This window comes from Rhodococcus sp. 05-2255-3B1, assembly GCF_002258545.1.
Lineage (GTDB): Bacteria > Actinomycetota > Actinomycetes > Mycobacteriales > Mycobacteriaceae > Rhodococcoides.
This window is the reverse complement of sequence record NZ_NOZC01000041.1, coordinates 1-41,195: the sequence shown is the minus strand read 5'-3', so window position 1 is coordinate 41,195 and position 41,195 is coordinate 1. Positions and strand designations below refer to the sequence as shown.

36 protein-coding genes and 1 pseudogene are annotated in these 41,195 nt (G+C 65.5%); 23 read left to right on the top strand and 14 right to left on the bottom strand.

Annotation, left to right across the window (positions count from 1 at the left end; genetic code table 11):
• Positions 1-64 precede the first annotated feature (64 nt).
• Entirely contained in the window at positions 65-829 is a 765-nt protein-coding gene (locus CH249_RS25610; protein WP_256988476.1) for a nucleoside phosphorylase, read from the bottom strand.
• A 114-nt stretch (positions 830-943) separates the two neighbouring features.
• On the opposite strand from CH249_RS25610, the gene purL reads away from it, so the two are divergent.
• From purL to purM, 10 genes are all read left to right on the top strand, one after another.
• Positions 944-3,235 carry a phosphoribosylformylglycinamidine synthase subunit PurL gene (purL, locus tag CH249_RS25605; protein WP_094682057.1) on the top strand — a complete coding sequence of 764 codons (2,292 nt, stop codon included), beginning with the start codon at positions 944-946 and terminating at the stop codon, positions 3,233-3,235.
• A gap of 83 nt (positions 3,236-3,318) precedes the next feature.
• Positions 3,319-5,046, top strand: a complete 1,728-nt coding sequence (locus CH249_RS25600) for an alpha/beta hydrolase (protein ID WP_256988477.1) — start codon at positions 3,319-3,321, stop codon at positions 5,044-5,046.
• A complete protein-coding gene (locus tag CH249_RS25595) occupies positions 5,043-5,639 on the top strand; it encodes a CPBP family intramembrane glutamic endopeptidase (protein ID WP_094682059.1) in 597 nt (198 codons plus the stop codon). The genes CH249_RS25600 and CH249_RS25595 overlap by 4 nt, the downstream gene beginning before the upstream one ends.
• Positions 5,639-6,025, top strand: a complete 387-nt coding sequence (locus CH249_RS25590; RefSeq protein WP_032395916.1) for a sterol carrier family protein — start codon at positions 5,639-5,641, stop codon at positions 6,023-6,025. Before CH249_RS25595 ends, CH249_RS25590 begins: the two co-directional genes overlap by 1 nt.
• A gap of 127 nt (positions 6,026-6,152) precedes the next feature.
• On the top strand, positions 6,153-7,715 hold the full coding sequence (gene purF / locus CH249_RS25585) for an amidophosphoribosyltransferase (RefSeq protein ID WP_094682067.1): 1,563 nt from the start codon (positions 6,153-6,155) through the stop codon (positions 7,713-7,715).
• A gap of 142 nt (positions 7,716-7,857) precedes the next feature.
• Complete coding sequence (locus CH249_RS25580) at positions 7,858-9,498, top strand: ABC transporter substrate-binding protein (protein ID WP_045200295.1); 1,641 nt, start codon at positions 7,858-7,860, stop codon at positions 9,496-9,498.
• Between the two features lie 105 nt (positions 9,499-9,603).
• Positions 9,604-10,590 carry an ABC transporter permease gene (locus CH249_RS25575; RefSeq protein WP_045200293.1) on the top strand — a complete coding sequence of 329 codons (987 nt, stop codon included), beginning with the start codon at positions 9,604-9,606 and terminating at the stop codon, positions 10,588-10,590.
• Positions 10,590-11,558: an ABC transporter permease gene (locus CH249_RS25570; RefSeq protein WP_032395914.1), complete on the top strand. Its 969-nt coding sequence runs from the start codon at positions 10,590-10,592 to the stop codon at positions 11,556-11,558. Before CH249_RS25575 ends, CH249_RS25570 begins: the two co-directional genes overlap by 1 nt.
• Entirely contained in the window at positions 11,555-13,192 is a 1,638-nt protein-coding gene (locus tag CH249_RS25565) for an ABC transporter ATP-binding protein (RefSeq protein ID WP_094682060.1), read from the top strand. The genes CH249_RS25570 and CH249_RS25565 overlap by 4 nt, the downstream gene beginning before the upstream one ends.
• Positions 13,193-13,278: 86 nt before the next feature.
• Positions 13,279-14,379: a phosphoribosylformylglycinamidine cyclo-ligase gene (gene purM, locus CH249_RS25560; protein WP_032376541.1), complete on the top strand. Its 1,101-nt coding sequence runs from the start codon at positions 13,279-13,281 to the stop codon at positions 14,377-14,379.
• 91 nt (positions 14,380-14,470) lie between these two features.
• On the opposite strand, the gene CH249_RS25555 is transcribed toward purM, so the two are convergent.
• From CH249_RS25555 to CH249_RS25545, 3 genes are all read right to left on the bottom strand, one after another.
• A complete protein-coding gene (locus CH249_RS25555) occupies positions 14,471-14,665 on the bottom strand; it encodes a DUF3073 domain-containing protein (RefSeq protein ID WP_082073787.1) in 195 nt (64 codons plus the stop codon).
• A 248-nt stretch (positions 14,666-14,913) separates the two neighbouring features.
• A complete protein-coding gene (locus CH249_RS25550) occupies positions 14,914-15,552 on the bottom strand; it encodes an MOSC domain-containing protein (protein ID WP_032395912.1) in 639 nt (212 codons plus the stop codon).
• Positions 15,549-16,670 carry a folate-binding protein YgfZ gene (locus tag CH249_RS25545; RefSeq protein WP_094628474.1) on the bottom strand — a complete coding sequence of 374 codons (1,122 nt, stop codon included), beginning with the start codon at positions 16,668-16,670 and terminating at the stop codon, positions 15,549-15,551. Before CH249_RS25545 ends, CH249_RS25550 begins: the two co-directional genes overlap by 4 nt.
• A 110-nt stretch (positions 16,671-16,780) precedes the next feature.
• Between CH249_RS25545 and CH249_RS25540 the strand changes: the two genes are divergently transcribed.
• The 6 genes from CH249_RS25540 to CH249_RS25515 all read left to right on the top strand — a co-directional run bounded on the left by CH249_RS25540 (position 16,781) and on the right by CH249_RS25515 (position 25,012).
• On the top strand, positions 16,781-18,079 hold the full coding sequence (locus CH249_RS25540; protein ID WP_094628472.1) for a dicarboxylate/amino acid:cation symporter: 1,299 nt from the start codon (positions 16,781-16,783) through the stop codon (positions 18,077-18,079).
• Positions 18,080-18,113: 34 nt separating this feature from the next.
• Positions 18,114-18,980 carry an aminodeoxychorismate lyase gene (locus tag CH249_RS25535; RefSeq protein ID WP_094628470.1) on the top strand — a complete coding sequence of 289 codons (867 nt, stop codon included), beginning with the start codon at positions 18,114-18,116 and terminating at the stop codon, positions 18,978-18,980.
• Positions 18,981-19,111: 131 nt separating this feature from the next.
• A complete protein-coding gene (locus tag CH249_RS25530) occupies positions 19,112-20,701 on the top strand; it encodes a cytochrome ubiquinol oxidase subunit I (protein WP_094682068.1) in 1,590 nt (529 codons plus the stop codon).
• Between the two features lie 9 nt (positions 20,702-20,710).
• Positions 20,711-21,748, top strand: a complete 1,038-nt coding sequence (gene cydB, locus CH249_RS25525; protein ID WP_094628468.1) for a cytochrome d ubiquinol oxidase subunit II — start codon at positions 20,711-20,713, stop codon at positions 21,746-21,748.
• On the top strand, positions 21,742-23,433 hold the full coding sequence (gene cydD, locus CH249_RS25520) for a thiol reductant ABC exporter subunit CydD (RefSeq protein ID WP_094682069.1): 1,692 nt from the start codon (positions 21,742-21,744) through the stop codon (positions 23,431-23,433). The genes cydB and cydD overlap by 7 nt, the downstream gene beginning before the upstream one ends.
• Positions 23,426-25,012, top strand: a complete 1,587-nt coding sequence (locus tag CH249_RS25515) for an amino acid ABC transporter ATP-binding/permease protein (protein WP_143544580.1) — start codon at positions 23,426-23,428, stop codon at positions 25,010-25,012. The genes cydD and CH249_RS25515 overlap by 8 nt, the downstream gene beginning before the upstream one ends.
• Positions 25,013-25,207: 195 nt before the next feature.
• Here the strand turns inward: CH249_RS25515 and CH249_RS25510 are convergent, their stop codons facing one another.
• Positions 25,208-25,849: an FABP family protein gene (locus tag CH249_RS25510; RefSeq protein ID WP_045200287.1), complete on the bottom strand. Its 642-nt coding sequence runs from the start codon at positions 25,847-25,849 to the stop codon at positions 25,208-25,210.
• A gap of 382 nt (positions 25,850-26,231) precedes the next feature.
• On the opposite strand from CH249_RS25510, the gene CH249_RS25505 reads away from it, so the two are divergent.
• Positions 26,232-27,722 (top strand): cutinase family protein, encoded by a 1,491-nt coding sequence (locus CH249_RS25505; protein ID WP_094682061.1) that lies wholly within the window; start codon positions 26,232-26,234, stop codon positions 27,720-27,722.
• A 78-nt stretch (positions 27,723-27,800) separates the two neighbouring features.
• Here the strand turns inward: CH249_RS25505 and CH249_RS25500 are convergent, their stop codons facing one another.
• The 5 genes from CH249_RS25500 to CH249_RS25480 form a co-directional block, all read right to left on the bottom strand.
• Positions 27,801-28,106 (bottom strand): DUF1416 domain-containing protein, encoded by a 306-nt coding sequence (locus CH249_RS25500; protein ID WP_032395905.1) that lies wholly within the window; start codon positions 28,104-28,106, stop codon positions 27,801-27,803.
• A 1-nt stretch (position 28,107) separates the two neighbouring features.
• The gene (locus CH249_RS25495; RefSeq protein WP_032395904.1) at positions 28,108-28,944 is read right to left on the bottom strand and encodes a sulfurtransferase; all 837 of its coding nucleotides are present in this window, start codon (positions 28,942-28,944) and stop codon (positions 28,108-28,110) included.
• Positions 28,945-28,982: 38 nt separating this feature from the next.
• On the bottom strand, positions 28,983-29,468 hold the full coding sequence (locus tag CH249_RS25490; protein WP_032396296.1) for a DUF4395 domain-containing protein: 486 nt from the start codon (positions 29,466-29,468) through the stop codon (positions 28,983-28,985).
• A 253-nt stretch (positions 29,469-29,721) separates the two neighbouring features.
• Complete coding sequence (locus CH249_RS25485; RefSeq protein ID WP_094682062.1) at positions 29,722-30,141, bottom strand: thioredoxin family protein; 420 nt, start codon at positions 30,139-30,141, stop codon at positions 29,722-29,724.
• Positions 30,138-30,917, bottom strand: a complete 780-nt coding sequence (locus CH249_RS25480) for an LmeA family phospholipid-binding protein (RefSeq protein ID WP_045196641.1) — start codon at positions 30,915-30,917, stop codon at positions 30,138-30,140. Before CH249_RS25480 ends, CH249_RS25485 begins: the two co-directional genes overlap by 4 nt.
• A gap of 130 nt (positions 30,918-31,047) precedes the next feature.
• Between CH249_RS25480 and CH249_RS25475 the strand changes: the two genes are divergently transcribed.
• The 6 genes from CH249_RS25475 to pstB all read left to right on the top strand — a co-directional run bounded on the left by CH249_RS25475 (position 31,048) and on the right by pstB (position 36,869).
• Positions 31,048-31,809 (top strand): response regulator transcription factor, encoded by a 762-nt coding sequence (locus CH249_RS25475; RefSeq protein ID WP_094682063.1) that lies wholly within the window; start codon positions 31,048-31,050, stop codon positions 31,807-31,809.
• On the top strand, positions 31,810-32,715 hold the full coding sequence (mshD, locus tag CH249_RS25470) for a mycothiol synthase (protein ID WP_094682064.1): 906 nt from the start codon (positions 31,810-31,812) through the stop codon (positions 32,713-32,715).
• Positions 32,716-32,917: 202 nt separating this feature from the next.
• A complete protein-coding gene (gene pstS / locus CH249_RS25465; RefSeq protein ID WP_032395899.1) occupies positions 32,918-34,018 on the top strand; it encodes a phosphate ABC transporter substrate-binding protein PstS in 1,101 nt (366 codons plus the stop codon).
• Between the two features lie 87 nt (positions 34,019-34,105).
• Entirely contained in the window at positions 34,106-35,143 is a 1,038-nt protein-coding gene (gene pstC, locus CH249_RS25460) for a phosphate ABC transporter permease subunit PstC (protein ID WP_045196637.1), read from the top strand.
• A gap of 3 nt (positions 35,144-35,146) precedes the next feature.
• The gene (gene pstA, locus CH249_RS25455; RefSeq protein WP_032395897.1) at positions 35,147-36,055 is read left to right on the top strand and encodes a phosphate ABC transporter permease PstA; all 909 of its coding nucleotides are present in this window, start codon (positions 35,147-35,149) and stop codon (positions 36,053-36,055) included.
• 37 nt (positions 36,056-36,092) lie between these two features.
• Positions 36,093-36,869 (top strand): phosphate ABC transporter ATP-binding protein PstB, encoded by a 777-nt coding sequence (gene pstB / locus CH249_RS25450; protein WP_032395896.1) that lies wholly within the window; start codon positions 36,093-36,095, stop codon positions 36,867-36,869.
• Positions 36,870-37,003: 134 nt separating this feature from the next.
• Here pstB and phoU read toward each other — a convergent pair whose 3' ends face one another.
• From phoU to CH249_RS28570, 4 genes and pseudogenes are all read right to left on the bottom strand, one after another.
• On the bottom strand, positions 37,004-37,678 hold the full coding sequence (gene phoU / locus CH249_RS25445) for a phosphate signaling complex protein PhoU (RefSeq protein ID WP_032395895.1): 675 nt from the start codon (positions 37,676-37,678) through the stop codon (positions 37,004-37,006).
• Between the two features lie 66 nt (positions 37,679-37,744).
• Positions 37,745-39,664 carry an LCP family protein gene (locus CH249_RS25440; protein WP_094682065.1) on the bottom strand — a complete coding sequence of 640 codons (1,920 nt, stop codon included), beginning with the start codon at positions 39,662-39,664 and terminating at the stop codon, positions 37,745-37,747.
• 118 nt (positions 39,665-39,782) lie between these two features.
• The gene (gene dusB / locus CH249_RS25435; protein ID WP_032395893.1) at positions 39,783-40,922 is read right to left on the bottom strand and encodes a tRNA dihydrouridine synthase DusB; all 1,140 of its coding nucleotides are present in this window, start codon (positions 40,920-40,922) and stop codon (positions 39,783-39,785) included.
• A 122-nt stretch (positions 40,923-41,044) separates the two neighbouring features.
• A pseudogene (locus CH249_RS28570) lies at positions 41,045-41,195 on the bottom strand (acyl-ACP desaturase); the annotation flags it as partial.

Below are 41,195 nucleotides of genomic sequence, written 5' to 3'. Positions count from 1 at the left end.
CGGTGAGCGGGGGCCGAGGGTGAGCGAGGGGCGGGGTGAGTCAGTGACCCAGCGCCCCGGAGACTCAGATCGGGCTCAGTTGTAGGCACGCATCCGCCGCGAGCCAGAACAATTGTTCGCGCACTGTTGTTGCCCTGGTCCAGCCGCGGTGATCCCAGTCGGCGGCGAGGGAGTCGCCGGCGTACAGCAGTTGCGCGAAGCGCACTCCGCGGAATCGGGCCACGGCGCAGAAGGCCGAGGCCTCCATGTCGACGGTTCGGCAGCCTTCTTCGACTCGGCGGGAGACGCGGGCACGGGTCTCGCGGTAGAGCGCATCGGTGGTCCAGGAACGCCCGGTGACGAAGTCGACTCCGGCGTCGGTCAGTACGGATTGCAGTACGGCCACGCCTGCCGGGTCGGCGTCGACCACGCGGCCCGGCGGCAGGTAGTGGAACGAGGTGCCCTCGTCGCGGACGGCACTGTCGACCACCATCACGTGTCCCATGCCCAGGTCGTCGGACAGTGCTCCCGCGCCGCCGACGGCCACGAACTGGGTGCATCCCATCGCGATGGCCTCTTCGAGGAACAGTGCCGCCAACGGCGCACCGACGCCGGGGTGGAACACGGCGAGCTTCTCCCCGTGTCGTTCGATCTCGTAGACGGGGTGTTCGCCGTGCTCGGAACGCATGACCGACACGACTCGGGCGTCGCCTTTCGCACAGATGCTCTCGATCACCTCGGAGAAGAAACAGACGACGGCTTTCGGCGGAACGTCGACTCCCTTGGCCACCATCGACGGGTCGATGACGCCCGTTTCGTCCAGATCGTTCTCGGTCAGCGCGATGTCCATCAGGTGATGTTCGCACGAGGCGACGCTCGGCCCTGCACGACCGATGCCGTACATGTCTGCGGGTCCCGATAGACTCTCCCTGGCATTTCGCTCCATCGAAGGGACCTATTCCTCGTGTCCGCTAGCTCTGTACCCACAGACACCGTCTCCAACGCCGTCGCCACCCCCGACGTTGCGCAGCCGTACAAAGAACTCGGACTCAAGGACGACGAATACGTCCGCATCAAGGAAATCCTCGGCCGTCGGCCCACCGACGCCGAATTGGCGATGTATTCCGTCATGTGGAGCGAGCACTGCTCGTACAAGTCCTCGAAGGTGCACCTGAAGTACTTCGGCGAGACCACCACCGACGAGATGCGCAAGCCGATGCTCGCGGGTATCGGTGAGAACGCGGGCGTCGTCGACGTCGGCGACGGTTGGGCCGTCACGTTCAAGGTCGAGAGCCACAATCACCCGTCGTACGTCGAGCCCTATCAGGGTGCAGCGACCGGCGTCGGCGGCATCGTCCGCGACATCATGGCCATGGGCGCGCGCCCGATCGCCGTCATGGACCAGCTGCGATTCGGTGCTGCCGATGCACCCGATACGCGCCGCGTTCTGAGCGGCATCGTCGCAGGCGTCGGCGGTTACGGAAACTCGCTCGGCCTGCCGAACATCGGTGGCGAGACGGTGTTCGACGCCTCCTACGCCGGTAACCCCCTGCTCAACGCTCTGTGTGCCGGCGTCATGCGTGTCGAGGACATGCATCTGGCGTTCGCGTCGGGCCTGGGCAACAAGATCATTCTGTTCGGCGCACGAACCGGTCTCGACGGCATCGGCGGCGTGTCCGTGCTGGCCTCGGAGACGTTCGACGGGGACGAGACCGGCGGGGGCCGTAAGAAGCTCCCCGCGGTGCAGGTGGGCGACCCCTTCACCGAGAAGGTGCTCATCGAAGCCTGCCTCGAGCTGTACTCCAACAAGTTGGTCGTCGGCATCCAGGATCTCGGCGGTGCCGGATTGTCCTGTGCCACTTCCGAACTCGCCTCCGCAGGCAGTGGCGGAATGCACATCGAGCTGGAGAAGGTGCCGATGCGCGCCACCGGCATGACGCCCGCCGAGGTGCTGTCGAGCGAATCCCAGGAGCGCATGTGCGCGGTGGTGACGCCCGAGAACGTCGACGCGTTCATGGCCGTCTGCCGCAAGTGGGACGTCCTGGCCACCGTCATCGGTGAGGTCACCGACGGTGAGCATCTGCAGATCACGTGGCACGGCGAGACCGTGGTCGACGTTCCGCCGAAGACCGTTGCGCACGAGGGACCGGTGTACAACCGTCCCGTGCAGCGACCCGCCACCCAGGACGATCTGGTCGCGAACACCACGGCGTCGCTGAAGCGTCCGGAAACCGGTGACGAGCTGCGGGCGACGCTGCTGAAGATGATCGGCTCGCCGCAGCTGTGCAGCCGTCGATTCATCACCGAGCAGTACGACCGCTACGTGCGCGGAAACACCGTCCTCGCCGAGAACGCCGACGCAGGCGTCATCCGCATCGACGAGAAGACCGGTCGTGGAATCGCTTTGGCCACCGACGCGTCGGGCCGCTACACCGCACTCGATCCTTACCAGGGCGCGCAGCTCGCGCTCGCCGAAGCCTTCCGCAACGTCGCTGTCACCGGCTCGACGCCCAAGGCCGTCACCAACTGCCTGAACTTCGGCTCGCCCGAGGACCCGGGCGTCATGTGGCAGTTCCAGCAGGCCGTGCGCGGACTGGCCGACGGCTGCGTCACCCTCGGTATTCCCGTGACCGGCGGCAACGTCAGCTTCTACAACCAGACCGGTGCAGAGCCGATCCTGCCGACGCCCGTCGTCGGTGTACTCGGCGTCATCGACGACGTGCATCGCCGCATCCCCACCGGCCTCGGACTCGAGCCCGGCGAGACGCTGATCCTGCTCGGTGACACCCACGACGAGTTCGACGGGGCCATCTGGGCGCAGGTCGAGCACGACCACCTCGGCGGCGTGCCGCCCAAGGTCGATCTCGCCCGTGAGCAACTGCTGGCAGACATCTTGCTCTCGTCCTCGCGTGACGGACTGGTCTCGGCAGCCCACGATCTGTCCGAAGGTGGCCTCGCGCAGGCCGTCGTCGAAGCTGCTCTGGCCGGTGAAACCGGTTGCCGCATCATCGTTCCCGAGGGTGCCGATCCGTTCGTGACACTGTTCTCCGAGTCCTCGGGCCGCGTACTGGTCGCCGTACCGCGCACGGAAGAGACTCGCTTCACCGGCATGTGCACCGCCCGCGGTCTGCCGTGGGTGCGCATCGGCGTCGTCGACGAGGGCTCGGATTCGATCGAGGTGCAAGGGCAGTTCTCCGTCCCGATGACGGAACTGCGCGAGACGTTCGAGAGCACTCTTCCCAGACTCTTCGGCTGACCGAGGTGGGGGGACACACATCGGAGCAGCAGCTCGCCGAGCCCGACTCCGCACTCGAGCAGAACGAGCATCACCGCTACCACCTGCCGACGGTCGAGTTCTCGGTCCCCTCACCGGACAAGCACCCGTTCGTCATGTGGGCCTGGGGCCTGCTGCGCCTGGACTTCACCGGAATTGCGTTCGGCGCGTTGTTCTTCTGCTGGTCGTTGACTCCGTCGCTGCTCCCGCGGGGATGGTTGTTCCAGGGCATCATCGGCGGTATCAACGCGGCCATCGGCTACGCATTCGGCGTGGCGGTGGGATGGGCCGTCACCCGTTGGTGGCTCTCGTCCCGATCGTGGTGGCCGTTGCCGCGCAAGATCGAACTCGCCGTCAAGGTCGCCGTACCCGTCCTCGCGATCGCAGCGTCGATGATCATGTTGGCGATCTCGGCGGAATGGCAGCGTGAGCTGGCCGCACTGATGGACGCCGAGGGCACCACCACCACGGGATACTTCCGAACCGGTGCACTCAGTATCGCCGTTGCGGCGCTGTTGATTTCGGTATGGCGGGTGTTGCGCGACCTCGTTCGTCTGCTCGCCCGGCAGATAAACCGCGTCGTGAAGATGCCACGCGAAGTTGCCAACGCGCTCGGAGTCGTCGTCCTCGTCGTGCTGTCCGTAGCGCTGGTTCAGGGCGTCCTGCTCCGGGCCGTCTCCGAGGTCACCAACTCGGCTTTCAGCCTGCAGAACGACGAAACTCGCGACGGCGCAGAACAACCCGTGGCCGACGAACGCTCCGGTAGTCCGAACTCGTTGGCACCGTGGGACACCCTCGGATTCGAGGGCCGCAACTTCGTCTCCAGCGGACTGCGCGCCGACGAGATGGAGCGGGCCACCGGCCGCCCCAGTCTCGAGCCGATCAGGGCGTACGCCGGCCTGGAAACCGCCGAGACCCAGGACGAGCGACTGAACATCGTGGTCGCAGAACTCGAACGTACCGGGGCATTCCAGCGCGCGGCTCTCGTCGTCGTTCCGACCACCGGAACCGGATGGGTCAATCCCACCGCCATCGAAGCCGAAGAGCTCATGTTCGACGGCGATGTCGCCACCGTCGCATCCCAGTACTCCTACTTGCCGAGTTGGATCTCCTTCATCGCGGAGGGCGACAAGGCCGCGCAGGCGGGCAGAGCTCTGATCGACAAGGTGCACGACCGCTGGCTGCAGGAACCGGAGGGCACCCGCCCCAAGTTCTACGTCTACGGCGAGAGCCTCGGCACCCAGGCGGGCGAGGGCGCGTTCGACGGGTTGGCCGACATCCGGGACACCACCGACGGCGTGCTGTGGGTGGGGCCACCGAACAACAACCGCATCTGGAGTCAGTTCGTCAGCCGACGCGACCCGGGAAGCCCCGAGGTTCGGCCGGTCTACTCCGAGGGACTGACGGTCCGATTCGCCGACAACTCGTCGGGCATCCCGCCGGAGGATCAGCCCTGGTACGAACCGAGAATCCTCTACGTCCAGCACGCGTCGGATCCGGTGGTCTGGTGGTCACCCGATCTGCTGTTCGAGCGTCCCGACTGGTTGTCCGAGCCACCCGGTCCGGACCGGCTGCCGAGTATGCGGTGGTTCCCGGTCGTCACCTTCTGGCAGGTGGCCGCCGACCTGACCAACGCTGCGGGCGTTCCCGACGGGCACGGCCACAACTACGGAACCCTCGTGCTCGACGGCTGGGTTGCCGTCGCCGCGCCGGAGGGGTGGACCGACCGCGACACCGAACGAGTCCGCGGAGTCATGGAGCAATTCGCCGGCCGAGACGGTCCCGAGAAGTGACCACCGAGGCGTTGGCGATCGGTGCCGCGACGACGGCGTGGAGCACGGTCGTGCTGCCCTCGACAGGCCTCGGTGCCCGTGGACGGGCGGTGGCCAATGCCTCGTTCGCAGTGGCCGTTGCGGCGGTCTCGGGCCGCAGCGCCGCGGAACTGGGATTGCGCAATACGGTTGCAGGCGTGAAGTGGGGCGCGGCGGCATCGGCCGTTCCGGTGATCGGATCGGCCGTCGTCGCTGCGATTCCTGCGTTGCGACGCCGGGTTCGGCCGTCCGAGGACGAGCTGGCCGAGTGGGTTCTGTTTCGGATTCCGGTGGGGACGGTCCTCACCGAGGAGTTGCTCTTTCGCGGCGTGCTCGACGCTGCATCGCCCGCTCTGTCGCCGATCTTCTTCGGGCTCTGGCACATTCACCCGGCCCGGGCGGCGGGTGACACCGTGGTCGGGACGGTCGTGGCGACGGCCGCGGCCGGGGTGGTGTTCTCGTGGCTGCGAGCCCGCAGCGGCAGTGTGCTCGCGCCGGCCTTGCTGCATTACTTCCTCAACGCCAGCGGCGCCGTTCTGGCGCATCTCGCTGCGAACGACAGGAGTTCGACGTAGTGCCACCACACAAGGAAGTCGGCCCCGCCGAGGTACGCGACGCCGTGCTGGCCGTCGAGGACTGGATCAAGGGCGAGGCGGACAAGCCTGCGCGGGCGCAGATCGCCGCAGCGGTACGAACCACTGCCCGAACCCTCGGCCAGAACGCGCCGGGATCCTCGGTGGAGGTGCGGGTGCCGCCGTTCGTCGCGGTGCAGTGCATCGTGGGGCCGCGCCACACCCGCGGAACTCCGCCGAACGTGGTCGAGACCGATGCGCTGACGTGGCTGCAGGTGGTGACCGGAATCCGGAATTTCGCCGACGCACTCGCCGACGGCTCGATCGATGCGTCGGGCAGTAGGGCGGCCGAGGTGGGGCGCTGGCTGCCACTGATGTCCATCAGGTGATCGGCTCCAATTCGGACACGCGTTCACCTGCTGGGAATCTCCCGTCCACACGATGCGTTGACTCGGGCCGTGTGCCCGTAGACTCGGGCATGGCCCCCCGCCCCGTACCCCCAAGGGAGCAATGCCCGTGACCAACGCCGATTTGTCGGTCGACAGTCCGAATCTTCTGGTAGGCAAACCGCTCGACGAACCGGAGAACGAGCCGCGCGAGGAGTGCGGAGTCTTCGGAGTGTGGGCACCGGGCGAGGATGTGGCCAAGCTCTCGTATTACGGCCTCTATGCGCTGCAACACCGTGGTCAGGAAGCTGCCGGCATCGCCGTCTCCGACGGTTCCCAGGTGTTGGTGTTCAAGGATCTCGGGCTCGTCAGCCAGGTGTTCGACGAGCAGACACTCGGTGCCATGCCCGGGCACGTCGCCATCGGACACTGCCGCTACTCCACCAGTGGATCGGTCACGTGGGAGAACGCGCAACCGATCTTCCGCACCACCACCGCCGGGACCGGGATTGCACTCGGCCACAACGGAAATCTGGTGAACTTCGCCGAGCTCGCCACCAAGGCACGCGACGCAGGGCTGATCAGTGACCGGCTGCAGGGCAACGGCACGTCGGATTCCGACGTGGTGACCGCGCTGCTGGCCCACAAGGCCGCCGACTGCACCATCGAGCAGGCTGCAATGGAGTTGCTGCCGCAGCTGCAGGGTGCCTTCTGCCTGACGTTCATGGACGAGCACACCCTCTACGCCGCGCGCGACCCGCACGGCGTCCGTCCGTTGTGCCTCGGCCGCCTCGATCGCGGCTGGGTGGTGGCCAGCGAGACGGCTGCACTCGACATCGTCGGTGCCGCGTTCGTCCGCGACATCGAACCCGGTGAGCTCCTCGCGATCGATGCCGACGGCGTTCGGTCCTCACGATTCGCGGCCCCCGAGCCCAAGGGCTGCGTGTTCGAGTACGTGTACCTCGCTCGGCCGGACAGCGTCATCGGTGGCCGTTCGGTGCACTCGACGCGTGTCGAGATCGGACGACGCCTCGCCAAGGAGCATCCGGCCGACGGCGACCTGGTGATTCCGGTGCCCGAGAGCGGAACTCCCGCTGCGGTCGGTTTCGCGCAGGGCTCCGGCATTCCGTACGGCCAGGGCCTGATGAAGAACGCCTACGTGGGCCGCACGTTCATTCAGCCGTCGCAGACCATCCGCCAGCTCGGTATTCGACTCAAGCTCAATCCTCTCAAAGAGGTCATACGGGGCAAAAGACTGGTGGTGGTGGACGATTCGATCGTTCGCGGCAACACCCAGCGAGCCCTGATCAGGATGCTGCGCGAGGCCGGTGCGCTGGAGATTCACGTGCGTATCGCGTCGCCGCCGGTGCGCTGGCCCTGCTTCTACGGCATCGACTTCGCTTCTCCCGCAGAGCTGATCGCCAACGGTGTCGACTCCGAGGACGGGATCCTCGAAGGCGTCCGCCAGGCCATCGGTGCCGACTCGCTGGGGTACATCTCCATCGACGGCATGATCGCCGCGTCGGAGCAGCCCGAATCACGCTTGTGCGCAGCTTGTTTCACGGGCAGGTACCCCATCGATCTGCCTGCGGACAATGCGCTCGGCAAGCACGTACTCGAAGGTCTGTTGTCCTCGGCGGCCGGGCAGCCGGTGGACAACGACGCGAATGTGAGCGCTCTTAGTCGTCCGTGAGCTGGGCGTTCCTGCAAGGGAACAGCGGGGTTTTCTCAATGCCACATATTGGAAACAGTCCGTCGGTACTGTCCCGAGTTACATAGGACACACCGATTTGGATAGAGGCATTCAGATGACCCTGTCGCCCGACGACGGACGCATGCAGCGCTACAGCGCGGCATCGAAGACTGCAGTGCGCAAGCACGGCAGGAAGACCGCTGCCGTGGCAGCACTGTCGGTACTCGCACTGACGGCCGCAGCCTGCGGCTCGGGACGCACCGACGCCGGAGGATCCGGCGACAGCGGCGGCGAGACCATCACGGTCGGCACCACCGATCAGGTGACATCGCTCGACCCGGCCGGCTCGTACGACAACGGTTCGTTCATGGTGATGAACCAGACGTATCCGTTCTTGATGAACTTCGCGCCCGGTAGCTCCGAACTCGAGCCTGACGCGGCCGAGAGCTGCGACTTCACCGAGCCGACCGTCTACACGTGCACGTTGAAGGACGACCTGAAGTTCGCCAACGGCAACCCGCTGACGAGCGAGAGCGTGAAGTACTCGTTCGATCGGATCGTCGCGATCAACGACCCCAACGGCCCCGCGTCGTTGCTCACCAATCTAGACAGCATCGCCACGCCCGACGAGAAGACCGTCGAATTCACCCTGAAGGCTGCGAACGACCAGACCTTCCCGCAGATTCTGGCGACCCCGGCAGGACCGATCGTCGATCAGACCGTCTTCCCGGCCGATTCGATTCTCGACGACGACGCCATCGTGGCGGGTACTCCGTTCGCGGGCCCGTACTCGATCTCGAGCTACGCCAAGAACTCCCTCGTCAGCTTCGCCGCGAACGGTGACTACAACGGCATTCTCGGAACGCCGAAGACGTCCTCGATCAACGTCAAGTACTACACCAGCTCCGACAACCTCAAGCTCGACGTGCAGAACAAAGCCATCGATGTCGCGTGGCGCTCGCTGACCCCGACGGACGTCGAATCGCTCGGCAGTGTGGACGGACTGACGGTGCACGAGGGACCCGGCGGCGAATCGCGCTACATGGTGTTCAACATGAACACGATGCCCGGCGACACCCCGGAGCAGAAGTTGGCCGTGCGCAAGGCAATTGCGTCCTCGGTCGATCGTCAGGCGCTGTCCGACGGCGTCTACAAGGGCACCTACACCCCGCTGTACTCCGTGGTTCCCACCGGACTGGCCGGCGCGAACACCGCCTACGGCGATGTCTACGGCACCACGCCGAACCGCGACGAGGCGGCTGGATTCCTTTCCGCCGCAGGCATTGCCACTCCCGTTCAGCTCAACCTGCAGTACAACCCGGACCACTACGGTTCGAGCTCGAGCGAGGAATACGCCGCGATCAAGAGCCAGCTCGACGCGACGGGCCTGTTCAACGTGAACCTGCAGTCCACCGAGTGGAGCACCTACACCAAGGAACGCGTCGCCGACGCCTACCCGGTGTACCAGCTGGGCTGGTTCCCGGACTATCCCGATGCAGACAACTACCTGACGCCGTTCTTCGCGCCGGACAACTTCCTGCAGTCGCACTTCGAGAGCCCGGCCATCACCTCGCTGCTCGATCTCGAACGCACGACCGCCGACGAGGACGCTCGGATGCAGATCATCGGTCAGATTCAGACCGAGCTCGCGACGAACTACCTGCCGACGCTTCCGTTGTTGGAGGGCAAGCAGATCGCCGTCGCCACCGACGAGATCAGCGGTGTGGACGAGACTCTCGACGCCTCGTTCAAGTTCCGTTTCGTCACTCTCGCCAAGAGCTGACCGGTGCCCACTACCGCGGACGCGCCGGTAGGGGAGAAGCAAGCGCAGCAGGCGAGCGCGCCGTCACGGTACGGCGCGCTCGCCCGCTATCTCGGGGTCAGATTTCTGCTGATCATTCCGACTGCCTGGATTCTCGTCACCGTCGTTTTCTTTCTCATGCGTGTGATCGGTGATCCGATCACCGCCGCCCTCGGCGGCCGCCTTCCCGCCGAACAGATCGCCCAGCGCAAGGCCGAAGCCGGCTACGACCGGCCGATCCTGACGCAGTACTGGGAGTACCTGACCGGATTGCTGCGCGGCGATTTCGGCCGCTCGGCCACCGACAATCGCGCGATCAGTGACGTTCTGCTCGTCAACGGTGCTGCGACACTGGAATTGGCGTTCTGGGCACTGCTGGTCGCCTTCGCGGTCGGCATCCCGCTCGGCTTCTTCGCCGCCACCCATCGGGACCGATTCGGTGACGCCTCGCTGCGGATCTTCGCCATCCTGGCGTATGCGGCACCGGTGTTCTTCGTCGGCATGCTGCTCAAACTGCTGTTCGCGGTCAAGCTCGGCTGGCTGCCGGTGGCAGGACGAGCCAGCACGAACGTGGAACTGGCACTGCAGAACGTCTCGCCCAAGACCAACATCCTCATCGTCGATTCGTTCCTCTACGGAGAGACGAGCTACACCGTGGACGTGCTCGAGCATGCGGTACTTCCCGCACTCGCTCTGGGTCTGCTGACGGCCGGAGTGTTCCTGAGGCTGGTGCGCGTCAACCTGATCCAGACCCTGCAGGCACCCTTCGTCGACGCCGCGCGCGCTCGCGGATTGAGCGAGGGCACGGTGACGCGACGGCATGCGTTCCGCAACGCCATGATTCCCATCGTCACCGTCATCGGCCTGCAGATCGCCGTACTGCTCGGCGGGGCGGTGCTGACCGAGACGACCTTCGAGTGGCAGGGCCTGGGCTACGAACTCGCCCGGTACCTGCAGGCCCGCGATTTCGTTGCGGTGCAGGGCATCGTGACGTTCCTGGCCGTGGTGGTCGCCGTCGTCAGCTTCGTCACCGACGCGATCGTCGCACTCATCGACCCGAGAGTGAGGTTCTGATGAGCACCGAAGTCGTGCTGTCCGACGTCCCTCCCACCCGTCCGCACCGCCGAGGATTTCCGGGCGTCGCGTTCGTCAAGTCCACGTCGGGGCTGCAACGCGTCACCCTGATCGTCGGGTTGGCCCTGATGGTCGGGTTCGTTGTCGCCGCAGTGTTCGCTCCGCTCCTCGCGCCGTACGGGTTCTCGCAGACCAGCGACGCCGGGCAGGATTTCGCCCGCCAGGCGGCTCCGTCCGCGCAGCATTGGTTCGGCACGTCGGTCCGCGGCGAGGACGTGTTCTCCCGCGTGATCTACGGTGCGAGAACAGCATTGATGGTGATCGCATCGTCGTTGGTGCTCTCGCTGATCATCGGTGTTCCGCTCGGCCTGGCCTCGGGCTACATCGGCCGTTGGTTCGATCGCGTCCTCGTACTGTTCATGGACGCGATGTACGCCTTTCCGTCGCTGCTCCTCGCGGTGGTCATCTCGATCGTCGTCGCAGGCGGACAGTCGTCCAGTTTCGGCGGTATCGCGTCCGCGGCAATCGCCATCACGGCGATCTTCGTGCCGCAGTACTTCCGCGTGGTACGCAACGCCACGGTGGCGGTCAAGACCGAACCGTACGTGGACGCCGCCCGGGTCACCGGGGCCGGTACTCCACGAATCCTGTTCCGGCACATTCTCGCCAACGTGGTGCAGACACTGCCGGTCATCATCACCCTCAACGGTGCCGAGGCCATCCTGACCCTCGCCGGGCTCGGATTCCTCGGCTTCGGTATCGAACCCACCTCCGCCTCGGAGTGGGGCTACGACATCAACAAGGCGCTGCCGGACATCTCCAACGGCATCTGGTGGACGTCGGTGTTCCCCGGCCTGGGCATCGTGCTCGTGGTGCTCGGCCTGACCATGGTGGGCGAAAGCGCAAGCGAGACACTCAATCCGCTGCTGCGCACCCGCAAGAAGTTCAAGAAGGCGGTGAAGGTATGACATCGAGCGTTGTGACTCCACGCGAGTCCGCACTGTCGGTGAAGTCGCTGTCCGTCACGTTCGCCACAGATGCCGGCGAAGTCGACGCCGTCACCGAGGTCTCGTTCGAGGTGTATCCCGGCGAGGTCCTGGCGGTGGTGGGTGAGTCCGGATCGGGCAAATCCGTCAGCGTCCGGTCCGCCATCGGACTGCTACCCGACACCGCACGCGTCGAGGGACACGTGGTTCTCGGTGGCCAGGACGTGACGACGCTGAGCAACAAGGCGTGGGCGCAGTTGCGCGGCAACAAGATTTCGATGGTGTTCCAGGAACCGGGTAGCGCCCTCGATCCGCTGTTCACCATCGGATATCAGATCGTCGAGGCGCTGCGTGCGCACACAGGCGCGGACGGTAAGCGGATGTCGGCCAAGGACGCCAAGTCGCGAGCCGTCGAACTGCTGTCGATGGTGGGTCTGCCCAGTCCCGAGCAGCGGTTCTCGTACTACCCGCACGAGCTCTCGGGCGGGCAGAAGCAACGCGTCATGATCGCGATCGCCATCTCGTGCGAGGCGAAGGTCATCATCGCCGACGAGCCGACCACCGCCCTCGATGTCACGGTGCAGGCCGAGATCCTGGAGTTGCTCCGCGATCTCAAGGACCGGCTCGGCTGCGCCATCGTGCTGATCACCCACAGCATGGGCGTCGTCTCGGATCTGGCGGACCGCGTCGTCGTCATGCAGAACGGTCGCGTCGTAGAGGAAGCCCCGGTGGCGCAGCTCTTCGACGCACCCGCGGACGACTACACCAAGAAGCTGCTGGCCGCGGTGCCCACACTGGCCGCGGTGGAGTCCGACAAGACGGTCGACACCTCGGGTGAACCGGTACTCGACGTCTCGCGTCTGGTGGTGCAGTTCTCCGGCGGCGTCGGCTCGCCTGCGTTCAGGGCCGTCGACGACGTCTCGCTGACCATCCACCGCGGCAAAACCCTCGGACTGGTGGGAGAATCCGGCTCGGGCAAGTCCACGATCGGCAGATGTGTTGCAGCACTGCAGAAGCCGACGAGTGGCAGCGTGACGGTGATGGGACAGAACATCGCAGGCGTGAGCGAACGCAAGCTCAAGCCGCTGCGCAAGCGATTCGGCTTCGTCTTCCAGGACCCGTCGGCGTCACTGAATCCGCGACTGACCGTCGGGCAATGCATCGCCGAGCCGATGATCGTGCACAAGTACGGCTCCACGGATGCGATCGCCGCGAGGACCACCGAACTGCTCGACGCCGTACAACTGCCGTCGGGCACCGACAAGCGCTACCCACACGAGCTCTCCGGTGGGCAGCGGCAACGCGTCAGCCTGGCGCGGGCACTGGTGCTCGGTCCGGATCTGGTGGTGGCGGACGAGCCGACCAGTGCCCTCGACGTCTCGGTGCAGGCAGCGGTGCTGGACCTGTTCGAGGCGCTACAGCAGGAATTCGGTTTCGCGTGCCTGTTCATCAGTCACGATCTCGCCGTGGTGGACCGCGTCGCGCATCGGGTGGTGGTGCTGCGCAACGGGGGAATCGTCGAAGAGGGAACACCGTGGAAGATTCTGCGATCCCCGGAGGCGGACTACACGAAGAAGCTGTTGGCTGCGATTCCCGGCAAGCGCCTGCACACGTGAGTTCTTCTCCTGACCGGGCACTCCGGTACCGTTGGGGCCGCGCCGCACCGGGCGCTGACATGAACTAGTACACAGGCTGGAGCCGAATGACCGAGGAATCCCAACCCACGAGCGCAACTCACTCGGGCGGTGCCTCCTACGCGGCGGCCGGGGTCGACATCGCCGCAGGAGACCGAGCAGTGCAGCTGTTCGCGCCGCTCGCCAAGAAGGCCAGTAGGCCCGAGGTGATGGGCGGTCTCGGCGGTTTCGCCGGTCTCTTCGCACTCAAGGGCGACTACCGCGAGCCTGTCCTGGCGGCCTCGACCGACGGCGTCGGCACCAAGGTCGCCGTCGCGCAGGCACTCGGCAAGCACGACACCCTCGGCCTCGACCTCGTGGCCATGGTCGTGGACGATCTCGTCGTCTGTGGTGCCGAGCCGTTGTTCCTGCAGGACTACATCGCCGTGGGCCGCGTCGTTCCCGAGCAGGTCGCCGAGCTGGTCAAGGGCATCGCAGAAGGCTGCATCATCGCCGGCTGCGCATTGCTCGGCGGCGAGACGGCCGAGCACCCGGGACTGATGGCCGACGGCGATTACGACCTCTCGGCCACCGGCATCGGCGTCGTCGAGGCGGATTCGATCCTCGGACCCGAGCGGGTGCGTCCCGGTGACGTCGTCATCGGCATGGGATCGTCGGGTCTGCACTCCAACGGCTACTCCCTCGCCCGCAAGGTGCTGCTCGAGATCAACCACATGGATCTCGGCGGACACGTCGAGGAATTCGGCCGCACGCTCGGTGAAGAACTGCTCGAACCCACCAAGATCTACGCCAAGGACTGCCTCGCGCTCGCAGCCGAGACCGACGTCCGCACGTTCTGCCACGTGACCGGCGGCGGACTGGCGAACAACCTCTCACGGGTCATGCCCGAGGGTCTTGTCGCCGAACTCGACCGCACCACCTGGAGCCCGGCTCCGATCTTCTCGCTGATCGCTCAGCGCGGACGCGTCGAGCGGGCCGAGATGGAGCAGACGTTCAACATGGGTGTCGGCATGGTGGCCATCGTGGCACCCGAGGACGTCGACCGAGCACTTGCAGTGCTGACCGCACGCCACATCGACTGCTGGACTCTCGGCACGGTGAAGAAGGCGACCGGTAAGGACGTCGCCGACGAGCGTGCGTTGCTGCTGGGTAACCATCCGCGGTTCTGACCGCGGCAAGGTTCTGATCGTCCGAACATCGGGCGAACAAGTGAGGGGGAGCCGCTGTGCGGCTCCCCCTCAGTCGTTGTCGTGCACAGTACTAGCGTCGCCAGTCCTCGTACTCGTCTTCCTCGACTCGGGAATGCACATCCGAGTCAGAGTGGATGCCACGATGGGAGTTGGACGAACCACCGGAGAGCTCTCTTTGCAGACTCTCCAAGTCCGTTGTCGGCGAGCTGTACTTGAGCTCACGAGCGACCTTTGTCTGCTTTGCCTTAGCCCTGCCTCGGCCCATGGCGGTGCCCCCTCGCGGACTTGCGGGGCGGCCTGGGGAAATTTGGCGGCCCCGTTAGAGTTGGTATTTCTTCCTGGCACACACTCTAGCGCGCGAATCGCTGCGATGCGCATACGGCACCACGTGTTGGGGGCGCGCATGGTGATGCGACACGCCCGGGCCGGGGGTCGATGCCGCCTGTACCTGCGCATATCCGTGCAGAGGCAAACTATCTTCGTTCTGCGACACGAAATCGGTAGTGCTGCGCGTCATGGTCGCCGCAACGATTCGAGCGCTGCAGCGGCGTCGCGGTACACCTTCGGTGCCAATCCCGGCGCGTCCAGCAGAGTCTGCATCGCTGCGTGATCCCTCCCCTCGAACAGCATCCGCACCGTCACCCCGTGCTCGGGGACCGACGTCACGCTCACGGCGTCACCGCCGCCGAAGACCCCGGGTTCGAGCACTCGGAGATACGCACCCACATCACCGCGCGCGGTGAAGCGACGGATCCAACCGGGCTCGCCCATCCACCGTGCGAACGTTCCGCAGGGCTTGCGGGCGATCGTCACCTCCAGCTCCACACTGCCCACTCGCCACCGCGAGCCGATCACCGCATCGGTCACCGGGACACCGGTGGTCCGCAGGTTCTCACCGAAACGTCCGGGAGGAACGGGCGTGCCCAGCTGATCGGCCCAGTACCTCGCCTCGTCCTCGTCGTAGGCATAGACGGCCTGATCGAGTCCGCCGTGGAACTTCGTGTCGCGGCAGTGATCACCACCGATGCCGAGCTCGTGGACGTCCACCGGCCCGTCGACGGGCCGTTTGTCGATGCCACTGTCGACCACCGCGCGGCGTCCGAACGGAACATCGGCGTGCACAACGCAGACAGCGAGAACGGTGCCGATCACCGGCCGCGCAGGCGGTCCACCGCAGCGCGACCGGCCTGGACGTCGTCGTACGACGGGATCGAATCGGGATCGATCGACGCCGCACACGGACCCGCCTCGAGGGCGGTATCGACCGGAACGGTCCGCTTGAGCAGAGCCAGTGCGATCGGCCCCAGCTCGAAGTGATCGATGACGGTACCGAGGCGGCCGACGGAGCGTCCGCCCGCGGTGACCGGATCGCCGGTGCCGGGCCGACCGTCCGCAGAACCGTCGAGATGCAGCAGCACCAGGTGCCGCGGCGGGCGACCGAGATTGTGCACGCGGGAGACGGTCTCCTGCCCGCGGTAGCAGCCCTTCTCCAGATGCACCGCGCCGAACTCGGCGGCGCTGCCGATCCAGCGAACCTCGTGCGGGATGGTCTTCTCGTCGGTGTCCACTCCTACGCGCGGACGCAACGATTCCACGCGCAACGCGTCGAACGCCCAGGTTCCGGCGGGAGCGGCTCCGGCGTCGCGCAGCCGGACGAACCAGTCGGTGATGTTCTCGCGGGGGATCACCACGTCGTACGAATTCTTTCCCGGCCAGGGCATACGCCGAACGAAACCGCCGCCGTCGATCGGCGAAGCACCGTACATCTCGGTCGGAGCAGGCAGGTCGGCCTTGCCGAGCACCGACGACGAGTCGGATCCGAGGACGGTGAGAACGGCGAGTTCGTCGGCCTGGCGGGGTTCGGCCTTGGCCCAGAACACCATCTTCTTCAGAAACGAGAGCAGATCCGGGCCGGCTGCGCGCTCGGTGTCGATGTACGTGACGCCGGCCAGGTCGGTCTGCACGAAGTGATGCTCGATGCGGCCGTTGACGTCGAGACTGAGATTTTCGGCCGAGCTGCCGTCGGCCAGGTTCGTCACGAGTTGGCTCGAGATGGTGTTCAACCAACTCAGGCGCTCGTCTCCGCTGATGGCGAGGACGAAGCGGTGGGACCGATCGATGACGGCAGCGCCGCTGACCGCGTCGCGTTGTTCACCGAACGGATTGCCGTAGTGCCAGGCCACCCCGGCATCGACGCTGTCGTCGGGGGAGGGCACTGCGCCGGGAAGTGTCAGAAGTGGACTCGGGCTGATCGTGACTGTGTCGGACACAGCTCCATAGTAGGAGCCCGTCGGCGAGGCAACTCGATGACCGGTCCCTTTACACCCCCGAAACGGCGACGACACGGCACCGCGACGACGCCTACCTACCGTGTCGATCCATGAAGAAACTGGCGCATCCAGCCGCGCAGATCGGCCTCGCCGCGATCGGCGGCATCGTGTTCGGGTTGGTGGTCGGCGAATGGGCCGCGAACCTGAAGTTCATCGGCGATCTGTTCATCCGACTGATCCAGATGTCGATCGTCCCGCTGGTGATGGCCTCGGTCATCGTCGCCACCGGATCGATGGCAGGAGCGGGAACCGGCAGGATCGCCTTCCGCACCTTCAAGTGGATGATCGGGTTCTCGGTGGTTGCGGCCGTGCTGGCCTGGGTGCTGAGCAGCATCGTCCGCCCGGGCGCGGGCATGGTGTTCACCCAGCAGCTCGATCCGTCGCTCGAGGAATCGGCGGGAGAGGCGCTCGGCTGGCAGGACACCTTGCTCAACTTCGTCAGCACCAACGTGTTCGACGCCATGTCGACGGCGACGATGGTGCCGATCATCGTCTTCTCGCTGCTCTTCGGTATCGCGCTGCGCAGTCACATCACCAAGACCGGCAACACCCAGGTGCTCTCGTTCATGGACCAGATTCAGCAGATCGTCCTGACGATGATCCGGCTCGTCATGGTCATCGCCCCGGTCGGCGTGTTCTGTCTGCTCGCCGCGCTCGCCGGAGACGTCGGGTTCTCCGTGGTCTCCACTGCACTGAGCTACCTCGGCACCACGCTCCTCGGGGTGCTGATTCTGTTCGCGCTCTTCGTCGTGGTCGTGACGATGCGCACCCGATTGAACCCGTGGAAGCTGCCCAGCAAGCTCACCGAGCAGACGGCCGTCGCAGTGACGACCACGAGCTCGGCCGTCACCTTCCCCACGGTGCTGCGCAACACCGTCGAGAAGGTCGGCGTCAGCCAGAAGGTCGCCAACTTCACGCTGTCGATCGGGCTCACCATGGGCTCGTACGGTGCCGTTCTCAACTACATGATCGTGGTGATGTTCCTCGCGCAGGCAGGCAACATCGAGTTGAGTCTCGGGCAGATCGTGCTCGGCATGGGTCTGGCGGTTCTGCTCAACATGGGCACCATCACCGTGCCCGGCGGATTCCCCGTCGTCGCGATGTTCCTCGCGACCTCGCTCGACCTACCGTTCGAGGCCGTCGGCCTGTTGATCGCCGTCGACTGGTTCGCCGGAATCTTCCGTACGTTCCTCAACGTCAACGGAGACACGTTCGTCGCCATGCTCGTCGCCAACGCCGACGACGAGATCGACCGCGACGTCTACAACGGCACCAAGGTCGTCGTCGCCGAGGATCTCGACCTCGACGAGTACGCCGACGCGATGGCGGCGGCCGACCGAGCGGATTGATCGAACGCGTCCGCTCCCCTCTAGGGTGACGGGCATGTCGGAGTCGGTAGTGGTGACGTTGGACGGCCGGGTGCACGACGCGAATCGGCCGTTGCTGTTCGCCGACGATCTGGCCGCGGTGCGCGGCGACGGGGTGTTCGAGACGCTGCTCGTGCGCGACGGCGCGGCGTGTGCGGTCGAGTTGCATCTGGCTCGGCTGGTGGCGTCCGCGAAGGCACTGGACCTGCCCATTCCCGATCTCGACCAGTGGCGCGCCGTCGTCGAACAGTCCGTCGGCCTGTGGGCGCGAGAGTCCGAGGACGAGGCAGTCCTGCGTCTGGTTCTCAGCCGCGGACGCGAGGGCGGCGGTGACCCCACCGCGTACGTGACGGTGGGAGCGCTGCCCGAGCGAGTGAGGGCCGCGCGCACCGACGGGGTGTCGGTGATCACGCTCGACCGCGGCTACTCGGTGGACTTCTCGTCCCGAGCGCCGTGGCAGCTCGCGGGGGCCAAGACGTTGTCGTATGCCACCAACATGGCCGCGCTCCGGCACGCGTCCGCTCAGGGCGTCGACGACGTCATCTATCTCAGCAGCGAGGGGCGGGTGCTCGAAGGTCCGCGCTCGACGGTGGTGCTCGCGCGCGGTAAGACTCTCGTCACACCGTCGGTCGAACAGGGCATCCTGGCCGGAACCACGGTCGCCGGGTTGTTCTCCGTAGCCGAGTCCGCCGGATGGACGTGCGAACGCGGACACCTGTATCCGGCGGATCTCATTGCCGCAGATGGTGTTTGGCTGGTCTCGAGCGTCACTCTCGCCGCGCGGGTCACGACGATGAACGGCGTCCCGCTCGGCACTCGGCGGCACACCGACGATGTTCGATCGATGGTCGATGCCGCCGTGGAGACGGCCGAAACTCGGTAGGAGTCCAACGACTCTGCCTAAGGACTCTTCCCTACTACTACTCGTAGTAGTACTGTCGAATTCGTCGCGGGCCAACGCCCTGACCTGCGGTGTTACCCGTCACAGTACGGGTGGAAGAGTTCGGAGCCCTGATGGACGCCTTGGATGTCTCACGTTGGCAGTTCGGTATCACCACCGTCTACCACTTCATACTCGTTCCCCTCACGATCGGCCTCGCTCCGATGGTGGCTGCCATGCAGACCATGTGGGTGATCACCGGCAAGGACTCCTGGTACCGACTGACCAAGTTCTTCGGCAAGCTCTTCCTCATCAACTTCGCCCTCGGTGTCGCCACCGGCATCGTCCAGGAATTCCAATTCGGCATGAACTGGAGCGAATACTCCCGCTTCGTCGGTGACGTGTTCGGCGCTCCGCTCGCACTCGAAGGCCTCGTCGCCTTCTTCCTCGAATCCACGTTCCTCGGACTGTGGATATTCGGATGGAGCAGACTCCCCAAACTCGTTCACCTGGCCACGATCTGGCTCGTCGCCATCGGCGTGAACGCCTCGGCGTACTTCATCATCGCCGCCAATTCCTGGATGCAGCATCCCGTCGGCGCGATCTACAACGAAGAGACCGGCCGCGCCGAACTGACCGACATCTGGGCACTGCTCACCAACAACACTGCACTGGCAGCATTTCCACACGCCGTGGCCGGAGCGTTCCTCACCGCCGCGACCTTCGTCGCAGGCATCTCCGGCTGGTGGATGGTCCGCGAGGCTCGTAAAGCGAAGACCGAGAACGAGTTCGACACGCTCCCGGCCCCGGCCACCGGGGTCGCTGCGCAGGCTCCGCTCCCTGCCGATGGGGTCACTGCGCAGGCTCCGCTCCCTGCCGATGGGGTCACTGCGCAGGCTCCGCTCCCGGCCACCGACTCGCGTTCGATGTTCAGGTCGGCAGCGCGCATGTCTTTCATCGTCATGATCGTCGCGGGCGGCGCCCTCGCCATCACCGGAGACATCCAGGGCAAGCTCATGTTCGAGCAACAACCGATGAAGATGGCATCCGCAGAATCGTTGTGCGACACCGAGACCGGAGCCAGTTTCTCGCTCCTGACCGTGGGCACCCACAACAACTGCGAGTCCGTGGTCCACCTCATCTCGATCCCCGGCCTCACCTCGTTCCTGGCGGAGAACGACTTCGGTGCCACCGTGCAGGGAGTCAACCAACTGCAGGAGCAGTACGAGCAGCAGTTCGGCCCGGGCAACTACAAGCCCAACCTGTTCGTCACCTACTGGGCATTCAGGATGATGATCGGACTGGCCGCAGGCTCGGCACTGCTTGCGATCGCGGGACTGTGGGTCACTCGGGGTGGCCGGATTCCCGACCAGAAGTGGTTCTCGCGGTTGTCACTGCTGGCCATTCCGACGCCGTTCCTGGCGAACAGCGCCGGTTGGATCTTCACCGAAATGGGCCGCCAGCCATGGGTCGTCGCACCCAACCTGTCCGGCGTCGATCAGATTCGGCTCACCGTCGACCAAGGTGTCTCGGACCACCCCGTCGGCCTCGTTCTCGCCTCACTGGTGACGTTCACACTGCTCTATGCCGCTCTCGGTGGTGTGTGGTTCTACCTGCTCCGACGCTACGTGGTCGAAGGGCCTCTCGAACACGACGCGCATCCGCACGTCGACCCACCGGAATCGGAAGACGAAGAGCCCAAACAGCTCTCGTTCGCCTACTAGGGGATAGCAATGTCACTGCCCGAATTCTGGTTCTTCGTCATCGGCTTCTTCTTCGTCGGCTACTTCGTGCTCGAAGGGTTCGACTTCGGCGTCGGAATGCTCATGCCCATTCTCGGGCGGCACCCCGATTCCGCCACGGGGGAGAAGCGTCGACGCACCGTACTGAACACGATCGGCCCGGTCTGGGACGGCAACGAAGTCTGGCTCATCACCGCAGGCGGCGCGCTGTTCGCAGCGTTCCCCGAGTGGTACGCAACATTGTTCTCCGGCTTCTACCTCCCGCTGCTGCTGATCCTGGTGGCACTGATCCTGCGCATCTGCGCCATCGAATGGCGTGGCAAGATCGACGATCCGGTGTGGCGCAGGCGCTGCGACATCGGCATCGGTATCGGCTCGTGGGTACCGGCGGTGCTGTGGGGCGTTGCCTTCGCCAACATCGTGCGCGGCGTAGCCATCGACGAGAACAAGAAGGTCACCGCCGGCTTCTTCGATCTGCTCAACCCCTATGCACTGCTCGGCGGAGCCACGATGGCACTGGTGTTCGCGCTGCACGGCGCGGTGTTCATCGCACTCAAGACCTCGGGAGACGTGCACGAGGACTCGGTGAAAATCGCAGCGCGATTGGCAATTCCGGCAGTTCTCGTCGGCGGATCATTCGCTGTGTGGACCCAACTCGCCCACGGCAAGACATGGACCTGGGTACTCGTCGGCGTGGCAGCGGTGGCCCTGCTCCTCGTCGTCGCGCTGACGGCGAGAGTGCGCGAAGGCTGGGCCTTCGTGTTCACCAGCATTGCCATCGTTGCGGTTGTGGTGCTGCTGTTCGCCTCCCTGTTCCCGAACGTCATGCCGTCGAGCACGGATGCCGCCTTCGATCTCACCATCGCGAACGCGTCGTCCAGCCCGTACACACTGAAAGTGATGACCTGGGCCGCAGCGTTCGCCGCACCCATCGTCATCGGATACCAGGGGTGGACGTACTGGGTCTTCCGCCAACGCATTTCGAGTGCCCACATCCCGGACTCGATCGGACTGACGGTGAAATCGTGACCGCCTCCGCTCGCACGCGGGGACCGGTCGATCCCCGACTGTGGAAGTACTCTCGATCCGCGCGGGGCTACCTGATCGTCACGGTTGCACTGTCGACCGTCGTCACGCTCTGCATCATCGTGAGCGCGTTGACAATCGGAACTGTGCTGGCAGGGGTCATCACCGAACCGACGGCCAGATCGCTGTCCGCCTGGACGACGGAACTGGCGGTGCTGGCGGGCGCAGTGGCCGTCCGTGTGCTCGCAACCGGAGCTCAGTCCCGCTACGCGCACCGGTCGGCGTCACGTGTGGTGGCCGAGCTGGAAGTGGAGGTGCTCACTGCAGCAACGCGATTCGAGCCTCGCGAGCTCGACCGCGAGCGGGAAGAATTGGTCGTCGTCGTGACCCGAGCAATCGGGGGTCTGCGGGCGTACCTGACCGGATACCTGCCGGCGCTGGTGTCCGCGGCCATCGTCACTCCGCTGGTTCTGATCGTCATCGTCACCCAGGACGTGACGTCGGCGGTGGTCATCGCGGTGACCTTGCCGCTCATTCCGATCTTCATGATTCTGATCGGGTTGCTGACCAAGGGCCGAGCCGCGGCGACGCTCTCCACGATGACCAGGCTGTCTGCACAGTTGCTCGATCTTCTGGCCGGCCTGCCGACCTTGCGCGCGCTGCGTCGCGAACACGGACCGGCCGCTCGCATCCGCGCACTGGGCGACGCGCACCGACGAACCACCATGCGCGCGTTGAAGATCGCCTTCCTGTCGTCGATGGTGCTCGAGTTGCTCGCGACCCTGTGTGTCGCGCTCGTGGCCGTCGGCATCGGATTGCGCTTGGTCTTCGGCGAGATGACTCTCGAAGCGGGCATCATCGCGTTGATCCTGGCGCCCGAGGTGTACTTCCCGCTGCGCGCCGTGGGGACCCAGTTCCACGCAGCAGAGGACGGCGTCGAGGCCGCGGAGCGCGCCTTCCGAGTCCTGGACAGGCGTACGACGCAGCCGACCGGCCGCCGGACCGTCGACGCTGCGACCGCGGACATCGAACTCGCCGGACTCACCGTCGCGAGCCGGGACGGCGACGCTCCGGCCCAGTTGAGTGCGCTGTGCCGCCCGGGCACCATCACGGTACTGACCGGGCCCAACGGCTCGGGTAAATCGACTGCACTGCACGCGGTTCTGGGACTCACGACGCCCACGAGCGGCGCGGTTCTGGTCGGCGGTGTGCCCGTGGTCGATCTCGATCTCGACCGATGGTGGGCACAGGTCGCCTGGCTTCCGCAGCGGCCGATACTGCTGCCCGGCACGCTCCACGAGAACGTCACCCTCCACGGCATGCCCGACGCCGCCGCACTGGACGCGGCCTGCCGCGCTTCGGGATTCGATGCCGTACTGCGAGAGCACCCGAACGGCTGGAACACTCGCGTCGGTCAGGGTGGAGTCGGTCTTTCGCTCGGCGAGCTGCAACGTCTGGCCCTGACCCGAACGTTCGTCTCCGCTGCTCCGGTGATGGTGCTGGACGAGCCCACGGCGCACCTGGATGCGGCGAGCGAACGGACTGTGCTGCAGGCCCTTCGAGATGCGGCCGATCGCGGGGTCACCGTGGTGATGGTCGGTCACCGGCGCTCGGTACTGCACGCCGCAGACCGCGTCGTCGAGGTGCGAAGCAGCTCAGAGGTGGCACGGGAGTTCGATCATGTCTGATCTACGACGCGCGCTGGCCCTGTTCGAGCTCTCCCCACGGCGGGTGGCACTGGCCGTGGCCGCAGGCGTGGCAACTCTCGGCAGCGCACTGGCTCTCGCCGCACTGTCGGCATGGTTGATCACCCGAGCGTGGCAGATGCCTCCGGTGCTGGATCTGACCGTCGCAGTGGTGGCCGTTCGTGCATTGGGCATCTCCCGCGGGGTGTTTCGCTATCTCGAACGATTGACCACACACGACGCGGCCCTGCGCGGTACGACGGCAGCGCGCACGAGGATCTACGAACGACTGGCGAACGGGCAGGGCGCGCTCACTCTGCGGCGCGGTGACGTCCTGGCTCGCACCGGGGCGGACGTCGACGTGCTCGGCGACGTCGTCGTACGCGCGATCGTTCCCATCTGCGTCAGCGTCGTGATGATGCTCGCAGCCGTAGGACTGGTCGCCGCTATCGCGCCTGCCGCCGCGTCGATCCTGGCGGTGTCCTTGCTGATCGCGGGGGTGGGCGCACCGATCCTGGCGGCGCGGTCGGCACGGGTCGCCGAAGAGGCCGGAGTCGACGCCGACGCGCGGTTCACCGAGACGGCCGTTCGGGCACTCGACCACGCCGCAGAGCTGCGGGTCGCCGGACGACTCGATGCGACGCTCACCGAAGCCCATGGGGCAGCTCAGGACTCGGTACTCGCACGCGACCGGGCGGCACGACCGTCGGCGCTGGCCGATGCCGCCGGTCCGCTGTCGATCGGTGCATCGGTGATCGGGTCCTTGCTCGTCGGCATCGGGCTGTACGGACCGACCGGAGGCACCGCAGGTGGCATGACACCGATGGCCCTGGCCATCGTCGTGCTGGTTCCGCTGGCCGCCTTCGAAGCGACGGCGGCACTGCCCGGAGCGGCAATCGCCCTGATGCGTGGACGAATCGCCGCAACTCGAATCCTGGCCATGCTCGATGCGGCTCCGCCGCAGTGGCGTGGTCATGTGCCCTCTGAGGCACTTGACCGCACCACTGCACGAAGCGCACTGATCGGACCCAGCGGATCGGGCAAGAGCACGATGCTGCGGGAGTTCGCCGAGGAATGCGGTTCGGAGGCAGCGCTGTTCGCCGAGGACGCGCACCTGTTCGACACCTCGATTCTGGAAAACCTGCGGGTGGTGCGCGGCGACGTGGACGAACAGGAAGCAATCAGGGCACTGCAGAAAGTCGGCCTCGGTCCATGGCTCGACGCTCTGCCGCTCGGAGTCCACACCACCCTGGTGGGCGGCGCACAGGCCGTCTCCGGGGGAGAGCGCCGCAGACTGCTGCTCGCGCGGGCTGTGCTCAGCACGGCACCGATCGTGCTGCTCGACGAACCGACCGAGCACCTGGACCGAATCTCCGGCGAATCGATACTGCGCCAGCTGCTCACCACGGACGGAGGATTGTTCGGAGCCGACCGAACAGTGGTGGTCGTCACCCATCAACTGCCGGAGCGCACCGACGCCGACCAGGTGATCGACCTCGGCTCGGACAGTGCGAAAAAACTCTTTGCCGACTCGGAAACTCGGGCGTACGTTGTGAAGTACACGAGAGAGGAGGTGGTCTGAAGTTGATGAACTCTAGGACGCGTGAGGTGGCTGTCAGCTAGCCGCAATCGCTGACGGATTCACTGCGAAGACCGCGCGAGCGGCAAGCGAATCCCAGACAGCTACCCGGCCCCCGAGCCCCCGACCTGTCCGGTCGGGACCTGACATCAGGTATGGCTCGGGGGCCGTTCGCGTGCAGTGGGTAGTGCTGAAGAGTCAGCCGATGTAACGAGTCAGGCGCGCGGACAACCGCGGTGCCAATGGGCCGTCGGCGACGACTCGTTCTTCGACGTACGCGAGATCCCCGCCTTCGACAATGCCGTAGAGCCGCTTGGCCCCTCCGACCAACGCACCCGATGTGCTACGGATGACGACATCGGTGGCCAGTTCCCAGGACGACTTGGTGAGTGCATGGCCGTAATACAGTTCGACGACGCCGGTGCTGTGTGTCAGCAACAGCTCGACGACCTCTTCGTCCTCGGAACCCTTGAGCCCGTTGCCACCGCTCATGCGCCAGAACCCGGTTTCGCGGAGATCGGGGTGTGCGAAGTTACCGTCGGAATCGAGTCGCCACGAACGTGATTCCCAGCTCAGGTAGCTACCGCCGTCGTGGGTGACGACGATCTGCTGACCGAAGGGGTAGTCGGTACCGGACTCGGGGTCGTGTCCTTCGCCTTCACCGCGCCACACGCCGACGAGAGGCAACAGAGCGAGCATCGACGGGTGCAGATCGGGGCCGAGGCGGAGGTTGGCCGTGTCGTCGGGATGCGGGATGTCCGGCAGGACCGGAACGTTCCGCGTCGACGCGTCGGCGAACTTCTGCTCGGCAGCCGCTATTGCTTCGTCGCCACTGGTGATGGGGGTATCGAGCCCCTCGTCAGCACTGCCGGGTCGACCCGCAACCGGTTCTGTCACGATTCGTCGTTGACCAGTCGGTAGACGACATACAGCGAAAACGCGATGATGGCTACTGCCGCAAGCGCCAGCAATACCTCGAAGAAGATGACCACGAGAGCGAGTTTAACCCGCTGCGATCGTCGTCGAGAACAGCGGCCCGAATCCGGGCTGTGTCCTTGGTGACATCTACCCAACTTCGGGGCCGTCAGTGCGCTGGATCACTCGTATTGATGGAGAAAGCCCGGCGAGCAGGTACCTTCTTCGGGGGGCGTCGGGTGCTCGAGGGCGAGGGCTCGACGTTTTTCACTGTGTTCTGTCGAAGGCTGGGGAGGTCTCCGTAACAATGCTGCGTCGTAAACGGACATCGTCGTTCGGATCCGTGTCGTTCAAATCCGCGGTGTGTGCACTGGCGTTGGCTCTTGCCGCACCGGCAGCCGCGCTCGCCGCCCCGGATTCGGGATCGGCGGATGCCGGCTCGTCCGACTTCGGGTCGTCGCAGGGCCCGAACATCGACCCCAACAATTACGCGCAGGACTGCCCGGATGTGTTGATGCTCGCCGTGTCCGGTGCCACCGACTCGGATTCGGGGCGCAATCCTCTGAACGAGGAATCGTCGACCGTGGCGTCGAACTGGGTCGGCAACGTCACGGTTCCCACCGGTGAGGTCAATGCAGGCAGCCCAGGCACGGTCGGCTGGCTGTACGTTCCCTACGCATCGACGTACGGCGTCGGTGTGCTCGACGACGTTTCGACCTATCAGAACACCATCGCCGAAGGCATCGCGTCGACGAATCGTCTGATGGACGAGTACAAGACCAAGTGCGGTGACAGGACGAAGTTCGTTCTGGTCGGGTACAGCGTCGGCGGCGAGATACTCGACCGGATGGCCGTCGAGATCGGCCACCGCAATCCCGACGCGCTGGTCACCGCCGACGACATCGCCGGAGTGATGATGGTCGGATCGCCGTACCGGCCGGCCGGGGTGCCGAATTTCGACGACGAGCCCGGCGAGTCGCTCGGTGGATTCATGGACCAGTCGCCACGGGACTACGGAACGTTGACCGACAAGGTCACCTGGTCGTGCCGACCCTGGGATCTCTCGTGCGATGCGCCCGACAAGATCGAACTGCTGCAGCTGGCCCTGGGGGTTCTGGGCCAGATGCGCTTCACCCTGCTCAACCCCGTTCAGACGGTGGCCGATTTCGCCCGGACGGTGGCCACGATCGCCACTCGTGCGATCGTCGACATCGCGACGAACAAGTCGTGGCTCGAATCGGACGAAACGCTGCTACAGGTCCTGGTGAAGGTGTCCGACCAGCAGTATCAGGTCGACGACGCCAAGGCGGTGGCGGCTCTGTCCCCCGACCAGCTGCTCGCCGACCTCAACTGGGCACTCGGGCCGGGTGCGGACACCGTCGAGGCCAAGCTGCGCGCCGAGGGCGAAGGAATGGTCGAGAACAACAAGGGCATCGCCGACGTCGTACTCGGGCCGTACCTGCTGCTCGGATTCCTGCAGCACCTGTCGTACTGGTACAACGACCCCAACGACGGTTACGAGTGGGAGAGCGAGAAGATCGTCGCGTGGGTGACGGACCTCGCCCGCACCGAGCGCGAGAAGAAGCAAGCACCTGCTCCCGACGCCGCCGCACCGCAGGACGCGCCCGCCGAGGCCCCGGCCGAACCTCGATTGCTGCCGGAGCCGGGGACGGTCACCCAGATCAGCGATCTCGGCGCGTTCCTCGAGTCCCAGGGAATTCCGGTACCGGAAGGGATGTTCCCGCCGCAGTACTCGACGGTTCCCGATCCGGCGGCCCCGGCACCCGTTCCCAACTAGAGGCCTCCGGAAGAGCGAAAAACCCCCGCACCTGCGAGCAGGTGCGGGGGTTTTCTCGTGAGATACGAACGGGCGGAATCAGACTCCGACGGTGACGTTCGCCGAGTGGACGCCTGCGCCGTCGGGAGCGATGACGGTGTCGCCGTTGCCCGATGCCGACAGTGCACGCAGCGTCCACTGTCCGGGGGCGGCGAAGAACCGGAAGTCTCCGGTACCCGACGCGACGACCTCTGCGGTGAATTCGCCGCTGCCGTCGAGCAGACGCACGAAAGCCCCGGCTACGGGCTCACCGTCGCCTGCGAGGACGCGGCCGGTGATGACCGTCTCCTTCTCGACGTCGACGCCTGCGGGGATGGTCTGGCCTTGCACGGGTGCTCCACACATATCAGCGAACCTCCAGCTCGATGGGTGCTCCGACGAGAGAGCCGTATTCGACCCAGCTGCCGTCGTAGTTCTTGACGTCTTCCTTGCCCAGAAGCTCCTTGAGGACGAACCAGGTGTGGCTCGAACGCTCGCCGATGCGGCAGTAGGCGATGGTGGCCTTGCTGTCGTCGTAGCCCTTGGTCTTGTACAGCTCTTCGAGCGCTTCGTCGGACTTGAACGTGCCGTCCTCGTTGGCGGTCGTGCTCCACGGGATGTTGATCGCAGACGGCACGTGGCCACGCTGCTGCGCCTGTTCCTGCGGAAGGTGAGCCGGGGCGAGGATCTTGCCCGAGAACTCGTCGGGCGAACGCACGTCGATCAGGTTCTTGTTGCCGATGGCGTCGATGACCTCGTCGCGGAACGCACGGATCGACAGGTCGGGTGCCTCGGCCCGGTACTGCGTGGTCTCACGGCTGACGACGTCCTTGGACAGCGCGCGGCCGTCGAGCTCCCACTTCTTGCGGCCACCGTCGATGAGCTTGACGTCCTTGTGTCCGTACAGCTTGAAGTACCAGTAGGCGTAGGCGGCGAACCAGTTGTTGTTTCCGCCGTACAGGACGACGGTGTCGTCGTTGCTGATGCCCTTGGCCGACAGCAGGTCCGAGAACTGTTCCTGGTTCAGGAAGTCGCGGCGAACCGGGTCCTGCAGGTCCTTGCGCCAGTCGAGCTTGACCGCACCTTCGATGTGTCCGCCGTCGTAGGCGCTTGCGTCTTCGTCGACCTCGACGAAGACGGTCTTCGGTGCGTTCAGGTTCTGCTCGGCCCAGTCGGCAGAGACCAGGACGTCGGAGCGAGCCATGGTGTTCCTTTCGGTGTTTCTCTATGGATCGGTGTAGGTCAAGCAGTGGTGCGCGAGGTGGTGCGCAGTCGCGCAGCGAGGGGGTAGATCATGCAGCCGAGGCATACCGCGAATGCGGCGTTGAGGAAGGCCGCGAACAACGCGAAGCCCGTGGCCACGGTGCCGACGACGGGAGCGCCGAGCGCGAAGCCGAGAACTCCGACGGCGGCGAACACGAAGCCCACCAGTTGAGCGAACTTCAACGGTGCCACCGGCTCGCGTTCGCTGGTGGGGGACAGCCTCGGTGCGACGAATGTCGCGTAGATCGTGCCGTACGGACTGTGTTTGGGTCCGCGGACGGCTCCGATTCCGAACACGATCGCCTGTAACCCGAGCAGGATCGCCGCCGCGGGGACCGAGAACGTGGTGAGGACGAGAACGAGGACCAGGACGGCGGTGGTGATCCATGCGGCGAAGCGCGGTCCGCGAACATCGACCTGGTCGACGGTGGTGTCGGTGGTGGTTCTGGTGTCGGGTGTCGACATCGAGATGTACTCCTGTGCGAGGCCGGGGCACGCCGCATGGGCAGTGCTCGGACGTGGATTTCGATCATCGGGCCGGACATCACGCATGGGCGTGGCGGCAGAAGGAAATCAGCAGCAGCGACAGCAACAACCGCCCAGTCGGCACAGATCAACTGTGCGTCGACTGGTGAGCATCAGCTCGCGGCGGGAGAACACGAAGAGCATCCTACCCGTTACCAGCGTCGGGTCCTACCGTCGGTCTCGGGAGGGCCGGTCAGAGGTCGTCGAGCGCGGACCGTAGCGCCGCAGCGGACGGCACCCCCGCGATTCTGGAGCGCCGTTGCAATGCGCTGTCGAGGACGAACGTCGTGGGCAGTGACAGCACGCCCAGCTCGCGGGCGAGGATCGGATGGGCGTCGATGTCGAGTTCGAGTTCCCGGGCGTCGTTTCGCCCTTCCAACACCTGCCCGACGACGCGTCGCACAGCTGCGCACGGCCCGCACCAGTCCGCCGAGAAGTGCAGCACCGTCGCGGAGTCGGTCGCGGCACCCGCGTCGAGCAGAAGTGGGTACAGAGCGTCGGTCTCGGATTCGGTGGTACGCACTGCCCGCACTGCACCCGATCGGCTGCGGAGAAACAATCCGGTGGCGACGGCCAGTATCGCCACGACGACCAGAACTGTGATCCCTGTCACGGCTTCTCGATCTCGTTGAGGTCGATGGTCACGTTCTCGCCCGACCCTTCGATGACGATCTGCGAGCCCTCCGCGTAGACGTCGGTCGGGAGGAGCCCGAAGGGCAGGCTCTGACGCTCGATGGTCTTGGTGAACAGTCCCAGCACCGTGGGCTCGGCGAAATCGGGGATCGAGAAATCTGCCTGACCCTCCGGGCCGAAATAGAAGTCCGACGCCACGATGGCGACGCTGTCACCTTCGAGCAACAGATCGGCCTTGACGCTCACCGTCGTCTCGAGGGGGCCGACCGGAACCGTTCCGGTCAGCACGACGCCACCGGTCGTGGTCTTGCCCGACCCACCGGAACCGCCGGTACCGTCCGACTTGTCGGCCGGCGGGGCGGAAACCTGCAGGTCGACGATGCCGAGGAACCGGCCGAGGTCCGTCGCCTCGATACGGACGCGGCCGTCGAGCTCGTCCACCGGGATCGCTCGAACGTTGTTGTCGATCAGGTCGGACAGCGCGATGTGCACGCCGCGGAGATTGGCCTCGATCGTCGTCGAGCCGACGTAGTCGGTCGGCACGTCCTGCGCTCGGATCTCGATGTTCTGATAGCGGCCGTCCGCCGCCTGGGTGAGGAACGGGAATCCGTGCACGATCACCTGAGGGTCCGAGGTGAGCTCACCGCCCGCGCGGATCGCGCGGGAGACCCGGTACTCCGAGTAGGCCGCTGCGCCGAAATCGACCACGAGCGCTAGGGCCAGCAGGCTGGCGAGTCCGATGAGAAGTGTGCGCACGGGTCCATTGTGACCGACGGATCGCGTACTGCCCTCTTCGGCCGGTTGTACGGACAAGCTAGTCTGTGTCCTTGACGATCACTCCAATCCAGCCTGGGCTGGACCGGCCAGCAGTAAGAATGGAGACGCAGTGGAGCTCCTACTACTGACCTCCGATCCCCATCCGGAGGGCGTTCTGCCGTCCCTCGCTCTCCTGGCGCATCACGTACGCCCGGTGCCCACCGAGGTGTCCTCGCTTCTCGAAGCCGGTTCGGCAGATATCGCACTGGTCGACGCGCGCACCGATCTCGCTGCTGCTCGTGGTCTGTGTCGCCTGCTGGGGAGTACCGGATCGGCCATCCCCGTCGTGGCAGTTCTCACCGAGGGCGGACTCGTCGCGGTGAACTCCGACTGGGGCCTCGACGACATCCTGCTCCCCGGCACCGGCCCCGCGGAGCTCGACGCTCGGCTGCGGTTGCTGGTCGGCCGTAGCGGGGGAGTTGCCAGCCCGGAGACCTCGGGCAAGATCACGCTCGGCGAACTGGTCATCGACGAAGGCACGTACACCGCGCGTCTACGAGGCCGTCCGCTCGATCTGACCTACAAGGAATTCGAGCTGCTGAAGTATCTGGCTCAGCATGCGGGTCGGGTCTTCACTCGCGCCCAGCTCCTGCAGGAAGTGTGGGGCTACGACTTCTTCGGTGGTACACGCACCGTCGACGTCCATGTTCGACGCCTCCGCGCCAAGCTCGGTACCGAGTACGAGTCGCTCATCGGAACCGTGCGGAACGTGGGATACAAGGCTGTTCGTCCGTCGCGCAATGCCAAGGGTGGACCAGTGGCATCGGATGCTGCCGGCGGGGATTCCGACGATGCGGATTTCGAGTTCGAGCAAGAGAGTACGCTCTCGTAGATGAGTTCGGATCCTGCCTTCGACGTCCATTCGATCGACGGCGGAGCACCGTCTTCCCGAGTTTCCTACGAGATTCATCGAATCCTTTCGCGCGCAACGGAAGCCGACGGCACTGCGCCGTTGTCGGAGCAGGCTGTGAAGGCCGTCGACGACGGCGACGAGGTCGTTCGGTTCGTCGCGACCGAGGGCGATCGTGTGGTGGGCTACGTCGGAATCGCCGACGGGATGGCCGAGGCCGTCGTCGACCCTTCCTTCCGCGGTCACGGTGTCGGGCGCGAATTGGTTTCTCGCGCACTCGATGTCGGCTCCGATGCCCGTATCTGGGCGCACGGCAATCTGCCCGCCGCACGGTCCGTCGCTGCGGCGCTCGGGCTGCAGGTGGTTCGCGAGTTGCTCCAGATGCGTCGCTCGTCCGGGCATCCTGATCTCCCGGATGTTGTTGTGCCGGAAGGTATTTCACTCCGAACCTACCGGGGGCATCAGGACGACGCCGAGCTGCTGCGCGTGAACAATGCGGCCTTCTCGTGGCATCCCGAACAGGGTGGCTGGACCGATCGTGACATCGACGCACGGCGAGAAGAATCGTGGTTCGATCCGGCGGGCCTGTTCCTGGCGTTCGAGGAGGGCAGTGACCGCCTCCTCGGTTTCCACTGGACGAAGGTCCACCGGGCCGAGGGTGCGGAACCGGCCATCGGCGAGGTGTACGTGGTCGGAATCGACCCGCAGTCGCAGGGTCGTGGTCTGGGGCGGGTGCTGACGCTGGCCGGCCTGCACTATCTACGCAGCAGAGAACTGGGCCAGATCATGCTCTACGTCGAGGCCGACAACACCGCTGCCGTGCACACGTACACCAAGCTGGGCTTCGAGAACTACCACGTGGATGCCGCTTACGCGCGCAGTGCGTGAACGGACACACCGACTGCGGTGTTCATCTCCCGTTCACCTATGCGGGGGTAAACGTCTACCACCTGCCCTTACCTTTCTCGATGGGCGACAACCTACGTCGCCTGGTGCGAGGTTTCTTTCGGAGCCGGCACCCACACAGTCACAGCGCGGCCGCTCAGGTCCGAGCCGTGGACACGGCCTACAGATTCCCCGGAGGAAACAGGTGAACCTCAAGCGCAACGGTGCTCTCATGAGTGCAGTGGCCATCAGTGCCATGTTGCTGACCGCATGCGGTAGCGACGCCAACGTCGCCACCACGGACGGCGCATCCGACTCCTCGGCTACCTGCGAGGGCAAATCCCCGCTGACCGGCGAAGGCTCGTCCGCGCAGCAGAACGCAATGTCCAACTTCACCTCGATCTACTCCGGCGTGTGTGCCGGCAAGGCAGTCGAGTACACCACCAGCGGCTCGGGTAACGGCCGCACGCAGTTCGTCGCCGGACTGGTCGACTTCGCCGGCTCCGACTCCGCGATCAAGGACGAGCAGGCAGTCGAGGCGGCCACCCGCTGCGACAGCAACCCGGCGTGGAACCTTCCGCTGGTCTTCGGACCGGTCGCCGTGGCCTACAACCTCGACGGCGTCGACAACATCGCGCTGAACCCGGACGTCATCGCGCGCATGTTCACCGGCCAGATCACCACCTGGAACGATCCTGCCATCGCCGCACTCAACGAGGGCGTCGACCTGCCGGCCACCGCGGTCACCCCCGTCTACCGCTCCGATTCCTCGGGCACCAGCGACAACTTCCAGCGCTTCCTCGCCGCTTCGGCTCCCGAGGCGTGGACCCTGAACCACAGCTCCGACTGGGCCGGCGGCGTCGGCGAAGGTGCCAACGGATCCTCGGGCGTGGCCCAGGCAGTCGCGGCCACCCCCGGCTCGGTCACCTACGTCGAGAAGGGCTTCGCCGATCAGGAGAGCCTCGGCACGGCTGCTGTCGACTTCGGCAACGGACCGGTCGAGCTCACCACCGAGTCGGCTGCCGCAGCCATCGACGCGGCAACGTTCTCCGGCGAGGGCAACGACCTCGTCATCGACATCGACGCGCTGTACGCCAGCAACGAGGCCGAGACCTACCCGCTGGTTCTCGCAACCTACGAGATCGTCTGCTCGGCGGGCTACGACCCCGAGACCTCGGCAGCAGTCAAGTCGTTCCTGCTCAGCGCAGCCAACGAGGGTCAGCAGGGCCTCGAGGAAGCCGGCTACGTGCCGCTCCCCGAGTCCTTCAAGGAGCGTCTGACCACCGCTATCGAAGCAATCGCCTGATTCAATGAGACGTAACCCTGCTTCGGCTCGTGGCAACGCGAGCCGAAGCAGGACCGTCCTCGACCTCCACACGAGACAGTGAGCGGTATGAGCGACACCCACTCGATGACCGGCGTCCCCTCTGCGGCTACCGTGCCCACCGCGGGTGCCGCGCACAAACCGGAAGAACCACAATTGTCAGACAAGAACAAGACGGGGACCGTCACACGTCCCGGTGACAGGATCTTCTCCGGCCTCGCCACGGGCTCGGGCATCTTCATCATCGCCCTGATCGCCGCCGTGGGCATCTTCTTGCTCTGGCGTGCCATCCCTTCACTGTCGAACAACACGGTCAACTTCCTGACCTACAACGGCGCGTGGGACACCTCCAACACCTCGGCCATGGTGTTCGGCGTTCTCGATCTCTTCCTGGTCACCGTCACGGTGTCTCTCTTCGCCCTGATCCTCGCGATGCCTGTCGCACTCGGCATCGCCATCTACCTGACGAACTACGCACCCAAGCGAGTCGCGGGACCGCTCGGTTACGTCATCGATCTCCTGGCCGCAGTTCCGTCGATCGTCTTCGGCCTCTGGGGCCTGTACGTCCTCGCGCCCGCCATCAGCCCGTTCGCAGAGTGGCTGAACGCCAACCTGGGTTGGTTCCCGCTCTTCGGCACCGGCTCGGTGTCCATCGCAGGCGGTGGCACCATCTTCACCGGTGGCATCGTGCTCGCGGTCATGATCCTGCCGATCATCGCAGCCGTGACCCGCGAGGTCTTCATGCAGACGCCGAAGGGGCAGATCGAAGCAGCTCTCGCCCTCGGAGCCACCCGCTGGGAGGTCGTGCGCACCACGGTCATTCCGTTCGGAAAGTCCGGCTACGTCAGCGGCTCCATGCTCGGTCTCGGTCGTGCACTCGGTGAGACCATCGCGCTCTACATCATCATCCGCAGCACTCAGGCAACCTTCGGCGGAACATTGTTCGACGGCGGTTCCACGTTTGCCACGAAGATCGCGCTGGCCGCGGGCGAGTTCAACAACCCGCTCCAAGCCGGTGCCTACATCGCCGCGGGTCTGGTGCTCTTCATCCTCACCTTCGTCGTCAACGCCGGTGCCCGCGCCGCCATCGCCGGAAAGAAGGACTGACCCGTGACCGCAACCATGGACAAGCCCGTCAAGGAACCGACGTTCCAGGGCGTCAGCGCTCGGCGTAAAGCGTCCAACCTCACGGCGACGATCCTCGTCAGCCTCTCGGTTCTCGTCGCACTCGTACCGCTCATCTGGGTGCTCTACACGGTGATCTCGCGCGGACTGTCCGCCGTGGTCTCGCCCACCTGGTGGCAGAACTCGCAGGCCGGCGTCACCCAGTTCATCGCAGGCGGCGGCGCTTACCACGCCATCGTCGGAACCCTTCTGCAAGGACTGTTCTGCGCCATCATCTCCATCCCGATCGGCATCTTCGTCGCCATCTACCTCGTCGAGTACGGGGCCGGTACACGACTGGCTCGAGTGACGACCTTCATGGTCGACATTCTGACCGGTGTTCCGTCGATCGTCGCGGCCCTGTTCATCTACGCACTGTGGATCGCCACCTTCGGATTCCAGCGCTCCGGTGTCGCCGTCGCATTCGCCCTTGTGCTCCTGATGATCCCCGTGATCGTGCGCTCGGCCGAGGAAATGCTGCGCATCGTCCCGCAGGACCTGCGCGAGGCGTCCTACGCCCTTGGCGTCCCGAAGTGGAAGACCATCGCCAAGATCGTCATTCCCACGGCCCTGTCCGGCATCGTCACCGGCATCATGCTCGCCCTGGCCCGAGTCATGGGCGAGACGGCACCGGTGCTGATCCTGGTGGGATCGGCCACCGCCATCAACTTCAACATCTTCTCCGGGCCGCAGACGTCTCTGCCGCTCATGATGGTCGACCTGCAGAAAGCAGGAACCGGCGTGCTCACCGCTGAGCGCATGTGGGGAGCAGCCCTGACGCTGATCCTGATCGTCGCAATACTCAACATCGGCGCGAAGTTGGTCTCGAAGTTCTTCTCGCCCAAGAACTTCTGACCCACCCGACTCCAGCGAATTCTAAGGAACGAAGAACATGGCAAAGCGTCTCGATCTCAAGGACGTCAACATCTACTACGGCAAGTTTCACGCCGTCTCCGACGTCACTCTGGCCGTACCGCCGCGCAGCGTCACCGCGTTCATCGGGCCGTCCGGCTGCGGTAAGTCGACCGTCCTGCGTTCGCTGAACCGTATGCACGAAGTCACCCCGGGTGCGCGCGTCGAGGGTTCGGTGCTGCTCGACGGCGAGGACATCTACGGCAGCGGCGTCGACCCCGTGGGTGTGCGTCGCACCATCGGCATGGTCTTCCAGCGCCCCAACCCGTTCCCGACGATGTCGATCCGGGACAACGTCGTTGCGGGCCTGAAGTTGCAGGGCGGCCGCGGCAAGAAGGAACTCGACGAGATCGCCGAGCGCTCGCTCAAGGGGGCGAACCTCTGGAACGAGGTCAAGGATCGCCTCGACAAGCCCGGTGGTGGCCTCTCCGGCGGTCAGCAGCAGCGTCTGTGCATCGCTCGCGCGATCGCCGTCTCTCCCGACGTCCTGCTGATGGACGAGCCGTGCTCGGCTCTTGACCCCATCTCCACCCTCGCCATCGAGGACCTGATCCAGGAACTCAAGCAGGACTTCACGATCGTGATCGTCACGCACAACATGCAGCAGGCCGCCCGTGTGAGCGACCAGACCGGCTTCTTCAACCTCGAGGCGACCGGCAAGCCCGGCAAGCTCATCGAGATCGACGACACCGAGAAGATCTTCTCCAACCCGACGCAGAAGGCCACCGAGGACTACATCTCCGGCCGCTTCGGATAACCACACACGAACGAAGAAGCCCCCGCTGAGCACAGGCTCGGCGGGGGCTTCTTCGACATCTGCGCTCGTTGTCCCGATGCGAGAGCCGAGTAGCGTTGCAGCGCAGCACTACTCGGTTCTCGACGAGGGCAGGCCTACGAGGTGGGGATGTTGTTGTGGCTCAGGTCGATGGGCAGCTCACCCGTCACCAGGAAGATCACTCGACGGCCGACCTCGACGGCGTGGTCGGCGAACCGCTCGTAGAAGCGGCCGAGCAGGGTCACGTCCACCGCAGCAGCGACCCCGTGGCTCCACTCGCGGTCCATCAACACCGTGAAGAGGTGACGGTGCAGATCGTCCATCGCCTCGTCCTCCTCCTGCAGCTTGGCAGCGCGCTCGGGATCGCGGGTCTCGAGGACCTCACGAGCCGACGCGCCGATCTGGACGGCGAGGCGACCCATCTCGGCGAAGTACCCGTTGACGACCTCGGGGAGGGCGTGGTTCGGGTGCCTGCGGCGGGTGATCTTGGCAACGTGCAGTGCGAGCGCGCCCATACGGTCGATGTCGGCAACGATCTGAATGCCGGCCACCACCGAACGGAGATCGCCTGCGACTGGAGCCTGCAGGGCGAGAAGGGTAAAGGCCTTCTCCTCGCACACCGCGCTGAGTTCGGTGATCCTGTCGTGTTCGGAAATGACCTGCTCGGCGAGCACCAGGTCTGCTTGAAGGAGGGACTGAGTGGCCTTTTCCATGGCCGCACCAGCCAGGCTCGCCATCTCTCCGAGGAGATCGGCAAGCTCGTTCATCTGTTCGTTGTAGGCGACGCGCATGAGCGAAGTTTAGTAGCTCACACCGACCAGTTCCCTGTCCCGAGGGTTAACGGAGCATGAATGAAGTCAGGCGCACGTGTCGTCGGCCGCGTTGGTGTACGAGAGATCCTCCGGAAGGGGCGCACTCTGGGTGGTTCCTTCCACCTGAGTGGGATCGATTTCGGTACCGAACGCCGTCGGGTACTGGGTGTATCCGGGATAGTTCGAGCCGAGCACGACCTCGACGACATTGTTCAGGCTCGGTGCCAACTCGATGGCAGCGCCGGGAATCGCCGACGCGACCGTCGCAGCGGCAGCTTCCTGATCCTGGGAGTAGCGCACCACGGTCTGCGCTGCGGTGCCCGAGAAGTTGCCGACCGTCAGGATCTGGAATCCGTAGACCGCGAGTTCGTCGGACGCCGTCTGAGCCATCCCGGCGATGTCGGATGCGTTGGACACCTGAATCGACACGGTCGACGGGTCAACGGCCAACAGTGGCGCGTCGGGTACGGCGGCAGGTGCGGGTGATTCGGGTGTCACCGGCTCCGCTCGTTCCTCGCCGGGCAACGGAGCGTCGTCGATGATGGCCTGGAAGATCGCACCGATCGCGTCGTCGTTCGGGATCTCGTTGCCGTAGTCGTTGGTGCCGGTGGTGGGGATGGTCAGGAAGGTGACCGCGCCGGCGTCCACGTTCTGCAGCGAGCGTCCCAGCGTCACCAGGTCCTGCGTCTTGACGTTCTCCACGAACGTGTCCGAGGTGAACGCGTTGACGAACCCGTTGAGCTTGCCGGGATCGAGCAGCACGTTGTTCGAGAGCGCGGACCGCAGCAGCGACGACAGGAAACGCTGCTGTCGCTTGATGCGGCCGTAGTCGCCGTTGCCCTCGGACTCGACGTTGCGGGCCCGAACGTAGTTCAGCGCGGTGCGGCCGTCGATACGTTGTGTTCCGACGTTGGGAAGGACATTTCCGAGTTCGTAGTCGAACAGGGGTTGCGCGGTGCAGACCTCGACGCCGCCGACCTCGTCGACCATGGACTCGAACCCGGCGAAGTCCATCCCGACGAAGTGTCCGATGCGTAGGCCCGAGATCTTCTGGATGGTCTTGACCAGACACTTCGGGCCGCCGAGGGCGTAGGTGGCATTGAGCTTGTCGCCGTAGGCCTCGGGGAACATCTCCCCGGTGTAGGTATTGGTGATGTTGTCGAACTGCTCGCACTCCGGCCGCGTCACGTCGAGGTCGCGGGGGAAGGACACCGCGACGACGCGACTGCGGTCGGCAGGGATGTTGACCAACATGACGGTGTCCGAGCGCGATCCCTCGGCGTCGGCGACGGTTCCGGCTCCCACCTCGCCGCTGGCCCCGGCGCGGGTGTCGGTGCCCACGATCAGGTACGTCTCGTCACCGTACTGGCCTGCGGCGTCGACGACGTCGGTCGAATCGGGATCGAGAGCGGCGACCTGGAGAAATCCTTGATCGGTGTTGCGTAGGTATCCCCACACCACTCCGGTCAAGGCCACCGCCAGGATCGCGACGAGGGAGACCAGGCTTCGGCCGATCATCCGTACCCGACGGCGGCGACGCACCCGACTCATCGCCAACCGCGTCAGAGTCGGTCGATCCGCTGCGGGCGCGCCCACCGGTTCCGGTGCGGCATGCGGCGGCGGAGTCGGCGGGACTGCCCGGGCAGGCGAGGGAGTGGAATCGGTGATGGGGGCGATGACCTCGGTCGGCTCTTCGACTTCGGGACGTTCGTCAGGCACCCGCCGCATCGATCCCGAGCGCGACATCTTGTCCACCAACTCGGCGACCGAGACGGTGTCGGCGTTACGCGGTGATCGTTTGCCGAGCCTGCCGCTGTCTCCGGGCTGCGGTGGTTGCTCTGCAGCCGGTGTTGCAGGACGTTCGGAGCGAGGTGGGCGCTGTCCGGAACGTCCGATTGAAGACAGCGGGCGCTCCCATGGGGCGCGACCCTCGGGCACAGAGCCCGACTCTCGATCGTCTCCCACGAATTCGAACCTGGCCTTCCATCACACGCACGCGCCGTCAACTCGGCAATCCCAGCCATAGTACTGACTCGAGCGGCATGGTCCACTCGTGCGAGGTGGGCTGCTGGTCAGCCGCGAATCAGCCGCCGGAATGCATCAGATCGGCACCGGCAGGAACGCAGACGTCCTCCGGGTCGTCGAGCCAACCGTCGGGCAACGCAACCGCGCCCGGCGAGCCCTGCCGACCACGGGGGCCTTCGGCGTCCTTGGGAAACGGAACGGTCGGATCGAGTTGCGCCAGAAGGTCGTCCAGTTCGCCGAGAGTGGACACCAACGCCATCGAGACCCGAAGATCCGACCCCGCCGGGAACCCGCGGAGATACCAGGACACATGCTTGCGCAGCTCGCGCAGACCCTTGCTCTCACCGTGATGCTGAGCGAGCAGCTCGGCATGCCGGGCGATGATGGTGGCCACCTCGCCGAGGGTCGGTGGAGTGGGTTCGGGCCTGCCGTTCAGGCGGGCGCTGAGTTCTGCGAACAGCCAGGGCCGACCCAGGCAACCACGCCCGACGACGACGCCGTCGCACCCGGTCTCCGCCATCATGCGAACCGCATCGGACGCCGAGAAGATGTCGCCGTTGCCCAGTACCGGGATGCCGGAGACGTGTTCCTTCAGTCGCGCGATCTCGTTCCAGTCGGCAGTGCCGGAGTAACGCTGAGAGGCGGTTCTGGCGTGCAGTGCCACTGCCGCCGCGCCCTCGCCTGCGGCGATTCGACCTGCATCGAGATGAGTGTGGTGGTTCTCGTCGATGCCGACGCGGAACTTGACGGTGACGGGAATGTCGGTGCCCTCGGTCGCCTTGACGGCCGCGGCGACGATACGACCGAACAGGTTCCGCTTGTAGGGCAGCGCAGCACCGCCGCCCTTTCGGGTGACCTTCGGAACCGGGCAGCCGAAGTTCATGTCGATGTGGTCGGCCAGATCGTCGTCGACGATCATCTTCGCCGCGTCGTACGTGGTGTCCGGATCGACGGTGTAGAGCTGCAGCGACCGCGGGGTTTCGGTGGGGCCGAAGGTCGTCATGTGCATCGTCGCCGGCTGGCGTTCGACGAGCGCGCGTGCGGTGACCATCTCGCACACGTACAGACCCGAGGTACTGCCCGCCCGCTGCAACTCCTGCTCCCTGCACAGCGTGCGGAACGCCACATTGGTGACGCCGGCCATCGGTGCGAGGACGACGGGGCTGGCCAACTCCAGCGAGCCGATCTGCAGTGTCATGAGAGAAGCCTTTGGAACGGAGGGAACGTGATCATGGTGACGGCGGTGGGCCGAGAGCGACGGCCCGAAAACAGTGGTGCCCGGCACCGAAGTCGGTACCGGGCACACCAGCCGATCTGAGCTTACGACGCGCGTGCTTCGGCCTTCGCGCGTTCGCGGGCGAGGGAGCGGTCGCGCATCTCCTCGAACTTGGTGGCCTGACGCTCGAGGTCTTCGAGGAACGCGGCGAGTTCCTCGCGCTTGTTCTCGCCGCGGCCGGTGAAGTCGTTGCGC

Bases quoted from the DNA above. Each gene is read 5' to 3' on its own strand.
- CH249_RS25610 (WP_256988476.1), bottom strand. From the start codon at position 829: ATGGACATCGCGCTGACCGAGAACGATCTGGACGAAACGGGCGTCATC.
- CH249_RS25580 (WP_045200295.1), top strand. From the start codon at position 7,858: ATGCAGCGCTACAGCGCGGCATCGAAGACTGCAGTGCGCAAGCACGGC.
- CH249_RS25570 (WP_032395914.1), top strand. From the start codon at position 10,590: ATGAGCACCGAAGTCGTGCTGTCCGACGTCCCTCCCACCCGTCCGCAC.
- CH249_RS25565 (WP_094682060.1), top strand. From the start codon at position 11,555: ATGACATCGAGCGTTGTGACTCCACGCGAGTCCGCACTGTCGGTGAAG.
- purM (WP_032376541.1), top strand. From the start codon at position 13,279: ATGACCGAGGAATCCCAACCCACGAGCGCAACTCACTCGGGCGGTGCC.
- CH249_RS25555 (WP_082073787.1), bottom strand. From the start codon at position 14,665: ATGGGCCGAGGCAGGGCTAAGGCAAAGCAGACAAAGGTCGCTCGTGAG.
- CH249_RS25540 (WP_094628472.1), top strand. From the start codon at position 16,781: ATGAAGAAACTGGCGCATCCAGCCGCGCAGATCGGCCTCGCCGCGATC.
- CH249_RS25535 (WP_094628470.1), top strand. From the start codon at position 18,114: ATGTCGGAGTCGGTAGTGGTGACGTTGGACGGCCGGGTGCACGACGCG.
- CH249_RS25530 (WP_094682068.1), top strand. From the start codon at position 19,112: ATGGACGCCTTGGATGTCTCACGTTGGCAGTTCGGTATCACCACCGTC.
- cydB (WP_094628468.1), top strand. From the start codon at position 20,711: ATGTCACTGCCCGAATTCTGGTTCTTCGTCATCGGCTTCTTCTTCGTC.
- CH249_RS25515 (WP_143544580.1), top strand. From the start codon at position 23,426: ATGTCTGATCTACGACGCGCGCTGGCCCTGTTCGAGCTCTCCCCACGG.
- CH249_RS25505 (WP_094682061.1), top strand. From the start codon at position 26,232: ATGCTGCGTCGTAAACGGACATCGTCGTTCGGATCCGTGTCGTTCAAA.
- CH249_RS25500 (WP_032395905.1), bottom strand. From the start codon at position 28,106: ATGTGTGGAGCACCCGTGCAAGGCCAGACCATCCCCGCAGGCGTCGAC.
- CH249_RS25495 (WP_032395904.1), bottom strand. From the start codon at position 28,944: ATGGCTCGCTCCGACGTCCTGGTCTCTGCCGACTGGGCCGAGCAGAAC.
- CH249_RS25490 (WP_032396296.1), bottom strand. From the start codon at position 29,468: ATGTCGACACCCGACACCAGAACCACCACCGACACCACCGTCGACCAG.
- mshD (WP_094682064.1), top strand. From the start codon at position 31,810: ATGAGTTCGGATCCTGCCTTCGACGTCCATTCGATCGACGGCGGAGCA.
- pstC (WP_045196637.1), top strand. From the start codon at position 34,106: ATGAGCGACACCCACTCGATGACCGGCGTCCCCTCTGCGGCTACCGTG.
- pstB (WP_032395896.1), top strand. From the start codon at position 36,093: ATGGCAAAGCGTCTCGATCTCAAGGACGTCAACATCTACTACGGCAAG.
- phoU (WP_032395895.1), bottom strand. From the start codon at position 37,678: ATGCGCGTCGCCTACAACGAACAGATGAACGAGCTTGCCGATCTCCTC.
- dusB (WP_032395893.1), bottom strand. From the start codon at position 40,922: ATGACACTGCAGATCGGCTCGCTGGAGTTGGCCAGCCCCGTCGTCCTC.